Below are 42069 nucleotides of genomic sequence, written 5' to 3'. Positions count from 1 at the left end.
CGTTTTGTGTATGGTAGCCGTACCCGAATATACTTGTTTATAGGGCAGGAAATAGGCTACAGCAAAAAGGCAGAGCAACACCATTCCGATGGCGGTAATGCCATAACGGATAAGCGAGGAGGGTATCTGTCCCACGATACTACGAACTTTTTCGCTACGCAGTTCAAAGCTTCGTTCTGGTTTCTTTTCTTCTTCCATATTAGTTGCCAAGTTCTAATTGATTCTTTACTAAGGCAAAATATTTACCACGTTTAGCAGTCAGTTCCTCGTGTGTACCTACCTCTACAATTTTACCTTCATCCAAAACTACAATTTGGTCGGCATCGCGAACAGTGGAAAGGCGGTGTGCCACTACTACAACTGTTTTTCCCTTGTAGAACTCCGAGAGGTTTTCTGTAATGGCTCGTTCATTGTTGGCATCGAGGGCATTGGTCGCTTCATCCAGAAAGACAAACATTGGATTCTTATAGACTACCCTTGCTATCAAAATGCGTTGTCGTTGTCCCTGACTGATGCCCTGTCCGTCCTGTCCTATCATCGTGTTGTAAGCCAAAGGCAGGGCTTCGATGTAGTCAGCGATGTTTGCCACACGGGCAGCATGGCGGATACGTTCGATGTCGGGCTCATCGTCAGATATTGCGATGTTTCTCGCAATGGTATCGGAGAAGAGATATCCCTCCTGCATCACCGCACCGCATTGGCTTCGCCACCAGCCGAGGTTGTATTCACTCAAATTGGCATTGCCTATCTCGATGTTTCCATTCAGTGGCTCATAGAATCCCAAAAGGAGTTTTACGAGCGTTGTCTTTCCGCTTCCACTCGCTCCCACGATTGCCGTTACCTTGCCGTTGGGAATAGAGAGGTTGATATTCGATAGAATATCTTTCGGACTGTAGATATCATATTTGAAGGATAGGTCTTTTATCGTGAGGGAATGTCCTTTGGTGGTCTTGTCCGTATAGGCGGTACGTGTCCGTTCGACATTTTCCTCGTTGGTCTCGGTGTGGATTTCGTTCATGCGGTCAAGGCTGATGCTTACGTCTTGCCATGAGTAGATAAACTGAATAAGTTGTTCCACAGGGCTGTTGAGCTGTCCGATGATGTACTGCACCGCCAGCATCATACCGAGCGTCATATTTCCGTGTATCACGGCAGTGGCGGCAAGAACGGTAATGAGGATGTTCTTTACCTCGTTGATGGTGATGCTTCCTGCCTGTTGTATCTGCTGCAGGTTCAAGGATTGCAGATTGACCTTGAACAGGTCGGCTTGTACGTCCTCCCATTCCCAACGTTTGCGCTGCTCGCATCCCTGCAGCTTGATTTCCTGCATACCGCCAATGAGCTGGTAGGTTACATTACGGTTGCGTCCAGCCTGCTCGAAGTATTTATAGTCGAGCTGTCTGCGTTTTTTGAGGAAGAGGATGATCCAGCCTGCGTAAAGCGATGTCCCAAACAAGAAGACAAGGAAGATGCCGAGATTATAGACTGCAAGAACGACACCGAAGACCAGAAATGTGAAGAAAGAGAAGAGTAGGCTCAGACTGCTTGAGGTAAGAAACTGCTCAACACGTCGATGGTCTTCAATGCGTTGCAAAAGGTCGCCCATCAGCTTGGTATCGAAGAACTTCATCGGTAACTTCATCAGTTTAATAAAGAAATCCGAGATAAGCGAGATATTGATACGGGTGGAGATGTGCAGGAGTATCTTTGAGCGGATAAAGTCAATGGCTGTTCGACTGAAGAGGAGCGTCATTTCAGCTAGCAGCACCAACCATACGAACCCGATATCCTTTCCTCCGATACCCGTATCAACGATGGCTTGGGTGAGGAAAGGGAAGACTAGTTGCAGAAGCGAGCCGAGCAACAGACCGAGTATCAATTGCGTGAAAAAACGCTTGTACTTCTTGAGATAGCTCCAAAGAAATCTCACTCGGTTTTGAGTCGGTACTGTTTCTATTTCATTTTGAGCATAGAATTGTTCTGTCGGCTCGAGGAGCAGTACAATACCTTTTTCTTCACCGTTTGTCTTGGTACTAACCCAATGCTCGCAGAATTCCTCCTTGGTATAGGTTACTAATCCTTTTCCTGGGTCTGCCACATAAATAGTGTATCCCCCTTGCTTATGTTTCTTTATCTTATAGACAACGATAAAGTGATTTTGGCTCCAATGAACAATGCAAGGCAACGGGACTTCAGACGTAAGTGTAGAGAAGCTTAAACGACCTCCAATAGTCTTAAATCCTAGCATTTCTGCTGCCTTACTAATACCAAGCAAAGAAACACCCTCTCGATTTAATGCACAAATTTTTCTAATTGAATTAATATTAAAATTGTGACCATAATGCTTAACTATCATTGCTAAGCAAGATGGTCCACAATCTTTTGCATCACGTTGTCTAACTAAGGCGTACATTTATGATAGTATAAAACCAGACTAAAATTTAAATATTAAATTATGAGAATATTCTCTCTACAAATTCAATCGTTTCTGATTACCTTCATTGGTGTTCAATCTTCTAAATGTGTCCTTAAATCCATTGAATGTGTATTTAACGGTCAATAAAAGAAAGCGACTATCGAAATCTGGAGTCGTTTGTACTTTAATATTATCTATGAATACATTTGTTTTTGATACAGACTTATGTAATAAGTCATTACCTCTCAAGATAATTTGTAAACGATTATCCTTGAAGAAATTTTGCCGTATCCAAAAAGATAAACCATACTTAGGTGATTCTAATACTCCCAAGAAACCATTTTTTGAAGAGTAAGACAAATCTATAGATGCCATCATTTGTTTAGTAATGTCAAATTGATTGACCATGGTAAATGTAATCTTTGAATTTCTAGGTGCATAAGTATCTAAGTATTTGAACTTTGTTGGAATATAACGAAATGAAGCATTATAGGCAAATCTATATATTCCGAATTTATCTGAATAACTTGCATTAAACAACCATGTATTGTAATCTACATTGATGGGGGAATTCAATAGAGCATCATTTAATTCAGGACTTTTAGTGAATTTCCACAAAACAGCATTAGCGTCATGTATGTATCTTCCCTGCAATACAAATTTATTCTTCCATACTATGGATAAGGAATAAATATATCTATCATTAGATTTAAGAGATGAATTACCTTTTTCGAATAAATAAGGATTTATATAATGCAAAAGAGGGGAAATATCCCTAAACATTGGTCGTGAATTCTGTGTAATAATACTTCCAATGAATAGCAATTCGGAATTTATCTGCCATTGAGCTGTTATGCGAGGAAAGAGCTTAAAGTATGTATCAGTAATACTATTTGTTTTATTTTGCTCATATTTGGAATGAAAAATGCTTCCTCTTACCCCTGCGGTGATGAAGAGTTTATCCCATTTTTGATTTATAGTTGCAAACAAACTGAGTTCATCGTCTTGAAGATTACTCGTTATATTGTAGAATGGAGTCGTATTATTCTCAAAAATATAATTTGAATAGCCTTTGTTCAGAATAGAATTTCCTTGAAAGCCCGTATTTAGAGAGAAACCCTTTTTCGAGTTGTAGTCGTACTCTATCTTTGTATTAAATGCTTTGTAGTCATTTTCACCATTTATCCAAGAACGATTTTTACTATTTGATACTAGATCTATCTCCGATTTCGTTTTAGCGTATAAGTAACCGGCAGAAACAGAAAGTTGTTGTTTATCTGTCATTGTATAATTTACCAGCAAATCAGCATTGGTAGAAATATTATAGCCACTTTCATCTTGATGAGTGTTGGAATTTAGTGTATTTATACCATTTTCATAACTATACTCATCTCCTTGGCTCTTAGCTTTCTTATTGGAGATATTTACATCACCTTGAAATGTTATATCAAATTTTTGATTGGGTCTGTAACTGAAGCTTTCGGTAATATGGTGGGCTGGCTTTGAAAGAATCTCATTGTTGTAAGAGATGGAAGACCGCTCCATCTTTCCTTTAGGGGTTAATATATCGTATTGATTGGTTCCTGTATTATCTTCATTGAGGTGTGAAAAATTATAAGACAAGAAATTATCCCATTTCTTTTTTGATAAGGAAATTCTCAAAACATCCTCTTCTGTGTAGCGCCGTCCGAACAAAGAATTATGTTCCACCTGTGCAGAAAAGTAATCTGTTAATTGTTGGTTTGTTGTAATAGAAATAATACAACCATATTGAGCCGAATATTTAGCTGGTGGATAGTAATTAACATTTACCGTTTTTATTTGTTCAGGACGGAGCGCACTGATTCTGTCGTATGATTTTTGTTCTACTCCATTCAATATATACAAAGGCGTGCCTCCTGATATAGGTACAACTTTTCCACCGGTCTCCAACATTCCTGGAAGAAAAGCAAGAATATCTGCAACTTCGGGTAATTTTTTTAAATCTGATTTTGAGACATCTATTTCAAATGTTCCTTCTGAAACTTTATAAACTGCTCTTTTCCCTTTAACTATAACTTCTTGCAACGTGTTGGAATTTGGTTCTAATTGAATAACAGTAGGAAGAGGAATCGAAACTCGTGCTTGTTTATACCCCATAAACCTGACAACAATAAATTTACCATCAGTTCCTTCTTTGCTTATATTGAATATTCCTTTTGGATCGGTAGTTGTACTTTTTAAAATTTCTCCTTCTTCTGTAATCAATAGCACGGTGGCATAGGGTAAAGGCTCTTGTGTCTCATCAACTACGGTAGCTGATAATATCAATGTGTCTTGAGCTATTATTACTGCTTGAGATTGCAAGCAGAAAATGAAAATGAGAACTAAATAACGAAACATCGCAAATGTTATAAAAAAATGGTTCTACTGTAATTAGTGTGAGTTAACATATGTCTAGACCACCACAGAAGAATAGAATCGCTATCCGATAGCGTTCGGCAGTACCATATCCTCTGCCGATGGTCTTGATTTCTTCATACTGACTACAAAGATACGAATTTCGTGCCGCTTAATGCGGGATACGGCATATTAATTCACACTAAATCCCGCAGAACCAAAAAAATAAAATGTCTGACTATGATAAGAAAAAACATAGTCAGACACAGAAACTCTTAAGGTCTCGTTGTTACTTTGTCAATGATGACACTTCCATCATCCTTAATCGTTGTTGTAATGGTTGTTGTTGAACCATCTGCATTGATAATGGTTTTAGTTGCAGTTACATCACCGCCACCATTGATAAAACCCATTTCGTCTTTTGAAAAGACTTCTAAAGCTAATGTTTTCATAACTAAACAGAATAAAGTTTATACTTGGCTCGGTAATCTCCGAACCATTAATTAAGTTGAATGCCAGAGTTTAGCATGGTGTGCATATCTAACATCCAATGGCAAAATTACAAAAACAAAACGAGAAAAACAAATTTATACCACGATATTTTGTAATTTTCATTGTTTTGTGTCGTTTTTCATAATGAAATGACTATCTTTGCAACTATAAATCAAATGTTCTTTGAGGTAATGCAGAATAAAGAATTGGAAAGAAACTCGCTCGTTTCCATCTCGTAACCCATTTTCCCTTTATTCTTTCTTAGTTTGTTGATTATCTGAAAGATACAAATTTCTTGAATCTTTTGCGCGCATAGTCCGTGGCGATGAGCATCTTCGCCTTTTCTTCCGTTTCCGAAAGCGGCAGCCTGCCCAACAAGGTGGCATCGCCCGTCTTGGCGAACTGCATCAGTTTCTGTATGAAGTCCTCCTGTTCCGGCGTGGGCGGTATATGGTGCAGTATCTCGTTCTTGGCAGGACGGTCAACGCCCACATCCTCCGCCGTGCGGTAGTCCGTGATTTCATTATAGAAGGCGGCAAGCTCCGGCACTTTGATGAAGTAGCGGAAACGCTCCTTCTGGACCACATTGTTCGTCACGTTAAATTCAAAATCCGTCGTCTTCTTGGCAAATATCGCCGCCCAAGCGTCGAAACACCTTATGTCCTGCCGTTCCAGCTCCTTCGGGCGCAGGTACTTGAACAGCAGGTACAATTCAGTCAGTGAGTTGCTGATAGTCGTGCCGGAGAGGAAGGTCGCACCCAAGTCTTTTCCTGTGCGCTCCTGTATGGTGCGTATGGCAAAGAGCATGTTAAGTGCCTTCTGGCTTCCCTCGCTGTTTCCCAATCCCGCCACACGGTCGTGGCGCGTGTTGAAAGTCAGATTCTTGAACTGGTGGCTCTCATCTATGAAGATGTGGTCGATGCCCATCTGCTTGAAATCCACCACGTCGTCCGTGCGTGACTTTATGGCGTGTTCCACCTTCTCCAGCTTCGCTTCAAGGTTGTGCTTGCGCTTCTCCAATCCTTTCAGCATCGCCCGCGACACGTTCTTTCCCTGCTGCCGTAGCACTTCGAGGTTTTCCTCCACCGTGTCAAGCTCTGCTTGCAGGATGCGCTGCTGCAATTCCGGCGACTGCGGTATCTTGCCGAACTGGTCGTGCGACATGATGACGCAATCGTAGTCGTTGTTCTTTATATTATTGAAGAAGCGCACACGGTTGGCGGTCGAAAAGTCCTTCTCCGAAGCGTACAGAATACGTGCGTTGGGATATGCCGCCTGATAGGTGGCTGCAATCTCCGCAACGTTGGCTTTCAGCCCGATAATCATCGGCTTGTGTGCCAAATTCAGACGCTTCATCTCATGCGCGGCGATGCACATTATCAGCGTCTTACCGGTTCCCACCTCGTGGTCGCAAATTCCGCCGCCGTTCTGTTTCAACATCCAGACGCAATCCATCTGTGAGGGATAGACGCTCTTGATACCCCGGCTTGCCAGCCCTTTCAGGTTGAGGTCGGGAAAGGTCTGATGGGAGCCGTCGTAGCGCGGGCGCACGAAACAGTTGAACTTGCGGTTATACATCGTCACAAGCCGCTCCTTGAACTGCGGCGACTGCTCTTCGAGCCATTCGGAGAAGCCGTTTCGTATCTCGTCAATCTTGGCGTTGGCGAGTTGTATTCCCTCGCTGTCGCGCATCTTGATGTCGTTGCCATGCTCGTCCTTGCCGATGGACTTCATCATGTCAGGGCAGGTGTTGTGCAGGGCGTGTTTTAGGAGGTGCATACCGTCATAGTTCCGGTAATACCCCTTCACCAGAAACTCGTCCGTGATTTTCATGGTGCGGTAGCCGCACACCACCGAAAACTCGTCCATGCTTGCGGAATAGGCGATTTTCACCTCCGTGTCGAACAGCCGGCTCATGTAGGCGGCATAGACACCCGTCGGAATCCAGCGTTCCCCGAAATTGAAGTCCAGATCCTCGAAGGCGATGCGCTGCGGCTCGGCATCTTTCAGAGCCTCCAACGCCTGCTTCACCTCCGGCATACGCTCATTTTCGGGATTGTCACCCATCCATGCCTCTATGCGTTCCGCTTTCTCTATGACATTTCCGGCGATGAAACGGTCTTTGATTTCGTAACCGGTCACGAGCGGATTGTAGTAGATGCGCCCTTGCAGGGCAGTGAGCAAATCCTCCGCCGTGCTGTCGGTTATCTCCCGCATATAGTCGAGATTGACCGTACCATATTTGTTGAGCGACGCAGACAGGGCTTCTTCGGGAGAGCCTACGTTGGCATGGCTCTCCACCGCGAAGGAAACAGGATGCTCGAAGATGTCCGCCTTGACGAACTTTCCGTTTTCCATCCGTTCCAGCGAAAGGATGTCGCGCCCGCCCGCATCCATCATCACTAACTTCACGTTCTGCTTGGCGTTGAGGTTGCCGTAGCGCATGACAAACTCATCGTAACAGGTATTCAGATGCTCTCGCCACGGAACATTTGCCTCGCGCCGGAGCGATTCATAACGGTACAGACGCTCGTAGGCGTCACGCAGCGACACATACAACAACGCCTTTTCCTTCTGGTATCCTTTCAGGTCGAGCGGCTGGAATGTCGCCCCGTATGGCGTGATGTCTTTCAGGTAGCCGATGTTATGACGCCCCCGGTCAGCCACCAGCGACCCTTCGCGCAGGTGCATCTCCGGCGTGCGGTGGTAGGCACGCGGAGAAAGGTCCACGACTTCCTCCTTCGGCTTTTCCGCTTCGATGTCGGGGAAAAGGAAAGTCCCCACCGCTTCCGATGGGGTATCTGTAACGGCAGGTGCGGCGACTGCCTCCGGCTGTGTTTCCTCCTGTCGTGGCTGCTCACGGGAAGTTTCCGGCACGGCTTTCACTTCCGTCTTTTCCGCCACTTGTTTCTCGTTATGCTGCCTTGCCAGTTCCCGAAGTTCTTTCCTACGCTCCGGCGTCAAACCCATCATCATTTCATAGAAACCGTTGATGGGAGGATTGGTATCCCAGTCCAGTGTGGCATAGATGTCGTCCGGGTCGGCAGGCTTGGCGGTGTTCTCCGCTTTCACCTCCTTATTCTCCATTGCGGGTTTTGCAGTTGGAGCTGTCGGTGTAACCGTGACTTTCGGTTTGGGCGGAGTGGACTTTGCCGTAACTGCCTTTTTCACCGTCTTTTTCTTTTTGGAGGTTTTCGGTTGGCTGACCTCTTCCGTCATCCCCCAGAGGTCAAGCAGGGTGAGCTGCACGCCTGCGGAATATTGCGGGCGCGGTTCTATCTCCGGCTTTTCATCTGCGGGTTGCGGCTTTTCTGTCGGAGTTTCCACCGTCTGCGCCGAGGATACTGTTTCCAATTTTATGGCAGGACGCTCTACTTTATTTTGAACGGCAACTTTTTCTTCCGTTCCTGCCTGCCGGATTGAACCCGAATACAAGCGCATGGCAAGCCTGTAATGGAAATCCTCGTCGAGCATACGGCGCAAATCCCCGGCGATGCCTGCTGCCTTGCCCTCGTGCAGATAAACCATAGCGGGCTTCCCGTAGGGGTCTGTGTCAAGTTTCGCCATCGTATGCACGATGCGTTCCGGGTGGTGGATGAAATAGGCGTTGTCGGTCAGGGCGGTTTTCGTGTCCGTCTGTATCACGGTCATCAGCCGCTCGTCCTGCGACATTTCCTTCTTGCTGAGGTTCTTTTGCAGGACAATCAGGTCACTGCCCACCTCCGTGCCCGCGTTGTCCGTGAACAGGTTGTTGGGCAGGCGTATCGCGGATACCAGATTGGCCTGACTGAACAGCTCGTTACGCACGGAGGTCTTGGTGCTATTCAATACCCCTTGCGAGGTGATGAACGCCACGATACCGCCGTCACGCACGGCATCCAGTCCTTTGAGAAAGAAATAGTTGTGGATGGTTTTCTGGGCGGAGCGTCTGCCGAAAGAGTCGCTCCGCTGAAACTCCGCGTCGAACACGGCAATGTCACCGAACGGAATGTTGGACACCGCCAAGTCGAAATAATTGTTGAACGGTCTTTCGATTTTCTCAAAACCGCAGGTGCGCATTTTCTGGTCGGGATAGAGATGCCTCAAGATTGTACCCGTGAGCAGATCCTTCTCGAAAGCCATCACATCCGCATTGGGGCTGTGCCGCAGCATGGAATCCACGAACACGCCGACACCTGCCGACGGTTCGAGCATACGGGCGGGGCGGACGCTGTAATCTGCCAGCACGTCCGCGATGGTGTCGGTTATCTCTTTGGGGGTGTAGAAAGCGGTCAGCACGGACGCTTTCAGCGAATCCACAAACCGCTTGTACTCTGTTTCGTCCTTGCTGTTCTCACGGATAAGCCTGTGCAGCTCCACCGTCGGGGCGAACAGTTCGAGGTCGGATTTCGCCCACCGGACGGCATCCGTCAGTTCCTTTGCAGGGTTGAGGATACATTTCAGACCGCCGAAACCGCAGTACCTTTGAAGTATGGCACGCTCTTCGGTTGTCGCTGTCCTATTTTCCCTGTCAAGGATGAATGCCGTCCGTATCGCCTCGATGTTGTCCCGCAGTTTCTGTTTGCGGTTAAACGCCATATTCGTCTAAGTAAAGGACGGTTGCTCCCGTCAGCTCCGTGTAGAGCAGGTCGTAATCGGAAGACAGGGCGAAATTGTCATCCGAGAGGTCATAGACGGAGAACACGTTGCCGACAAGCGGCAGCAGTTTCAGGACAAAGGCTTCACGCTTCTCTTCCGGCACTTCATCGGCAAACTCGTTTTCCACGACTTCGCGGAGGATGGCGTAACGGGAATAATGCAGCCCGCGCAGCAGCGTGTCCATCGCCAGTTCCTGCGCACCATCGGCGGGATAGCCTTCAAGCCGTGCCCTCTCATACGTTTCGGCGGCACGGTCGGCCCGTTCCCGTATGAAAGCGGTGTCGTCAGCCTGTTCAAACTTGTTCGTGCGGAGATAGTCCAGCAGGTACAGACCGTAATAGGAAAAGTCGGTCTGACCCTCGTTTTTCTTCTTGTTGTTCATTACTTTGGATTTAGCGGATTGATAATTAACGGGATAATCGGTTGGAAAAAGGAAGAAAAAGGCACTCGGTATCCCTCCGAGTGCCACCACTAAATCCAAAGTATGAGTGTAATCCGGTATCGAAGAACAATTCATTACTCTGAACAAGTGGCAAAGTTAATACTATTTCTTCCGTCCTGAAAATTTCTTGTCCTTTTTAGCCTCCGGGAACACAAAAGTCGTGTTATATTCCCCGTCAAAGGCGACAACAGCATCGAAACTCTTGCCCTGTTTGCTCTTGAACCCTTTGAGCAGCTTGGTATGCCCTTCGGTGAGCAGGTCTTTGATTTCATCGTCGGACAGGGTGCGTCCCGCTTTCAGCCGGAACACGGGCAGTCCGCACTCCGTGTTGTCGCAGCGTACCACCTTGCCGTAGAACCGCATCCTGCCCGTGCCACACTTGGGACACGCGCAGCCGGAGTCACGGCTGCCGAAGAGCTTGTCGCACGAGATCAGTTCGGAGGTTATCTCACGTGTGTACGCCTCTATCTCCTTGCGGAAGGTGTCGTCGGACAGTTCCCCGCGCTCGATACGCGCCAGCTCCTTTTCCCATTCGCCCGTCATGGCAACATCGGCGATGCGCATCGTCTTGACGACGGAATTGAGGGCAAGTCCTTTTTCGGTGGGAACAAGCGACTTCTTGCAGCGTTCCATGTAACCGCGCTTGAAAAGCGTTTCGATGATGGAGGCGCGTGTGGCGGGAGTACCGATGCCACAGTCCTTCATCGCCTGCCGCAGTGCGTCGTCCTCAATTTCCTTGCCCGCCGTTTCCATTGCCGAGAGCAGGGTGGCTTCGGTATGCAGCGGCTTGGGTTTGGTCTTTCCTTCGGTAATGGACGAGCCTTTCGGTGTCAGCGTGTCGCCTTCCTGCCAGCCGGGGATGGTAATTTCCTCTTTTTCCTCGCCATAGACGGCACGCCATCCGGTTTGCTTCACGACGCTGCCTTTTACGGTAAACTCCACTCCGGCACATTCCGCCGTGACAGTGGTCACATCCTTGACGCATTTCTCAGAGAATGCCTCGACCATGCGCCCGGCAATCATCTGATAGATGGTATTGTCCTCTTTGGAGAGGAAGAGCGGTTTCTCACCCGTGACGAGCAGGGCATGGTGGTCTGTCACCTTGCCGTCGTCCACGCTGCGGCGTGTCGGGGCGGCTTTTGCCCGCACCTTGTCTTTCCATTCGGGCTGTGTGCCGATGAAAGCGAGCAGTTTGGGAATTTCGGCAAACACGTCTTCGGGGATGTAGCGGCTTCCCGTTCTCGGATAGGTTATCAACTTCTTTTCGTAGAGTTTCTGCGCGATTTCAAGCGTCTGTTCCGCCGTGAAGCCGTGCTTGGCGTTGGCTTCTTTCTGGAGCGTGGTCAGGTCGTAGAGCAAGGGAGTTTCCTCCGTCTTCTCCTTGCGCTCGGCTTTCGTGACAGTGGCGCAACCTGCCGCCTTTACCTTATTATATAGTTCCATCGCCGGTTCTTTCTCTTTCCATTTCTCGGAGGATGAGAATTTCACGACTTCGCCGTCGCAACCGTCCGTTGCGATATGGAGCTGCCAGAATGCTTCGGACGTAAAGCGGCGGTTCTCCCAGTAGCGTTCACATACCATAGCCAACGTTGGTGTCTGCACCCGCCCCACGGAATACGTGCCGTGTCCGGCGGCGATGGATAACGCCTGTGTGCCGTTGATGCCCACGAGCCAGTCGGATTCGCTCCGCGCTTTGGCGGCGAGGTAGAGGTTGTCGTATTTGCTGCCGTCTTCGAGTTTCCGCAGTCCCTCGCGGATAGCTTTGTCGGTGAGAGAGCTGATCCACAGGCGCACGAAAGGAGTGGTGCAACCCGTATAGTGGTAGAGGTAGCGGAAGATAAGCTCTCCCTCGCGTCCGGCATCGGTCGCCACGATGATATGTTCGCTTGTGTCGAACAGTCTTTTGATGACTTTTATCTGCGACACCACGCCGCTGTCGGGCTTGTAACCTTTCTCCGTCCTGACCTGACGGGGGACGAGCGTGAATGTGTCGGGAATAATCGGGAGGTTGTCACGGACAAATCCGCGCACGCCGTAGCCGTCGGGCATGGCAAGCTGAACGAGGTGTCCGAATGCCCATGTCACGGCATAACCGCCTCCCTCGAAATATCCTTCCTCTCTCTTTGTCGCGCCCACGATGCGGGCGATTTCACGTGCCACGGAGGGCTTTTCTGCAATGATTGTCTTCATGTCTTCTTCTTTTTTGTTGATACTTTGGATTTTATTTTGGATTCAGTGGCGGACACGGGATTACATTTTCATGCCCTTGCCCGTTTTCTTCTGCGGCTTCTCCTGCTGCTGTTGCTGGCGGGCGTCCTTCGGGTTGGTCTGACCTTTCTGCAACGGCTCTCTCAGATTCTTTGTAGCCTCGTTGGTCTTGCCATCGTTGTTCACCGCCACCTGCGTGCGGCTCTCGTTGGACGGAGCAACCTGCTGTGCATTGTCAGGGTTCGTGTCGTAGCGGTACGGGCGTCCCTTCTCCGGGTTGAACTTGATATACATCGTGGCATGGAAGCCCTGCTTGTCGGTCACGTTCTCCAGCTTCACGGCTTTACCCGCCACATAGTCGGCTTTCTGCTGGTCGGTGAAGCTCACGCCGCTCCATTTGCTGATGGGGCGGATGCTGCCGTCCTCGTTCGTCCACGTGTTGCGGCGTTGCTCCTTCTTGGTCTGTGCGGCATTTTCCCCGCCCTGCGCCTGACTTTTCGATGTGTCGCCTTTGGTTTCCTGTGTCTGTGCGGTACGGGGCGACTTGCCGGTTCCCGGCACGAACTCCACGCCGCGCTGCTCCACGTTCACTTGCAGGGTGGTGACGAACTTTCTGCCGTCGTTGCGCTCGATGAGCTTGTCGCGTACGGGCAGTCCGGCGCGGAGCATGTCCCGCTCCTGCGTGGTGATTTCCGTCTTGCCGATGCGCTCCGGGATGCGCACCCTGCTTGCCGGAATGTCCGTGATTTCATTCGTCTTGCGGTCGATGCTGATGTAGGAGGGGATGATCTCGCCCGTTTCCCTGTCCACAATGTCCACGACCCTACCGAGATTGCCCGTTTCGCGGAGGTTCTTCCGGTCATTGTCGGAGAATTTGTGTTCCTTGTACTCATCCAGCTTCTGCTCCTTGCGGATGAAGTGCGGCACGAGGCTGATGTTTCCCTCACCGTCCTTCTTGAAGGAGAGGCGGGCGTCCAGCTCGAATGATTCGCCGCCGAAGGTCGGTTTGACCTTTACCAAGTCGGACTTGCCATAGTTGAGCATCTTCGTAAGGTCGCCGGACTTTTCAAGGTTGTCCCGCTTTACGCCCCATCTGTCCTCCAGCTCCTGCCAGTTGATTTTACTCTCGTCGATGGGCTGGTAGCCACGTTTGCCCTGCATCTGTTCGGATTTGTCCTGTTGCTGTTCTTTCCGTTGTTCCATGTTCTCCTGTTTTTGAGGTTCTTGTTTCTCTGTCTGTTGTGCTGCCATCTCTTCCTGCACCTTCTTCTCATAGTCGGAGGTGTCCACCTTGTGAGGGGCGAGCAGCTCCTTGTTCGCTTCGGGGTCTTTCAGCAGTTGCTTCATCACCTCTAAGAGATTTTCAGCTTGGTCTGCCGCAATGCGGTAGAAACCGAAGCGGCTGGGTTCCTTGCACTGCCGGAAGAAGTTCTTGAAGAAGTTGTCCAGCACGTCGCCATGTCGGTCGAATTGCAGGAAACTCTGCGCGTTCTCCGCTTTTGCGGGGGTGCGCTTGGGTGTGCCGTCCGCGTTCAGCCCGGCTACCACGCTGATCTCGCCTGTCTTCTCGTCACGGACTACCAGCACGTCCTTTTCGTCTTTTTTCTTTGCCATCTGAAAAATGTTTTAATGGGTTATTTATGAAAGAAATTATGGATACGAGCCTTGTAGAAGGCTATATCTTCCTTTTTGAAGTCCTTGATATGGTTGGAAAGGAATGTCAGCACGTCCTCCTCGCTGTAATAGGTCTTCTTGCCCAGCGTCTTGTAGGGCAATGCGCCTACGCTGCGGTAGCGTTGGAGGGTGCGTTTGCTTATCTGGAGCAACATGCACAAATCCTGATTGTCGAAAAGGCGGATGCTTTCCGTGATAGTGGGCTGTTTCCCCTCAGCCTTCATCGCCAGCAGCAGTTCGTCCTGACGGTCGAGCCGTTCCATCAGCTTCTGCATCCAGCCCTCGAAGTTGTTTCGTGTGAGCAGTTCCATGACCTATGTCCTCCTTCCTTTTGGTTTGCCGCCCGTGCGCAGCGTGTGGTTGTGGAACAGGGTGTCTATTGTCCCTTCCTCGTTCCTTACTGTGTTGTCCTCCAATAGCCGCAGTATCTCGGAAAGGCGGTAGCGGCAGCTTCCGCGTACCACCACATACTCGATACGGTGGTCGGTGCGCATACGCTGCATGGTGCGCTTGCTCACGTTGAGCATCTTCGCCGCCTGTGCCGTGTCAAGCAGCTTGTCTTCGGTTTCCCGCTTCCGTTTCTTCTCGTCCCTTGCCTCGCGGATGTACCCTGCGATGTTCGCAATCTGCGCCATCATCTCCTTGTAGGCGGAACTTTCCATTGTTATCACTTTCATGTTCAGTCCTTTCTTTTTGTTTCTGCGACAAAATTCGGCAATAAACAAAAGGGGCTTTAACAACTCACTACGTGACTCACGTAAGATTTTTGCGGAAGATGGCTCCGTAACCCGGTCAAACGGCGCAACAGGCAGCCTTTCAGCGGAAAACGATACGTCTTGTATGCCGTTTCGTTACCTTTGCGGCAAACTCTAAATGACATGAATATGGAAATAGTATCTATCGAGAAAAAGACTTTCGAGATGATGGTGGCGGCATTCGGCGCACTCTCGGAGAAGGTCGCCGCCCTGAGGCGCAAAAGCGACACGGGGCGCATGGAAAGATGGCTCACGGGCGAGGAGGTCTGCGGGCAGTTGAGAATAAGCCCGCGCACGTTGCAGACGCTGCGTGACAGGCGGCTTATCGGCTACTCGCAGATAAACCGCAGGTTCTATTACAAGCCAGAGGAGGTGAAGCGGCTGATACCGCTTGTCGGCACGCTCTATCCGCACGGCAGATGATTTGATTTATTCACCCACTGAATCCGAAGTTATGATGAACGAGAACAACGATGTTTTTACGATGGAAGACGAGCCGATAGCCTCTGTGGTGCAGGATATGCGCAAAGGCTCGAAATGGCTGTCCGCATTTCTGGAAAGCTACCGTCCTCCGCTGGACGGGGAACGTTACCTGACGGACGGCGAGGTGTCGGAACTGCTCCGTGTGAGCCGGCGCACCTTGCAGGAATACCGCAACAACCGCGTGTTGCCCTTCATACTTTTGGGAGGGAAGGTGCTTTACCCGGAAACGGGGCTGCGCGGGGTACTGGAAGCGAACTACCGCAAGCCGCTGGAGTGAGGCGGTTTCATGAAAAAGTAAACGGGTGACACCTTTTGTGGTGCTACCCGTTTACTTGTCTTATGGGGTATGTGCAATCAGCAATACCCGGCTTTTCCGTTCTGTATGAACATCACGTATGTCTGCCGTTTCTCTTGTGAGAGTGCCTTTCCCACCAGCCATGTGCGGAACAGGTGGGTGTTGTAGGTATTCACCCTGAAAGCGACCGGGATGATGATTTCAAGGGCGTACACGTCCGCGTGCAGCCCGTTTTCAAGCTGCATGTAGCGGCACACCTCGTAGTCGTTCAGCACGTCCGACTTGCGGACGGCTCTGATGGCGGCGTTCACTGCCGGGACGGTCGTATGGAACAATCCGGCTATTTCGGTGGCGGTCATCCACACGTCGTTACCGGTTACGCTGACTGCCTTGTCCTCGATGATGATTGTGTCACGTTTCATGGCTTTTCTTTTTAGATGGTGCAACCTGCAAATTCCTCGACGCCGTTCAATCTTGCGGCAAGGTTCTCCATGTCCTGATTGAGCTTCTCTTTGGTTATCTTTGCGTAAATCTGCGTCGTCTTTATGCTCTTGTGTCCGAGCATGGAGCTGACCGTTTCGATGGGAACACCGTTGGAGAGGAATATCGTCGTGGCTGCCGTGTGGCGGCTCTGATGCCACGTGATATGCTTGGTGATGCCGCAACGCTTGGCGACGGCACGGATACCGGCAAGGCACGTGTTATAATGCGGAACGGGAAATATCCTGCCGTCCCCGCACAGTCCCCGGTATTTGCCGATTATGCGGTTGGCGATGTCGAGCAGGCGGATGTTGGACACCACGCCCGTTTTCTGGCGGTTGATGTTTATCCACTCGTGTTCGTCGAAGTAGGTGCGGATATTCTCTTCCGTAAGGTTGCGCATATCCGCGAACGACAGCCCCGTGAAGGCGCAGAACAGGTAGAGGTCGCGGTACAATTCCTGTTTGGCGTTTTTCAGTTTCCCCTCCATCAGCAGGCGGATCTCATCTTTGGTCAGGAAACTGCGTGTTGTTTCCTCCTTCTTGATTTCATACTCGCGGAACGGGTCGCGCGTCAGCCACTCGTTGTTGATGGCGATGAATACCATCGTCCGTAACGGGCAGACGTACAGCCACACGGTATTGGTGCAGCAGTGCTTGTCCGTGCGCAGGAACATCTCGAAGTCGGAGATGAAAGCCGGGGTAAGCTCTTTTAGGGCGATGTCCTTCACATGGTAGCGGATGTCGAGGAACTCTTGCATGTGCTTGTAAACGGTGCGGTACTTCAGCAGCGTGCCTTTGGCTTTCATGCCTGCCTCCACCTGCTTCTCGTAGTCCTCGTTGTGCTGGCGGAACACCTGCATCAGCGTGTGGTAGCGGTGTTCCAGTCCGAGAAAGGCGTTCTTCACCTTCTCCGCCGTGACGAAGTTGTCACGCTCCATGATTTCCTGATAATGCCTGTTGATGCGTACCCGCATCTTGTCAAGCATACGGTTCGTTTCGAGTGCCGCCGTGCTTCTGCCCGTGACACGTCCACCTTTGGTGTCCCACAGTTTCGGATCGACAGTCAGTTTGCAGCTGAACTGTGTCTGGCTGCCGTCCACCGTGATGCGTCCCATGACGGGAACTGTCCCGTCCTTTTTCACTACCTGACGCTTGAGGTAGTAGATTACTGAAAATGTACTCTTCATTGTCCTTAATTTTTGGGTTTCAAAATTAGTTGGTGAAGAGTCCGGTGTTGGTACGCAAAACGGGGAGGAACGGCGCAATCTTTTTCCGTAACCTGATTTTTCGCATGAGTTATGGATAACTCACTATTCCTTAGAGCCTTGTTTCGCTATTCGTACCCGTTTGTCGCATTTTCGGGCATGGTTACGAACAAGTAACGTAGCGGCGTCAGGATTTGGCTTCGGCAGGGATTGTAATGGCTTCACGGATTATCGCCACTTCAACCAAAACCCTTGTAACTCAATTCTATCACTATATCTTTCCGCATTTCACTTTTTTGTAGTAACTTTGCAAAAGAAAAGTTTTTAATAAAAGGATAAGGATAATGAAAGTAGCAATTGTTGGAGCCAGTGGAGCTGTGGGGCAGGAGCTTCTCGGCATCTTGGAAGAGAGAAATTTTCCGCTCGACGATATTGTGCTTTTTGGCTCAAAACGTTCGGCAGGTCGCAAATACACATTCAGGGGTAAGGAATACGAGGTGAAAGAACTTCGCCACAACGATGACTTTAAGGATGTGAACATAGCTTTCACCAGTGCCGGCGGCAGCACATCGGCGGAGTTTGCAGAAACCATAACCAAGTATGGTGCGGTGATGATCGATAATTCCAGCCAGTTTCGCATGGATGCCGATGTGCCATTGGTGGTACCGGAGATTAACGCGGAGGATGCTTTGAACCATCCACGCGGCATCATTGCCAACCCCAACTGTACCACCATCATGATGGTAGTGGCGCTGAATCCCATCGAGCGACTCAGCCACATCAGAAAAGTGCGCGTGAGCAGCTATCAGAGTGCTTCCGGAGCGGGTGCGGCTGCCATGAGCGAACTGCAACAGCAATATAAGGAATTGGTGGAGGACGGAAAGGTGAAGACTGTGGAAAAATTCCCACATCAGTTGGCTTACAACGTCATTCCGCAAATTGACAAGATGACCGATACCGACTATACGAAGGAAGAGATGAAGATGTATTACGAAACACAAAAAATCATGCATTCGGATGTACGCACGGCAGCCACATGCGTTCGCGTTTCCTCTCTTCGCAGTCATTCGGAAGCCGTTTGGTTGGAAACCGAAGCTCCTTTGGAAGTGGAAGCGGTTCGCAAGGTTCTTGAAGCAGCTCCCGGCGTAACTCTTGTGGATGACCCACAACATTACGTCTATCCCATGCCACTCGAAAGCGCAGGCAAAGACGATGTCTATGTGGGGCGCGTGCGCAAGGACTTGGCAGCGGAAAACGGCATCACGCTTTGGCTTACGGGCGACCAAATAAGGAAAGGTGCGGCACTGAACGCAGTTCAGATAGCCGAATATTTGCTCAAATCCGGAAAGTAAGTGCAGAACTTCTTTTGAGTTTACAACACTGTGGATTTAATCGGGCTCGTGGCGATTCGGCTATGAGCCTTTTTCCTGTAAAATTTTATGGTTCTGAATGGAGTTGGTTTCAGCCCTTCAAAACAGGATAACGTGCTTGATTAATCACCGTTTTATACCTGTTTGTAACTATCAGATGTTCAAGGTCTTAGCGAGGTGCTTTTAAAAGCTTGCCTTTTGCGTGTCAAAAGCTTACCTTTTGTCCTGCAAAAGGTAAGCTTTTGGAGAGCAAAAGGTGAGAGTTTGGAATGGGAACGTGGATATGTCAGCGTTTTGGCGTCAGTTTGCGACAAAAAAATCACCTGTGAGTGAAAACCCACAGGTGGTTGAAATTCGATTCTTTTACGAAACATTGCCATTCAAATATGTCAGGTTTATTCCGGCATTGTTTCTTGCGGTTCTTCTGATTGCACGGGCTGTTCGGTTGTCGGTTTTGTTCCGTTGAAATAGATGAAGAGCTTCTCCGACTCAGAAAGTGGGAACATCATGACAAGCGAAAGGCTGTTCCCCTTAATGCTGTTCTCATTTCCCGCCGGGATTATCTTTCCGTCATACGTCTTTCCGTCTTGTGTCGTGAGCTGTACCGATAGTGGGTCGAACGTAATGGTCTTATTGCCATCGGCTGCCGTTTCAAGTTTCACGTTGTCGAGTTTCACGCTGTTGAAGGTACTCTCTTTTGTGGCAAATCCGCTCAGCTCCATTGAACAGCTGCTTCCGTCCTCGTTGGCAATTATTTGTATGGTCCCGGAATAAGCATCGCTCTGTACTTCCTCGGTGGCTTTCACCACAGTGTAGAAATTACCCGAATATGTGCCGGACACATTGTCGTTTACCTCTTGAGCTTTCGTCTGACCGCAGATCATCGCTACGGCTGCAAACATCATTATTAGTCTTTTCATACTTTTGTTTTTAATTTGTTATTAAATCAATTAAACAGATTGCTTGTGGTTAAAGCTGTTTCCGGAAACTGTAACATTATGCAACTTGTTCTGTGCTTGCAAAGATAAAATGCTTTAAACAAAAAACGAAAAAGCTCCATGTTTTTTATTATTTTTATAGGTTTGTTTGTAGAAATCTGCTTAAATCGTAAGAAATTCTCCATAAATGGTATTAAAATGAACTATTTTGTAGTATTTGTGTAATAAAATAATCATTTTCTAACATTCCAAACCCTTTTGTTCCGGCTTTCGTTAAAAAAAGTAGGAGGTGCTCGGCGATTGTATAAAAAATCTTTCCGAATGAATATTCTGTGCCACTGTTGTGAACCATCGTTGTGTAGTCGCTCCTATGAAAGCGTAGGAACGATTGTCTTGCTTTCGTCATGACGAGATAATATAATTTATGCAAGAACTAAAAATAAACTATATTACACATTGGTAATTTCATATAAATGTTTATCTTTGCAATGATGATATGAGTTTTTAATTTTAAAATCTTTAGCGATATGGCAATCAGCATACGTTTGCAACAGAGCAAATTCAAGGAAAAAAAGAGTGAGGGGAAATGGCATGCACGCGTGGTGAGCAACGGTGTGACGACCACAGAGAATCTGGCTGCTTCCATTCAGGAGAATACTTCGTTTACGCGTGGTGAGGTAACGGGTATCATCATGGCCTTAGTGGATGAAATAAGTTACAATCTCAGCTTGGGGAACACCGTAGTGCTGGACGGATTGGGACGATTTCACCTTACGGTGGAGAGTGAGCCGGTAACTAATAAGGAAGACTTCGACATAAAAAAGAACATTACCGGCATAAAGTGTAAATTCCTTCCTGCCAGTCGGCGCGACCCTCTTACGCGCAAGAGTAAGCAGGATTTTGCTTCAGGCGTGCAGGTGGTTTGGGCTGATTCTGAAGACGAGGAATAGCTTGAAAATATAAAGGAGGGGGATAATGATGACCCATTACCCCCCATTTGCTCTTGTTTTCTTATCGAAATCGATGATAACGATAGAATTATTCTTCTGCAATCAGCCTTTTGCCTTCTTCCACTGCCTCCATGTTTAATGGTATCAAGTGGTGATGCCTTTCCGGCAATGTCTTGTACAAAGCTTTCTTCAATCCGTCTGTACTGACTACGGAGCAGACCTTCAGCAGTCCACCCAAGACAATCATGTTGAAGACTTTTGAGTTTTTCATCTCTGCCGCCTTGTTCATCGCATCAATCCGATAAACCCGGATATCCTTGCGTGTGGGAGGCGTTATCACTCCATATCCGTCATAGATGAGGATGCCACCCGGCTTGATTTTCGGTTCAAACTTATCCAACGAAGGCTGGTTGAGCACAATTGCGACATCATATTTGCTGAGAATCGGAGAGGAAATGCGCTCATCGCTGATAATTACCGTTACATTGGCGGTGCCACCTCGCTGTTCCGGACCGTAAGCAGGCATCCAAGTAACTTCCTTATTTTCCATTAAACCGGAATAAGCCAAGATTTTACCCATGGAAAGTACGCCCTGACCTCCAAAGCCACTAATAATAATTTCCTTTTTCATGTGCCAAAAGTTTAATGATGACTAAATTCCCGTTGTGTCTTTAAGGTCGCCCTTAACATATTCGGGGAACATATTCTCGCGCATCCACTCGTTTGCTTGTGCCGGAGATAGTTTCCATCCGCTGTTGCAGGTGGAAACGATTTCCACCAAAGCACTGCCCTTGCCTTGCATATTCGCCTCGAAGGCTTTGCGAATGGCTTTCTTGGCTTTCGTGATGGAACCTACGCCATCAACACTTTGTCGTGTAACATAGCACGTGCCACGCAACCGACTTGCCAAGTCGGTGATATTGAGTGGATAACCATGAATTTCCGGATCGCGACCGTAAGGACAGGTGGCAGTCTTTTGTCCTATCAAGGTGGTAGGAGCCATCTGACCGCCTGTCATTCCATAGATGGCGTTGTTGATAAAGATAATCGTGATATTCTCACCTCGGTTCAAGGCGTGAATGGTCTCGGCTGTCCCAATACATGCCAAATCGCCATCGCCTTGGTAGGTGAAAACTAATCGGTCGGGCCATAATCGCTTGATGCCTGTAGCCACTGCGGGTGCCCTGCCATGAGCTGCTTCTTGCCAGTCAATGTCAATGTATCGATAAGCGAAAACTGAGCATCCCACAGGACTAACCCCAATGGATTTTTCTTCCATGTTCATGTCAGCAATCACTTCTGCCACGAGTTTATGAACCACACCGTGTGAGCATCCGGGGCAATAGTGCATTGCCGTTTCGTTCATCAGTTTGGGTTTCTCATACACTAAGTTCTCCGGCGAAATAATATTGTTTGCCATAAGGCTGTCCTCCCTCTATTTTTTTATCAGTTTTTCTTTTAATACCTCAACAATCTCTTCAGGATCGGGAACGATACCACCGAGTCTGCCATAATGCTCAACAGGCAATGCACCATTTACAGCCAGTCGAACGTCCTCTATCATCTGCCCGGCATTGATTTCGCTCACTAAGATGCCTTTCTTGCCTGCTGATAGCTCGACAATTCTCTTGCTTGGGAAAGGCCATAAAGTGATGGGACGGAACAATCCGACTTTGATGCCTTGTTCTCTTGCTAACTCCATGGCTTTCTCTCCAATGCGTGCGGCACTTCCGAAACTCACAATGATGTAATCGGCATCTTCACAACTTGTTTCCTCGAAGCGCACTTCTTGTTCACAAATCGTCTGATACTTTTTCTGCAAATGAAGGTTGCGTTGTTCCATCACCTCGGATTTCAGTTCCAGGGACGTGATAATATTCGGGTTGCGCATACCACTTCTGCCCATGGTTGCCCACGGACACTCTTTCTTTATTTCCTCTTCCGTTCTGCGTGGCTTCATGGGTGGAAGCACTATCTTCTCCATCATTTGTCCAATGACTCCATCTGACAATATCATAGCAGGATTGCGATACTTGAACGCAAGCTCGAAAGCCAAATCAACGAAGTCTGCCATCTCTTGAACAGAGTTCGGCGCCAATACGATAACGTAATAATCGCCGTTTCCGCCACCTCGCGTTGCTTGGAAATAATCGCTTTGGCTCGGCTGGATGGTGCCCAATCCCGGACCGCCTCGTTGCACGTTGATAAATACTCCCGGAAGTTCCGCACCTGCCATGTAGCTGATGCCTTCCTGCATCAATGCCAATCCCGGTGAAGAAGATGAGGTGAGCACTCGCTTTCCGGCTCCTGCTCCTCCATAAATCATGTTGATGGAAGCTATCTCGCTCTCCGCTTGTAACACGACCATTCCTGTAGTCTCCCATGGTTTTAGCAGTGCCAATGTCTCTATTATCTCACTTTGCGGAGTAATGGGGTAGCCGAAATAACCATCAGCTCCACAGCGGATGGCAGCGTGGGCTATAGCCTCGTTGCCTTTCATCAATGTTACTTCTCTTTCTTCCATAACTATTCCTCCACTTTTTTACGATATACCGTGATACAGCCGTCCGGACACACGATGCCACATGTGGCACAGCCTATACATGCCTCAGCATGGATTGCTCCTACATAGGGGTATCCGTGGGCGTTTACTTTCTTTTGAACCAAAGATATTACTTTCTTTGGGCATGCAATAACACACAATTGGCATCCTTTGCATCTGTCGGTATTCACGACAATAGCTCCCATCATTTTGCTCATAGTCTTTTCTTTTTTAAGGATTGTATGCGTCTTTATGATAGAAATTGAAAATATCCTCCAACATTCTTTTGGCTTCCACAGCCGGCGAGTTCGGATCGAGGGCGATGGCTTCCATGTATTGATTCATCGCATTCATGAAATCTCCCCTTTTCCGATATTCGTTACCTACCTTGAAATATTCTTCTGCTGTCATTGTTCTTGTCAATTAGGATAAATCACCAAAGAGAGTGTTGAGCAAAAGTCGGTGTTAATGCGCCGCAATTGTCGTTGGGACTTTTCATTTATAAAATTCTTTCTTTCCGGCTGCCAATGTATTCTTCATCAACGAGCAGATGGTCATCGGACCTACGCCACCGGGTACGGGTGTGATGTAAGAACATTTTGGCGCTACCTCATCGAACTTCACATCGCCACACAGTCGATAGCCACTCTTCCGCGAGGTGTCGGGTACGCGGGTTGTACCTACGTCGATAACAACAGCACCTTCTTTCACCATGTCGGCAGTTACAAACTCCGGACTTCCTATGGCGGCTATGATAATGTCGGCTTCTCTACATTCCTCTTTCAGTGTTTTGGAGCGAGAGTGGCAAACCGTTACGGTGGAGTCGCCGTATTGCTTTTGCATCATGAGTTGCGCCATGGGTTTCCCCACGATATTGCTTCGTCCGAGTATGACGCATTTTTTACCTGATGTGGGGATGTTGTAATGTTGTAATAACGTGAGCATTCCCAATGGGGTGGCAGAGATAAAGCAGGGTAAACCGATAGACATTCGTCCCACGTTGATGGGGTGGAATCCATCAACATCTTTGCGATAGTCCACTGCCATGATGATTTTTTGTTCGTCGATATGTTTTGGAAGGGGAAGTTGTACGATGAATCCATCAACGTCTTTGTCGTTGTTTAGTTTATCCACACATGCCAACAACTCTTCTTCGGTTACATCTTCTTCGAAACGAATGAGCGTGGACTTAAAGCCACACTGTTCGCAAGCCTTCACCTTGTTTTTCATATAGGTCTCGCTTCCTCCGTCATGACCTACAAGTATAGCAGCCAAGTGGGGTTGTTTCCCACCTTCTTGCATTATTTTTCGCACCTCTTCCGAGATTTGTGTCTTGATGGCTGCGGCTGTTGCTTTACCATCTATAATTTGATATGCCATATCTATAATTTGATTTTAGGTTGGTTTCTTTTCTGATTAGAGCTTTGGCATTTTTGGCATGCCCGGCATGTTCTTCATTCTTCCCATCATGCCAGCCATTTTCGAGCCGGTAACCATTTTCATCATCTTGCGTGTTTGGTCGAACTGTTTGATGAGGCGGTTTACTTCTTGTATGTCGGTTCCCGATCCTTTTGCTATTCTTTGTTTTCTCGAGCTGTTCAGCAATTCCGGATTGGTCCGTTCCTTTGGCGTCATGCTTAGGATGATGGCTTCGATGCCCTTAAATGCGTTGTCGTCAATATCCACATCGCGAATGGCTTTGCCAACACCCGGTATCATGGAAGCAAGGTCTTTTAGGTTGCCCATCTTCTTGATTTGTTGAATTTGGTTGTAGAAGTCGTTGAAATCGAACTGGTTTTTCTGAATTTTCTTTTGAAGTTTCTTGGCTTCTTCTGCATCGAATTGTTCCTGCGCTCTCTCAACCAGCGAAACGACATCGCCCATTCCCAAGATGCGGTCTGCCATTCGTGTGGGATGGAACACATCGAGAGCCTCCATCTTTTCACCGGTACCGATGAATTTGATGGGCTTTGTAACGACTGTGCGAATGGAAAGTGCCGCGCCGCCTCGTGTATCGCCATCGAGTTTTGTCAATACCACACCGTCAAAATCCAAGCGGTCGTTGAATTCCTTGGCAGTGTTTACTGCGTCCTGACCGGTCATGGAATCGACGACAAACAAGACTTCGTCGGGATTTATGCTGTTTTTCAGACTCTCTATCTCGTTCATCATCTCCTCATCCACAGCCAATCGACCTGCTGTATCGATGATGACGGTATCGTTGCCTTTTGCCTTTGCTTCCTTTATGGCGTTGTTGGCAATCGTGTTTACATCCTTGTTTTCCGATTCGCTGTAAACCGGCACGCCAATCTGTTCGCCCACGACTTTCAGCTGCTCGATTGCGGCAGGGCGATAAACGTCGCAAGCCACAAGGAGGGGCTTCCTATGTTCTTTCGTCTTGAGCAAATTAGCCAGCTTCCCGGAGAAAGTGGTCTTACCGGATCCTTGCAAACCGCTCATAAGGATAATGGCAGGCTTGCTTTCCAATTGCAGTCCCACTGTTTCGCCGCCCATCAATTCTGCCAACTCATCGTGAACAATCTTCACCATCAGTTGTCCGGGCTTAACGGCAGTGAGCACATTCATTCCTAAGGCTTTCTGTTTCACGGTGTCGGTGAACGACTTTGCCACCTTATAATTCACATCGGCATCCAGCAAAGCCCTTCGGACATCTTTCAGAGTCTCGGCTACATTTATCTCGGTTATCTTCCCTTCACCTTTAAGTATCTTAAAGGAACGTTCAAGACGATCACTTAAATTTTCAAACATCCTTAATAATTATACATTAATCAATATTATATGCAAAGATAGCAAATATGACAAATAAACGCAAAAGAAAAACATTTTTTTTATTAAATACCATCTTTTTCATACCTTTTCTTTTGTTTTATGTGTAGTCATGTAAACTAAAAAACCAAAAAATATTTGTAGGTTCAGAATATAATCTATAATTTCGCATCCATAAACAGAGGACGCTTGATTGGAAACATCGCGTCAAGGGATTATCTAAACAGAAGAGTAATGGAATATTTCATTAGTATAGACAACGAAAAGCGCGGACCTTATACCATGAAGGAACTCGCGGAACGCGGATTGGATGCCACTACGTTGGTGATGCCTGTTGATAAAAATGCGTGGACTCCTGCATGGCAGATAGACGAACTGCGCCAAATTTTAATGAACAAGTCCGGAGATGCTGCGCAAAGGGGGACAACTTCAGCCGACAAATCGATAGATGAGGGGAATGGGGGAGGACAACCCACAGAGGAAATGCCCTTCGTTGATGCCACGCCGGTGGCTATTCCGGAGAGTACGGAGCCGAAGAAAAACCGGAAAAGTTCACATGGTTGTTTGTTGGGCTTCTTCATCGGCTTCATTGCGTTGATGACTTTGCTTGTTCTCACATGTCCGACCACTCAAGATCATAAAGATGCTCTTTCCGATGTGGTAAGTTCCACCGTGAGCGACGCGGCGCAAGCAACCGATTCGAGTCCGGAGGACGAATGGCTGGAGAAAGCCTTTCACACCATCAGCGATGCTTTCATGGGAAAGGTAATCTCGGCTGCCATTGATAATCTCGTAACCGTAGATAATTATTTCGTATGCTCTGTTGGGAAAGTTAATTACGATAACAAAGAACACATCGTTTCTTTCGGCATCTTGAAGCACATCTTCACCATTGACAAAAAAGACCTCAGGGAGGCTGCCGATAAATATTATAAGACGGCAGAGAGCAAGATGAAAGAAGATTTGCAGAAGAAGGCAGAACAGGTGTTGAAAGATTCGGTCATCGACCCGGCTGCCAATACCATCAAGGGAATGCTCGGATCTGCCATTGACGATATTCTTGGTGAATTGGGCGTATCACAAGGCGGGGATGCTGCCGATGAAACGGATTCAATTTAAGGAATTAAGAAAAATGGAACAACTACCCACGACAGGACGATATGCCTTTTTGGCGGAACCATTCCATTGCGATTTCTCACAAAGGTTGTTCATGGGGCATCTCGGAAACCAATTGCTCAATGCTGCCGATTTCCACAGCAGCGAGCACGGATATGGTTTGCGTTATCTGAATACCATCGGTAAGACATGGGTTCTGAGCAGACTCTCCATCGAAATGACGGATATGCCTCGTATGTACGACAAATTCTATATTGAAACTTGGATAGATGATGTGTTCAAATCCTTTACCAGTCGCAATTTCAAAATATTGGGAACGGAGAACCATGTCTATGGATACGGCAAAAGCATGTGGGCGATGATTGATACGAAGAGTCGCCAACCCGTTGATTTGTTGGCTGTAAACGATGGAAAAATAACCGAGTATGTTGAGAAAGGAAAGTCTTGCCCCATTGAGAAATCATCAAGAGTGAAAATGGGGAAAACTGCGGAATATATATCTTCCATTGACACTTATTATAATGATGTGGATATAAACGGACATATAAATTCCATCAAATACATCGAACACGTGCTTGACTTGTGGTCGCTCGAATGGTATGAAGCGCATCTGCTGAAAAGGTTTGAAGTTGCTTATGTTGCTGAAGCGCATTTGGGAGATAAATTAAAGTTTTATCGTGCGCCGGCTTCCTCGACAAACACCAATGATTTCTTTGTGCGAATAACAAAGAGCAACACGGAAGGTGAAACGGAAGTTTGTCGCGCCCGCCTCTTGTTTTAAGGCATCTTCCATTGCTCTTTACGGTTGTTCTGCCACTTTGTAGAAATAAAACCGGCGTTTGTCCGCCGAAAAGACAACAACCGGCGGGGTAAAAAAATGCGATTAAGTTTTCATGCGTCAGCTGTCGGTTTTTAAAAGCTAAGCTTTTGCAATCCAAAAGCTTAGGTATTGCGTCCTAAAAGCTTAGCTTTTACATCGCAAAAGCTTAGCTTTTGAAAAGCGCTCTGTAAGCTTCTGATTATCAACAATTTGTCATCCTGATATTTTCTCTTGTTCTCGACATGTCTTTTCACCTGATTGCCCTCGTGCAGAATCGGTTGGAAGACAGTCGGGTTTCAATCTTATCGCACAGAACCACAACCCAAACAGCCAAGACGAATGGGGCAGTGAGCGTAGTAAAGCCCAAGCGCAGACCCACAAACTGAAACAAGCAAGAGAGCAATATCGCCGCGACAGCCTTGAGATACCTCCATGACGCCGTGGGAACAACATCGGTAATCGCCACAAATGCTAAAACGGCATTGTAGCCCATCAAGCCATTGTTCATCACGCTCGTCTCCATGAATGGACAGACCGCCAATGATGACGATAGCAAGCACGCCAAGGCAGCTCTTCCTCCCATGCGAATGGAGTTCACCGCGATAGCCGCCAGGAACAAAAAGCCCGTTATCATGTTGTTGCCTTGTAACATGATTTGTCCGAACCCCAAGGAAAAAGCCTTTAAGGGATGAAAAGTCGTTTCGGCAGCGTGGGCGATATCTTCCGTCATACGCAAATCCGGAACAGCAGCGGTCATAAGTAACAATAACCATGTAATCAGTACAAAAGGAGCCGTAAGCACGGGTAGCAGCTTTTGTTTTCCACCAATATGCACCACCCATGTCGATAAGGCGGACGCAATGATTAACAACAGTACCGACCAAACATTAATCGAAAGAAAGCAGGGAACGGCAATCCCCACCAACGTTCCGTTAAATCCGTACAACCCTTTGTCTATTTCGGTATCATCATAGTTCAAGCCTTTCGCGGTGAGTGTGCCAACGATGGTTCCCATCAGTGCGCCTATGCACATGAAAGGGGAATTAAAAGCTATTCCCAATAGCATCAAAGCTCCGGAGAGAGCATTGTTCAGAAAAACGACTTGTCCTACGCCCCGAAGGAAAACCTTAAATATGTTGTATAGATTCATGGTTGTTGTGGTGATTTGATGTACAAATATATTAAATTAGTGGCAATATTCGTGCAATCGGTCGGATTACTCCCATTCGTTTTATATTTTTAACGATAGACAACGGTTCTAAAGCAGAAAAACTCCTTTTAAACAATCAATCAGAGATAAAAAAGCAAAAAACCGACTAAAAAGGTTGGATATAAGAACTTTGTTGTACCTTTGCACCGAAATTAAAATCTCCCATGACGCAATTGGCGTATCTTGGGAGAGATGAAAAGAAAAAACCATAAGAATATGACGTGGATGCAACGCTTTCGCAAGACATCAATCGTTTTCAACTGTCGTCCCGCAGCTTTTCGACCGAGGGGATACGGATGGGATGGCACGCATCGCAACAAAAGATTTAATTGACCACAAATGGATGTAATTGAAAGTTTATTGACAGGAACCAGCATCGGACAAGCCATCTTTGTATTGGCTTTGGTGCTCACGGTAGGACTATTGCTTAGCAAGATTAAGATGGGAGGTTTCTCACTTGGAGTAACTTGGGTGCTTTTCTCCGGTATTTTGGCGGGACACTTGGGATTGAAAATCGACCCTATGGTGCTTTCCTATGTGAAAGAAAGCGGTATGGTGCTTTTCATCTTCGGAATTGGAATGATTGTAGGACCGGGATTTTTCTCAACTTTCAAACAGGGAGGCGTTCAACTAAATGTGCTGTCAATGGTTTCAATCGTATTGGCCATCGGTATCACCTATCTGATTTACTCGCTTTCCGGAACGCCCATCGCCACCATGGTGGGAATTCTCTCCGGAGCTGTTACCAACACACCATCTTTGGGTGCAGCGCAAGAGGCTGCCAAAGGCATGACGGGGACAGCATCACCCGACATTGGTATTGGTTACGCCCTCTCTTACCCTGTTGCCATCTTGGGTATGATTCTCACGACAAGTTGCTTGAAATGGGTGCTGCGTGTCAGGATGGACGAAGAAACACGCAGAATTGAGGACCGGGAAAAAGCACAGCGAAGGGAAGCGTTGGTCTTCTCCATAGAAGTAACCAATCCGGCAGTCTTCGGAACGGAGATAGCTCATGTGAAAAGCTTATTAGACAAACATGAATTTGTCATTTCTAGAATACTCCATAAAGACACGGGAGAGATAGAAATGGCCCATCCAAAATCCATCATCAATGAGGGGGATAAGCTCTTGGCAGTAACGGAACAAGGGGAGGTAGAGACGATTTGCGCTTTCCTCGGTCATAAGATAGAGATGGCTGACTCGCAATGGCGCAAGTTAGACAGTCGGCTTGTATCGAAAAGATGTTTGGTAACCCAAGGCTCTATTAATGGAAAGAGTATTGAAGAACTGAAATTCCGTTCGCTCTATAACGTAAATATCTCTCGCGTACAACGTGCCGGAGTTCATCTTATTGGGCGTCCCGACCTGTTGTTGCAGATGGGCGATACCGTAATTCTTGTGGGTGAAGAAGACGACGTGAAACATGTAGAGCAGATCTTGGGCAACTCAGCCACCAATCTTCGCAAACCAAACTTGTTTGTCATCTTTATCGTTATCATGATTGGCGTATTGGTGGGAAGCATTGAAATTCCTCTGGGAAGCATGCCAATGCCGGTTAAATTGGGATTCTCCGGGGGAACCCTCGTTGTTGCCATTCTAATCAGTAATTTCGGAACTCGTTTCCGATTGAATACGCATAACACGCAAAGTGTGAATCTTATGTTGCGTGAACTGGGCATTACGCTCTTCTTGGGCTGCGTGGGACTGAGCGTGGGCGAAAGTTTCATCGATAAATTGCTCGATGGTGGTTATCTTTGGATGTTCTACGCTGCAATTATCATGCTCGTCCCTCTGTGGGCTACCTGCATTTTAGGGCGATATTGGCTGAAGTTGGACTACTTCACGTTGTTGGGATTTGTGGCAGGTAATATGACTTTTGCTCCGGCACTGTCGCTTACCCCCGATGCCTCCAAGAACAACACGCCTGCCATTAAATACGCCACTATTTATCCGCTTACGATGTTTATCAGGGTAATGGTGGCGCAATGGATGGTTTTACTCTTTGCATAGGTCTTTCAACAGTCTGCGCGAAACGACCTTTAGCGGAAAAACGCCACACCGGAATATGCTCCCACGCATTCCGATGTGGCGTTTTTGAGTCTCTCTGATAATTTCTACATGCTATATCTTTTACCACTATTGACTGAGATGAGGAAAAAAAAAGAGCAAAATAGTGGTAATCTTTAGAATTGTAAGTATTTATTCATCTGATAATAAGTTACTTATCTTTCTATTGGGTGCGCCTGACAGGAGTCGAACCTGCACGCCGTGAGACATTAGATCCTAAGTCTAACGCGTCTACCAATTCCGCCACAGGCGCGATTGTGGCTGCAAAGGTAAGTCAATTATGGTTAAAATCCAAATATTTTCCGAATATATTTATGTGCGAAACCGAGAATGGTCTCATGGTAGTTGGAGATAATTGCTGTAATGAGTGCGTTTTAAAAACAATGAGGTGTAAATTTGTAGGTCTCCGCGTTAATTTCTGCCTTTATAAAAATTAGGAATCATGTCGGGATGCAAGCTCCCTCTAACTCGTGAATGACATCACCCTTGAAAGAGGGATGTACACATAAAAGCAATGCGAACAGAATGAAGAAGATTTCCACGAATGATGCGGAATCAAGTCCTCGGTTTCGCTGAAATTACCAAGCAGTGGTAATCCTTTTACCACTCATTGGTAATCTTCTTACCACTCACCGGTAATCCTTTTACCACTGCTTGGTAATTTCAAGAAAATATCGTTCATGGGTTTTCAAAGATGTTTTTGTGGGTGTGAATAGAACCGTTGTTTCAAATCTTTCCCGGATGTCATGTGTATTTATTTTGGAGGGGAAGCGAGTAAGAGGGAGGGTGGCAAAGCCCTTGCTTTTGGTTGGTTTTGTGTCTTTTTATCCCAAACGAGGGGTTGGGGATTGTTGAATTTATGTGGATTAGTGGGCTGATGGCTGTTTTGGAATAGCGTGGCAGGGAGTCCCATATTTCGCTTTATGAGCGTTGGTGTTAAGTGCGTAAAAAAAGGATGCAACGATAATTCGTCGCATCCTTTTGAATTTTCTTTTGAGATGTGATTAAGCCTCTTGAGCCGGTGCTGCTTCAGCGTCGGCTTCCGGAGCAGTTTCTGCCTCTGCTGCTTCTGCTTTGGCTTTCTCGGCTTCTGCCTCAGCCTTTGCAGCAGCTTCAGCTGCTTTTTTATCGGCTACTTTTTTGGCAATAGTCTCGTTCATCTTCTTTTCCGCTTCAAGATTTTTTGCGGCTACAGCCTTCTTGTCCTCTTCCGCTTTCTTTTCCAAAGCTTCCGTGGCAGCTGTTTTTTGCTGTTTCCAAGCGTCGAACTTCTGTTGACATGCAGCTTCGTCGAATGCGCCTTTCTTTACTCCACCGCGGAGATGTTTCATCATGTAAACCCCTTCGCTCTTTAGGATGAAGCGAGCTGTGTCTGTGGGTTGAGCACCGGTCTCAAGCCAATAGAGGGCACGATCGAAATTCAAATCTATTGTGGCAGGATTGGTATTTGGGTTATAAGTACCAATCTTCTCAATACATTTACCATCTCGTGGTGCACGAACATCGGCAATCACTACCCTATAGATAGGGTGTCCTTTGCGACCACCGCGTTGCAATCTGATTCTTGTTGCCATAATTTGTTATAAATATTTATTAGTTTGAATTTAATGCCATCATCACGTGATAGCGAGTGCAAAATTACTTCTTTATTTTCTAACTACCAAATAATGTGCGTATTATATTGCTTTATTGGTGCAAGAATGTTGTTTTTTATTCTTCAGTCTTGGCTTTCAGTGCAGTCCGGATGAGTTCTTCTATTTCTTCCGTGAGTTCGGGGTTGTCTCTGAGCACGGTTTTGGTGGCATCGCGTCCCTGTGCCAGTTTCGTACCGTTATAGCTGAACCAGCTTCCGCTTTTTTGTATGATGTTGTTTTCTACACCAAGGTCGAGAATTTCTCCAATCTTTGAAATTCCTTCGCCGAAGATGATTTCAAACTCTGCCTTTCGGAAAGGTGGCGCCACTTTGTTTTTTGCCACTTTCACGCGAACTTGGTTCCCGATTATGTTGTCTCCATCTTTAACAGAGGTAACGCGCCGGATGTCGATTCTGACAGAGCTATAGAATTTCAGTGCGTTACCGCCGGTGGTGGTTTCGGGGCTGCCGAACATCTGTCCTATTTTCTCGCGCAACTGGTTGATGAAGATGCAGCAAGTGTTGGTCTTCGCGATGGTTGAGGTAAGTTTGCGCAGTGCTTGGCTCATTAATCGTGCCTGCAATCCGACTACGTTGTCGCCCATGTCGCCTTCGATTTCCTTCTTGGGGGTGAGGGCTGCGACGGAATCGATGACGAGAATGTCTATCGCTGACGAGCGAATGAGTTGGTCGGCTATCTCTAATGCTTGTTCACCGTTGTCGGGTTGTGATATCCAAAGGTTATCAACATCCACTCCAAGGCTCTTGGCGTAGAAACGATCGAAAGCGTGTTCTGCGTCGATGAATGCTGCTATGCCACCTGCTTTTTGTGCTTCGGCAATGGCATGGATTGCCAATGTGGTCTTTCCGGAACTTTCCGGTCCGTAAATTTCCACTATTCTGCCACGTGGATAGCCTCCCACACCGAGCGCGAGGTCGAGTTTTATACTGCCTGTCGGTATTACCTCTACATTTTCTATTTTTTCATCGCCCATGCGCATGATAGTTCCTTTGCCGAAATCTTTTTCTATTTTCGACATGGCGGCTTGCAGAGCTTTTAGTTTTCCTTCGTTTGTTTCTGCCATTTCTTAGTCTCTCCTTTCCCTTTTCGGGTTTTCCTTTCTCGCGGAGAGTAGCGAGTTCTTATGGAATGTTTCTTTTGTTCTTTACCGTAACTTTGCCGTAGATGGCTTATGGTTATAACTCGATATCTCCGTCAATTTCCTCATGCCAAGGCAATCCTTGCTTGTTGAGTTGTTCGAGGAATGGGTCGGGATCGAAGTCTTCCACGTTCCAAACGCCGGGTTTGCGCCACAAGCCTTTGAAAAACATCATCGCGCCCGTCATTGCCGGTACACCGGTTGTATAGCTTACGCCCTGCATGCCCGTTTCCTCAAAAGCTTCCTGATGTTTGCAGTTGTTATAGATGTAATATGTCTTCTCTTTCCCGTCCTTGATGCCTTTGATTCTGCATCCGATGGATGTCTCTCCGTCGTAGTTTTCACCGAGGTCTTGCGGATTGGGTAGTACTGCCTTGAGGAATTGCAACGGAACAATCTTTACTTTTGCCGTTTTTCCGCTGTTGTCGGCGAGTGGCGCCTCGTATTCTATCTCGTCTATACGACTCATTCCGAGATTTTGAATGCAATCGAGATAGGTAAGGTATTGCTGACCGAACGTCATCCAGAAACGTGCACGCTTGATGGTGGGATAATTCTTTACCAATGATTCCAATTCCTCGTGGTGCATGAGGTATGAGTCGCGTGGTCCGATGTTCGGATAGGTCAGGTCTCGATGCACGGCGAGTGGTTCTGTTTCTATCCATTTCCCATTTTCGTAGTACAAACCTTTTTGTGTGATTTCCCGAATGTTGATTTCCGGGTTGAAATTGGTGGCGAATGCCTTGTGATGATTGCCGGCATTGCAGTCCACTATATCCAAATAATGTATTTCATCGAAATGATGTTTGGCGGCGTAAGCCGTGAATGCTTGCGACACTCCCGGATCGAATCCGCAGCCGAGGATGGCAGTTAGTCCCGCCTTCTCGAACTTGTCTTTGTATGCCCATTGCCAGCTGTATTCGAAATGCGCCTCGTCTTTCGGTTCGTAATTGGCGGTATCAAGATAGTTGCAGCCACAAGCCAGACACGCGTCCATGATAGTCAGATCTTGATAGGGCAGGGCAAGGTTGATGACTAATTCGGGCTTGAAAGCGTTGAACAATTCTTTTAGTTGCTCCACGTTGTCGGCATCCACCTGAGCCGTCTTTATGTTTGCTTTGTAGCCTCTGTCGTGGATGGCTTTAACCAATGCGTCGCACTTCTCTTTTCTGCGACTTGCTATCATGAATTCCGTAAAAACGTCTTGATTCTGAACAATCTTGAATGCGGCAACCGTGGCTACTCCTCCGGCTCCAATCATTAATACTCTACTCATAGTTCTGTATTGTTTTTATTTTATTTTCCGTTCTATCTCGTCAGCGGTGATGCCCATTGCGTTCATGATGGAATAACCCAGGATTTGTTGCTTGAAATTGCCACCTGCCAAAGGCTCCATGGCAAAGAGCGTGATGTGCTTTTCTTCTTCATCAACGTTCTTGAGCATGGCGCGTAGTCGGCGAACTATATCTGCGTCTTCGGCATTGGGTATGAGCAGTAAGCGATGCATTTCCTTGTGGCTCAACACGATATTGCAAAAGTCGAGCAACACATCGCTCTTGTTGGTAATATCCTCGCCCGTGGCGATGGTGTTAAGAATGAATTCTCCCAATGAGGCATCTTTGAAAGCCTGTTTGTCCAATTCGGTCTCATAGGTAGAGGGCATGAAATGATCGAGCTTTCGCTTGCTTTTATCGTGCAAAATCACTACTTGCGTTTCGTTATCTCCGCGTTTTATGTGTCCGTCCAAAGCAATATTGACAATCCATTGACTGAAATCGGCTGTAGGAATCTTCCTGTTCAACATTCTTTCAAAATTGATTGTAAGGTTGAATGCCACGTTATCAATGTAATCTCCATCGACAATGATGACATTCTCGCTCATTTTTACTCTCCGGGTGTCTTGCGTATTCATTGCCACAAAGATACGGTAAAAGGCTCGAAGTCCAAAATAATTAAGCGAGTTTTTTGAAAGTGCTCGGCTATTATTCTTAGTCAAGGAACAAACCGGAAGATGAAAACCGACTTACGGCAGGGTCGTCTTTCCTTTCAAATCCTGATTTTGGGGAAGAGAAAGCGTACTCTCGTTAGTAAGAATGAATGGAAATAAGTTAAAAAAAACGATAATTTGATGCGAATTTGAAAGAAAAGAGCTATATTTGTAGTGATAATGTAGAGAGGGAACGGATATGCAAAAATACGCTGATTACATTGAGGAAATCGAGATTGATTCGCTCTGGGGACGGAAAAAGCACATTAAATGGACACTTGACCGCCAAGTGAACGTCCTAAGCGGTATCAACGGAGTGGGTAAAAGCACGATACTGAACAAGGTCGTGAAAGGTCTTTCGCAAGGTGGGGAGTTTCCAAGCCACCTATTGAAAGGCGTGCGTCTGAAAGTTTTTCCTGAAGATGCCAAGTGGATACGTTACGACATCATTCGTTCTTTCGATCGTCCACTGATGAATATGGACAGCATTGCCAATATCGACTTAAACCTCTCCACAGAATTGGATTGGCAATTGTTCCAGTTGCAGAGGAAGTATCTTGATTATCAGGTTAATGTTGGCAATAGAATCATTGAGGAATTGCAATCCGGTGATGCAGACGCGGCTATGAAAGCGCAGACCATTTCCGCACCCAAAAAACTCTTTCAGGATATTATTGACGATCTCTTTACCGAGACCGGAAAGAAAATTGTTCGAACGGAAAACGAGATTATCTTCTCGCAAGTAGGTGAAACACTCTACCCTTATCAGCTGTCGAGTGGAGAAAAACAGATACTCGCCATCCTATTGACCGTTCTTGTGCAAGATCATCAACCCTACGTGTTCTTCATGGACGAGCCGGAGGTGAGTCTTCATGTGGAATGGCAGAAGCGTTTGATAGATTTGATTATCGATTTGAACCCTAATGTTCAAATCATTCTTACCACACATAGTCCGGCTGTTATCATGAACGGATGGATTGATAACGTGACAGAGGTTACAGACATCACTGAAAGTTAATAAACGAAGGCGAAAGCTATGGGTAAGAAACTGAAAGATAACATCTCGTCGGATTATATCCGAGCTTCGAATAAATTAGGGAGCAAGCATGCGCGTGCTAAGATAGTCGCTTACGTGGAATCTTATGATGATATATTCTTTTGGCGCACTGTTCTTAGCAGTTTTGAGAACGAGCAACGTTATTTTGAAGTGATGCTTCCCTCTCGGCAACGCTTAACAAAGGGGAAGAAGTCGGTTTTGATGAACCTCTTATCCAAGACCGTTGGCGATAATATGATAGCCTGTGTGGATGCCGACTATGATTATTTGTTACGTGATGCCACACCCACTTCAAGGGAGGTCAATCATAATCCGTATGTTTTCCATACCTATGCTTACGCGATAGAGAACCTACAGTGTTATGCTTCCGGGCTTCATGAGGTGGTTGTTGCGGTAACGCTCAATGATAAGTCAATTTTCGATTTCGAGGACTTCCTTCGTTCGTATAGCGAAGCTGTGTTTCCGCTTTTTGTTTGGAGCATTTGGTTCTATAGAAAGGGAATTTATGGAAAGTTTACGATCACCGATTTCAATCGGATTATTGCCACCGGTCATTTCTCGTTAGAGGATTTCGATGCGAGTATCCAGAAAGTTCGAAAGAAAGTTTGGCGTAAGATTCGCCAATTCCACAAGGATTACCCTGACGCGAAGGAGAGTTATCTCGCGTTGAAAGAGGATATAAAGCGTTTGGGCGTAACTCCGCAAACCACCTATTTATACATTCAAGGGCATCATCTGTTCGACAATATTGTTGTTCCTGTGCTGAAGAAAGTTTGCGATAAGCTGGTGTACGACCGAGAACAAGAAATTATCAAGAATGCGGTGCATGCTTTGCAACGAAAGAATGAGTTGGCAAGCTATGAGCACAGCATGGAAGGAATTGTTTCCATGCTCCGGCGAGGCTTTTATTATCAAGATGCTCCTCCATTCCAAAGGCTGAAGAACGATTTGGCAGAATTTTTGTCATCGGAATCCTATTCTTCGCCAACTGAAGCGAATGTCTCTTAACTCCCTTTGATTCATGCTCTTTTTCCATTTTTACGTCAAATCGTCCATAGCTTTTACGTCTGTCTTGCTCGACATTCGCATCGCCGGTGTCAGTTCGATTTGAGAGTCGCTTTTCAAAAAAAATTAGTTAAAGAAGTCTTCAGCCTTTTTCTTATCCACGTTATAGCAGAATACCACCACGGTGTCGCCTGCTTCGATTTGTGTATTACCCGATACCAACATTCCCTCTTCGCCTCTTACCAAGCCACCGATGGTCATTCCACTGGGGAATTTTATATCCTTGATGGGTTTTTTCGTAATCTTTGAACCTTGCACCGGTATGAATTCGGCAACATCTGCATCCACCGACATTAGGAATTTCACGTTGTCCACGTTGGCATCAAGCAACATTTGGTAGATGTAACTGGCGGCTATGGCTTTCTTGTTGATGATTGTACCAATATCTAAGTTGGCTGCCATGTCCACGTAATCGAAGTTTTCCACCGAGGCAATGGTTTTTCTCACTCCGTAGCGTTTAGCTGCCAGACAAGCTAAGATGTTGGTTTCTGCATTGGGGGTCAGTGCCACGAAAGCCTGTGTGTTCCTAATGCCCTCCTGTGTCAGCAAAGCCGTGTCGCGTCCGTCGCCGTTGATGACTAATTCGCCTTCATCCAGTATTTCGTTCAAGTATTGGCATCGTTCCGCATCGCGTTCTATCACCTTGATGTTCATGTATTCCGGCATGATTTTCACCGAGCGAACGGCAGTTCTTCCGCCTCCCATAACGATGACATTCTTCACATCCACGTAATGCTCCTTGCCGGCTATTTTTCTGATGTAGGGGATATAGTTCTTTGTTGTCATGAAATAGGCCAAGTCTTCCAGCTTTAACGTATCGTTACCGCCGGGTATTATCGTTTCGTTATGTCGTTTGATGGCAACGATATGGTAAGGGTCTTCCGGACCACTGATGTTTTTTAGCGGTTTGTCGAGTATCTGACAGCTTTCTCTCAGTTTTATTCCCAGCATCACGAGGGCACCTCCATGCACATCCCATCTTTGTCTTACCCACGACATTTTCAATCCGTTGAGAATGTCTTTTGCCGCCAACACTTCCGGATAGATGAGCCGGCTGATACCCAGTCGCTTGAAGAATTCCTGATTTTCGGGTTTCATGTATTCCGGGTTGTCAATCTTTGCCACTGTTTTCTTTGCACCGAGGTGGTGAGCCATGGTGCATGCCGTGATGTTGTCCGCCTCCTTTGGCGTTACCGCAATAAAGAGGTCGGTATCTTTTGCTCCGGCATCTTTCAAGGCACTGATACTCGTTGGTTTTGCCTCAATGGTAAGCAGGTCAATGTCGCTGTCAATTTTTTCCAAATTTTCCGGCACCTCATCTATCAATATGATGTCATACTTGTTGCGAGCGAGGAGTTGTGCGAGATAAGTTCCGATGGCGCATGCCCCGGCAATAATGATTTTCATATGTCCTAAAAACTAATTTACCTTATTATGCTTCTTGCAGACAATTCTTTATTTCTCTTCTGATTGCTTCTTTGTCCAATTTGCAGAGCGAACGGAGTTGCTGCACTGTTCCCTGTTCTATGAATTTGTCGGGCAGTCCCATGCGAATGACGCGTGGGGAGAAACCCCTGTCGTTCATCCATTCCAGTACGGCGGAGCCTAATCCGCCGTTGCGTGTTCCGTCTTCTATGGTAATGATGTTCGAAAAGCTTTCTCCAACCTCCTTCAGGATTTGCTCGTCCAGAGGTTTCAGGAAGCGCATGTCGTAATGAGCGATGTGTCCGGTGAGTTTTTCCGGATTTTCCGGAAGTTCATTGATAACTTGTTCCACATCGTTTCCCAAGGGTCCGATGGAAAGTATCGCCACGTTTTTCTTTGTGTTGTTGCCCATCGTGCCATCGAAGAGTTTTCTGCCCGTTCCCACCTGTATTTCCTCAAGCGGACATCTCCAGTCCACCAGCACGCCGCGTCCTCTTGGGTAGCGGATGGCGAAGAAGCCTTTTCCGGGCAGTTGCGCCGTGTACATGAGTCGTCGCAATTCTTTCTCGTCCATGGGGGCTGATATCGTGATGTTGGGTATCGGGCGGAGGAAAGCCAAGTCGAATGCGCCGTGGTGCGTGGTGCCGTCTTCCCCCACCAGTCCGGCGCGATCGAGACAAAGCACTACCGGCAAATCGAGTATCGCCGCATCATGGATAATGTTGTCGTATGCGCGTTGTGAGAAAGCGCTGTAGATGTTGCAGAACGGTTGCAGTCCGTCTTTTGCCATGCCTGCCGAGAAAGTCATGGCATGTCCCTCGGCGATGCCGACGTCGAATGTGCGTTCCGGCATTTTTTTCATCATGATGTTCATTGAACAGCCCGATGGCATGGCAGGCGTAACTCCCACGATTTTCCGGTTTTGTTCAGCCAATTCCAATAGCGTGTGTCCGAACACGTTTTGAAATTTTGGTGGTTGGTTGCTGTTGTCTTCCTGTATGCGTTCACCCGTTTCCGGATCGAACTTGCCGGGTGCGTGCCAGATGGTCGCACTCTTTTCCGCCGGTTCGTATCCCTTTCCTTTTATGGTGTGCAAATGCAGCAACTTGGGTCCTTTCATGTTTTTCAGTTGTCGCAAGATGCGCACCACCTCCTTCACATCGTTGCCGTTGAAAGGTCCGAAGTAGCGAATGTTCATGCCCTCGAAGAGGTTTTGTTGTTGAGCGATGGCAGATTTCAGTGCGTTGTTCAGTCGGATGATGCCTTTTCTCCGGTTCTCGTTCAACAATCCTTTTGCGTGCAGCCATTGCGACGCCTTAAATCGCAAACGGTTGTACGTCTCGTTCGTGTCAAGATTGAGCAGATATTGCTGCATGCCTCCCACGGCTCGGTCGATGGACATGTCGTTATCGTTGAGGATGATGAGGAGGTCGTTGGGCTTTCCTGACACGTTGTTCAGTCCCTCGAAAGCCAATCCACCGCTCATGGCACCATCGCCGATGATGGCAACGACGTGTCGGTCGGGATGGTGGGTCAGTTTTGCAGCCACTGCCATTCCCAAAGCTGCCGAAATGGAGTTGGAGGCATGTCCGCAGGTGAATGTGTCGTATTCGCTTTCTTTGGGTGAGGGGAAGGGCATCAGTCCGTTGAGCTTCCTGTTCTTGCAGAATTGATCGCGACGTCCCGTCAGAATTTTGTGTCCGTATGCCTGATGCCCCACGTCCCACACGATTCTGTCGTCCGGAGTGTTAAATACGTAGTGGCAAGCCACGGTGATTTCCGTTGCTCCAAGGCTGGAACCTAAATGACCGGGGTTTGTCGCCACTTCCTCAATGATATCCTCTCGAAGCTCCTTGCACACTTCCGGCAATTGGTCTATGCTTAGTTTGCGCAGGTCGGAGGGATATTTTATTTCATTTAAGAGTCTATATTTCTTTTCGTTCAACATTATAATAATGTGGATAGCTGTGCAAAGATACACCAAATCGCTTGAATGGCAAAATAAAAAGGGTTTCGTTTTTGAAAGATTGCTTTGTGGGCTGTGTCTTTTCGGTGGCTGTCGTGGTGTCTTTTTGTGGTGGTTTTGTAATGAAAATGTCTTATACGGATTTAGCTTGTCACAATTCTGACTATAAAAAAAGTAAGAAATTATGACAAAACGTAAAACCCCGCGCGAATTTTCGTATTCGTTCAAGCTGCAAGTGTTAATTGATTATTATTCTAGCGGTTCTTCTCAAGCGTCCATATTGCGTAAGTGGAATGTGTCTAGTGGTTCGATGTTCCAATGGCTGAAACGTTGGCCCGTTGATTCAAAATCGTTATCTTTGCCCTCGGAAGTAATCGAGAGGTATCGTATGGCTCATAAAGAAACGAATTTGACAGACAATGAGATATTGCGCCAGAAGATAGTGAACCTCCAACACGCATTGTCTTTGGAGAAGATGCGCAGCCGTGCCTATGAGAAACTCAT

At 47.1% G+C, this 42069-nt stretch carries 35 protein-coding genes, 1 tRNA gene and 2 pseudogenes; 10 read left to right on the top strand and 28 right to left on the bottom strand.

From position 1 onward, the window contains the following. The 10 genes and pseudogenes from E0E16_RS13985 to E0E16_RS11745 form a co-directional block, all read right to left on the bottom strand. A pseudogene (locus E0E16_RS13985) lies at positions 1 to 198 on the bottom strand (hypothetical protein); the annotation flags it as partial. 1 nt (position 199) lies between these two features. Continuing rightward, on the bottom strand, positions 200 to 2413 hold the full coding sequence (locus E0E16_RS11780) for a peptidase domain-containing ABC transporter (RefSeq protein ID WP_130830437.1): 2214 nt from the start codon (positions 2411 to 2413) through the stop codon (positions 200 to 202). Between the two features lie 57 nt (positions 2414 to 2470). Then, the gene (locus E0E16_RS11775) at positions 2471 to 4798 is read right to left on the bottom strand and encodes an outer membrane beta-barrel protein (RefSeq protein ID WP_130830436.1); all 2328 of its coding nucleotides are present in this window, start codon (positions 4796 to 4798) and stop codon (positions 2471 to 2473) included. 272 nt (positions 4799 to 5070) lie between these two features. Further along, the gene (locus tag E0E16_RS13710) at positions 5071 to 5247 is read right to left on the bottom strand and encodes a hypothetical protein (RefSeq protein WP_165444231.1); all 177 of its coding nucleotides are present in this window, start codon (positions 5245 to 5247) and stop codon (positions 5071 to 5073) included. Positions 5248 to 5590: 343 nt separating this feature from the next. Continuing rightward, positions 5591 to 9865: pseudogene (locus E0E16_RS11770) on the bottom strand (helicase-like domain-containing protein); the annotation flags it as partial. After that, on the bottom strand, positions 9855 to 10442 hold the full coding sequence (locus E0E16_RS11765) for a DUF1896 domain-containing protein (RefSeq protein WP_004291461.1): 588 nt from the start codon (positions 10440 to 10442) through the stop codon (positions 9855 to 9857). The gene E0E16_RS11765 and the pseudogene E0E16_RS11770, both read right to left, overlap by 11 nt. Positions 10443 to 10469: 27 nt before the next feature. Beyond that, positions 10470 to 12557, bottom strand: coding sequence for a type IA DNA topoisomerase (locus E0E16_RS11760; RefSeq protein ID WP_004291456.1), 2088 nt, complete (start codon positions 12555 to 12557; stop codon positions 10470 to 10472). Between the two features lie 60 nt (positions 12558 to 12617). Continuing rightward, positions 12618 to 14189 (bottom strand): DUF3945 domain-containing protein, encoded by a 1572-nt coding sequence (locus E0E16_RS11755; RefSeq protein WP_004291455.1) that lies wholly within the window; start codon positions 14187 to 14189, stop codon positions 12618 to 12620. 20 nt (positions 14190 to 14209) lie between these two features. Continuing rightward, positions 14210 to 14560, bottom strand: a complete 351-nt coding sequence (locus E0E16_RS11750; protein ID WP_004291454.1) for a helix-turn-helix domain-containing protein — start codon at positions 14558 to 14560, stop codon at positions 14210 to 14212. 3 nt (positions 14561 to 14563) lie between these two features. Continuing rightward, complete coding sequence (locus tag E0E16_RS11745) at positions 14564 to 14989, bottom strand: helix-turn-helix domain-containing protein (RefSeq protein WP_004291432.1); 426 nt, start codon at positions 14987 to 14989, stop codon at positions 14564 to 14566. A 138-nt stretch (positions 14990 to 15127) separates the two neighbouring features. Here E0E16_RS11745 and E0E16_RS11735 point away from each other — a divergent pair, with 138 nt between their 5' ends. Further along, positions 15128 to 15427 (top strand): helix-turn-helix domain-containing protein, encoded by a 300-nt coding sequence (locus E0E16_RS11735; protein WP_004291426.1) that lies wholly within the window; start codon positions 15128 to 15130, stop codon positions 15425 to 15427. A gap of 31 nt (positions 15428 to 15458) precedes the next feature. Continuing rightward, the gene (locus E0E16_RS11730; protein WP_004291424.1) at positions 15459 to 15764 is read left to right on the top strand and encodes a helix-turn-helix domain-containing protein; all 306 of its coding nucleotides are present in this window, start codon (positions 15459 to 15461) and stop codon (positions 15762 to 15764) included. A gap of 77 nt (positions 15765 to 15841) precedes the next feature. Here the strand turns inward: E0E16_RS11730 and E0E16_RS11725 are convergent, their stop codons facing one another. After that, a complete protein-coding gene (locus tag E0E16_RS11725) occupies positions 15842 to 16204 on the bottom strand; it encodes a hypothetical protein (RefSeq protein WP_004291423.1) in 363 nt (120 codons plus the stop codon). An 11-nt stretch (positions 16205 to 16215) separates the two neighbouring features. Then, a complete protein-coding gene (locus tag E0E16_RS11720) occupies positions 16216 to 17451 on the bottom strand; it encodes a site-specific integrase (protein WP_004291422.1) in 1236 nt (411 codons plus the stop codon). A 362-nt stretch (positions 17452 to 17813) separates the two neighbouring features. Between E0E16_RS11720 and E0E16_RS11710 the strand changes: the two genes are divergently transcribed. Further along, positions 17814 to 18821, top strand: coding sequence for an aspartate-semialdehyde dehydrogenase (locus tag E0E16_RS11710; RefSeq protein WP_130830434.1), 1008 nt, complete (start codon positions 17814 to 17816; stop codon positions 18819 to 18821). A gap of 413 nt (positions 18822 to 19234) precedes the next feature. Here the strand turns inward: E0E16_RS11710 and E0E16_RS11705 are convergent, their stop codons facing one another. Then, complete coding sequence (locus tag E0E16_RS11705; RefSeq protein ID WP_130830433.1) at positions 19235 to 19759, bottom strand: calycin-like domain-containing protein; 525 nt, start codon at positions 19757 to 19759, stop codon at positions 19235 to 19237. A gap of 545 nt (positions 19760 to 20304) precedes the next feature. On the opposite strand from E0E16_RS11705, the gene E0E16_RS11700 reads away from it, so the two are divergent. After that, the gene (locus E0E16_RS11700) at positions 20305 to 20727 is read left to right on the top strand and encodes an HU family DNA-binding protein (protein ID WP_130830432.1); all 423 of its coding nucleotides are present in this window, start codon (positions 20305 to 20307) and stop codon (positions 20725 to 20727) included. 88 nt (positions 20728 to 20815) lie between these two features. On the opposite strand, the gene E0E16_RS11695 is transcribed toward E0E16_RS11700, so the two are convergent. From E0E16_RS11695 to ffh, 7 genes are all read right to left on the bottom strand, one after another. Beyond that, the gene (locus tag E0E16_RS11695; protein ID WP_130830431.1) at positions 20816 to 21358 is read right to left on the bottom strand and encodes a 2-oxoacid:ferredoxin oxidoreductase subunit gamma family protein; all 543 of its coding nucleotides are present in this window, start codon (positions 21356 to 21358) and stop codon (positions 20816 to 20818) included. A gap of 21 nt (positions 21359 to 21379) precedes the next feature. Next, on the bottom strand, positions 21380 to 22147 hold the full coding sequence (locus E0E16_RS11690) for a thiamine pyrophosphate-dependent enzyme (protein WP_130830430.1): 768 nt from the start codon (positions 22145 to 22147) through the stop codon (positions 21380 to 21382). Between the two features lie 15 nt (positions 22148 to 22162). Further along, complete coding sequence (locus E0E16_RS11685) at positions 22163 to 23251, bottom strand: 3-methyl-2-oxobutanoate dehydrogenase subunit VorB (RefSeq protein ID WP_130830429.1); 1089 nt, start codon at positions 23249 to 23251, stop codon at positions 22163 to 22165. A 2-nt stretch (positions 23252 to 23253) separates the two neighbouring features. Then, positions 23254 to 23487, bottom strand: a complete 234-nt coding sequence (locus E0E16_RS11680; RefSeq protein WP_130830428.1) for a 4Fe-4S dicluster domain-containing protein — start codon at positions 23485 to 23487, stop codon at positions 23254 to 23256. A 13-nt stretch (positions 23488 to 23500) separates the two neighbouring features. Beyond that, positions 23501 to 23680, bottom strand: coding sequence for a tetratricopeptide repeat protein (locus tag E0E16_RS11675; protein ID WP_130830427.1), 180 nt, complete (start codon positions 23678 to 23680; stop codon positions 23501 to 23503). 84 nt (positions 23681 to 23764) lie between these two features. Further along, complete coding sequence (folD, locus tag E0E16_RS11670; RefSeq protein ID WP_130830426.1) at positions 23765 to 24649, bottom strand: bifunctional methylenetetrahydrofolate dehydrogenase/methenyltetrahydrofolate cyclohydrolase FolD; 885 nt, start codon at positions 24647 to 24649, stop codon at positions 23765 to 23767. A 36-nt stretch (positions 24650 to 24685) separates the two neighbouring features. Next, positions 24686 to 26038, bottom strand: a complete 1353-nt coding sequence (gene ffh, locus E0E16_RS11665) for a signal recognition particle protein (protein ID WP_130830425.1) — start codon at positions 26036 to 26038, stop codon at positions 24686 to 24688. 252 nt (positions 26039 to 26290) lie between these two features. On the opposite strand from ffh, the gene E0E16_RS11660 reads away from it, so the two are divergent. Both E0E16_RS11660 and E0E16_RS11655 read left to right on the top strand, forming a co-directional pair. Next, positions 26291 to 27175 (top strand): GYF domain-containing protein, encoded by an 885-nt coding sequence (locus tag E0E16_RS11660; RefSeq protein WP_130830424.1) that lies wholly within the window; start codon positions 26291 to 26293, stop codon positions 27173 to 27175. 13 nt (positions 27176 to 27188) lie between these two features. Then, positions 27189 to 27953, top strand: coding sequence for an acyl-[acyl-carrier-protein] thioesterase (locus tag E0E16_RS11655; protein WP_130830423.1), 765 nt, complete (start codon positions 27189 to 27191; stop codon positions 27951 to 27953). Positions 27954 to 28242: 289 nt separating this feature from the next. Here the strand turns inward: E0E16_RS11655 and E0E16_RS11650 are convergent, their stop codons facing one another. After that, positions 28243 to 29142: an urea transporter gene (locus E0E16_RS11650; RefSeq protein WP_130830422.1), complete on the bottom strand. Its 900-nt coding sequence runs from the start codon at positions 29140 to 29142 to the stop codon at positions 28243 to 28245. 399 nt (positions 29143 to 29541) lie between these two features. Here E0E16_RS11650 and E0E16_RS11645 point away from each other — a divergent pair, with 399 nt between their 5' ends. Beyond that, positions 29542 to 31215 (top strand): putative transporter, encoded by a 1674-nt coding sequence (locus tag E0E16_RS11645; RefSeq protein ID WP_130830421.1) that lies wholly within the window; start codon positions 29542 to 29544, stop codon positions 31213 to 31215. Positions 31216 to 31443: 228 nt separating this feature from the next. Here the strand turns inward: E0E16_RS11645 and E0E16_RS11640 are convergent. The 5 genes from E0E16_RS11640 to E0E16_RS11620 form a co-directional block, all read right to left on the bottom strand. Beyond that, positions 31444 to 31525, bottom strand: a tRNA-Leu gene (locus tag E0E16_RS11640). Positions 31526 to 32276: 751 nt separating this feature from the next. Next, on the bottom strand, positions 32277 to 32846 hold the full coding sequence (locus E0E16_RS11635; protein ID WP_130830420.1) for a 30S ribosomal protein S16: 570 nt from the start codon (positions 32844 to 32846) through the stop codon (positions 32277 to 32279). Between the two features lie 136 nt (positions 32847 to 32982). Then, a complete protein-coding gene (gene recA / locus E0E16_RS11630; protein WP_130830419.1) occupies positions 32983 to 33990 on the bottom strand; it encodes a recombinase RecA in 1008 nt (335 codons plus the stop codon). A 112-nt stretch (positions 33991 to 34102) separates the two neighbouring features. After that, positions 34103 to 35341 (bottom strand): saccharopine dehydrogenase family protein, encoded by a 1239-nt coding sequence (locus E0E16_RS11625; protein WP_130830418.1) that lies wholly within the window; start codon positions 35339 to 35341, stop codon positions 34103 to 34105. Positions 35342 to 35356: 15 nt separating this feature from the next. Beyond that, positions 35357 to 35977, bottom strand: coding sequence for a DUF6621 family protein (locus E0E16_RS11620; protein WP_130830417.1), 621 nt, complete (start codon positions 35975 to 35977; stop codon positions 35357 to 35359). A 274-nt stretch (positions 35978 to 36251) separates the two neighbouring features. Between E0E16_RS11620 and E0E16_RS11615 the strand changes: the two genes are divergently transcribed. After that, positions 36252 to 37070 carry an AAA family ATPase gene (locus E0E16_RS11615; protein WP_130830416.1) on the top strand — a complete coding sequence of 273 codons (819 nt, stop codon included), beginning with the start codon at positions 36252 to 36254 and terminating at the stop codon, positions 37068 to 37070. A gap of 18 nt (positions 37071 to 37088) precedes the next feature. Then, entirely contained in the window at positions 37089 to 38117 is a 1029-nt protein-coding gene (locus tag E0E16_RS11610; RefSeq protein ID WP_130830415.1) for a DUF4435 domain-containing protein, read from the top strand. Positions 38118 to 38240: 123 nt separating this feature from the next. On the opposite strand, the gene trkA is transcribed toward E0E16_RS11610, so the two are convergent. Both trkA and dxs read right to left on the bottom strand, forming a co-directional pair. After that, complete coding sequence (gene trkA, locus E0E16_RS11605) at positions 38241 to 39581, bottom strand: Trk system potassium transporter TrkA (RefSeq protein ID WP_130830414.1); 1341 nt, start codon at positions 39579 to 39581, stop codon at positions 38241 to 38243. A gap of 25 nt (positions 39582 to 39606) precedes the next feature. Beyond that, complete coding sequence (gene dxs / locus E0E16_RS11600; RefSeq protein ID WP_130830413.1) at positions 39607 to 41547, bottom strand: 1-deoxy-D-xylulose-5-phosphate synthase; 1941 nt, start codon at positions 41545 to 41547, stop codon at positions 39607 to 39609. A gap of 202 nt (positions 41548 to 41749) precedes the next feature. Here dxs and E0E16_RS11595 point away from each other — a divergent pair. Next, the coding region (locus E0E16_RS11595; protein WP_181951343.1) for a hypothetical protein at positions 41750 to 42069 on the top strand (320 nt) is incomplete at its 3' end.

It is taken from the genome of Prevotella rectalis (assembly GCF_900607215.1).
Taxonomy (GTDB): Bacteria; Bacteroidota; Bacteroidia; order Bacteroidales; family Bacteroidaceae; genus Prevotella; species Prevotella brunnea.
The sequence above is the reverse complement of the archived record's forward strand: the minus strand, read 5'-3'. Positions and strand labels throughout refer to the sequence as shown.

Excerpts from the sequence above, each read along its gene's own strand:
- E0E16_RS11780 (WP_130830437.1), bottom strand. The coding sequence starts at position 2,413 with ATGTACGCCTTAGTTAGACAACGTGATGCAAAAGATTGTGGACCATCT.
- E0E16_RS11775 (WP_130830436.1), bottom strand. The coding sequence starts at position 4,798 with ATGTTTCGTTATTTAGTTCTCATTTTCATTTTCTGCTTGCAATCTCAA.
- E0E16_RS13710 (WP_165444231.1), bottom strand. The coding sequence starts at position 5,247 with ATGAAAACATTAGCTTTAGAAGTCTTTTCAAAAGACGAAATGGGTTTT.
- E0E16_RS11765 (WP_004291461.1), bottom strand. The coding sequence starts at position 10,442 with ATGAATTGTTCTTCGATACCGGATTACACTCATACTTTGGATTTAGTG.
- E0E16_RS11760 (WP_004291456.1), bottom strand. The coding sequence starts at position 12,557 with ATGAAGACAATCATTGCAGAAAAGCCCTCCGTGGCACGTGAAATCGCC.
- E0E16_RS11755 (WP_004291455.1), bottom strand. The coding sequence starts at position 14,189 with ATGGCAAAGAAAAAAGACGAAAAGGACGTGCTGGTAGTCCGTGACGAG.
- E0E16_RS11750 (WP_004291454.1), bottom strand. The coding sequence starts at position 14,560 with ATGGAACTGCTCACACGAAACAACTTCGAGGGCTGGATGCAGAAGCTG.
- E0E16_RS11735 (WP_004291426.1), top strand. The coding sequence starts at position 15,128 with ATGAATATGGAAATAGTATCTATCGAGAAAAAGACTTTCGAGATGATG.
- E0E16_RS11730 (WP_004291424.1), top strand. The coding sequence starts at position 15,459 with ATGATGAACGAGAACAACGATGTTTTTACGATGGAAGACGAGCCGATA.
- E0E16_RS11725 (WP_004291423.1), bottom strand. The coding sequence starts at position 16,204 with ATGAAACGTGACACAATCATCATCGAGGACAAGGCAGTCAGCGTAACC.
- E0E16_RS11720 (WP_004291422.1), bottom strand. The coding sequence starts at position 17,451 with ATGAAGAGTACATTTTCAGTAATCTACTACCTCAAGCGTCAGGTAGTG.
- E0E16_RS11710 (WP_130830434.1), top strand. The coding sequence starts at position 17,814 with ATGAAAGTAGCAATTGTTGGAGCCAGTGGAGCTGTGGGGCAGGAGCTT.
- E0E16_RS11705 (WP_130830433.1), bottom strand. The coding sequence starts at position 19,759 with ATGAAAAGACTAATAATGATGTTTGCAGCCGTAGCGATGATCTGCGGT.
- E0E16_RS11700 (WP_130830432.1), top strand. The coding sequence starts at position 20,305 with ATGGCAATCAGCATACGTTTGCAACAGAGCAAATTCAAGGAAAAAAAG.
- E0E16_RS11695 (WP_130830431.1), bottom strand. The coding sequence starts at position 21,358 with ATGAAAAAGGAAATTATTATTAGTGGCTTTGGAGGTCAGGGCGTACTT.
- E0E16_RS11690 (WP_130830430.1), bottom strand. The coding sequence starts at position 22,147 with ATGGCAAACAATATTATTTCGCCGGAGAACTTAGTGTATGAGAAACCC.
- E0E16_RS11685 (WP_130830429.1), bottom strand. The coding sequence starts at position 23,251 with ATGGAAGAAAGAGAAGTAACATTGATGAAAGGCAACGAGGCTATAGCC.
- E0E16_RS11680 (WP_130830428.1), bottom strand. The coding sequence starts at position 23,487 with ATGAGCAAAATGATGGGAGCTATTGTCGTGAATACCGACAGATGCAAA.
- E0E16_RS11675 (WP_130830427.1), bottom strand. The coding sequence starts at position 23,680 with ATGACAGCAGAAGAATATTTCAAGGTAGGTAACGAATATCGGAAAAGG.
- folD (WP_130830426.1), bottom strand. The coding sequence starts at position 24,649 with ATGGCATATCAAATTATAGATGGTAAAGCAACAGCCGCAGCCATCAAG.
- ffh (WP_130830425.1), bottom strand. The coding sequence starts at position 26,038 with ATGTTTGAAAATTTAAGTGATCGTCTTGAACGTTCCTTTAAGATACTT.
- E0E16_RS11660 (WP_130830424.1), top strand. The coding sequence starts at position 26,291 with ATGGAATATTTCATTAGTATAGACAACGAAAAGCGCGGACCTTATACC.
- E0E16_RS11655 (WP_130830423.1), top strand. The coding sequence starts at position 27,189 with ATGGAACAACTACCCACGACAGGACGATATGCCTTTTTGGCGGAACCA.
- E0E16_RS11650 (WP_130830422.1), bottom strand. The coding sequence starts at position 29,142 with ATGAATCTATACAACATATTTAAGGTTTTCCTTCGGGGCGTAGGACAA.
- E0E16_RS11645 (WP_130830421.1), top strand. The coding sequence starts at position 29,542 with ATGGATGTAATTGAAAGTTTATTGACAGGAACCAGCATCGGACAAGCC.
- E0E16_RS11635 (WP_130830420.1), bottom strand. The coding sequence starts at position 32,846 with ATGGCAACAAGAATCAGATTGCAACGCGGTGGTCGCAAAGGACACCCT.
- recA (WP_130830419.1), bottom strand. The coding sequence starts at position 33,990 with ATGGCAGAAACAAACGAAGGAAAACTAAAAGCTCTGCAAGCCGCCATG.
- E0E16_RS11625 (WP_130830418.1), bottom strand. The coding sequence starts at position 35,341 with ATGAGTAGAGTATTAATGATTGGAGCCGGAGGAGTAGCCACGGTTGCC.
- E0E16_RS11620 (WP_130830417.1), bottom strand. The coding sequence starts at position 35,977 with ATGAATACGCAAGACACCCGGAGAGTAAAAATGAGCGAGAATGTCATC.
- E0E16_RS11615 (WP_130830416.1), top strand. The coding sequence starts at position 36,252 with ATGCAAAAATACGCTGATTACATTGAGGAAATCGAGATTGATTCGCTC.
- E0E16_RS11610 (WP_130830415.1), top strand. The coding sequence starts at position 37,089 with ATGGGTAAGAAACTGAAAGATAACATCTCGTCGGATTATATCCGAGCT.
- trkA (WP_130830414.1), bottom strand. The coding sequence starts at position 39,581 with ATGAAAATCATTATTGCCGGGGCATGCGCCATCGGAACTTATCTCGCA.
- dxs (WP_130830413.1), bottom strand. The coding sequence starts at position 41,547 with ATGTTGAACGAAAAGAAATATAGACTCTTAAATGAAATAAAATATCCC.